The sequence below is a fragment of the Weissella cibaria genome (genome assembly GCF_004521965.1).
GTDB classification, from domain to species: domain Bacteria; phylum Bacillota; class Bacilli; order Lactobacillales; family Lactobacillaceae; genus Weissella; species Weissella cibaria_A.
This window is the reverse complement of record NZ_SDGK01000065.1, coordinates 1-56347: the sequence shown is the minus strand read 5'-3', so window position 1 is coordinate 56347 and position 56347 is coordinate 1. Positions and strand designations below refer to the sequence as shown.

The 56347-nt window shown below is 45.6% G+C and carries 70 protein-coding genes, 1 tRNA gene and 1 other RNA gene (1 of these 72 cut by a window edge); 4 read left to right on the top strand and 68 right to left on the bottom strand.

Annotated elements, in window-relative coordinates; translation table 11 throughout:
• From EST42_RS08135 to rpsJ, 27 genes are all read right to left on the bottom strand, one after another.
• Nucleotides 1-711 carry the 5' portion of a DNA-directed RNA polymerase subunit alpha gene (locus EST42_RS08135; protein WP_134644974.1) on the bottom strand. It extends 234 nt beyond the left edge of the window, so 711 of the gene's 945 nt are visible here — the first part of the coding sequence; it begins with the start codon at nucleotides 709-711; the stop codon falls past the left edge of the window.
• A 51-nt stretch (nucleotides 712-762) separates the two neighbouring features.
• On the bottom strand, nucleotides 763-1149 hold the full coding sequence (rpsK, locus tag EST42_RS08130) for a 30S ribosomal protein S11 (protein WP_004560243.1): 387 nt from the start codon (nucleotides 1147-1149) through the stop codon (nucleotides 763-765).
• A gap of 31 nt (nucleotides 1150-1180) precedes the next feature.
• Nucleotides 1181-1546 (bottom strand): 30S ribosomal protein S13, encoded by a 366-nt coding sequence (gene rpsM / locus EST42_RS08125; protein ID WP_010369336.1) that lies wholly within the window; start codon nucleotides 1544-1546, stop codon nucleotides 1181-1183.
• Nucleotides 1547-1598: 52 nt separating this feature from the next.
• Complete coding sequence (rpmJ, locus tag EST42_RS08120; protein WP_004560245.1) at nucleotides 1599-1718, bottom strand: 50S ribosomal protein L36; 120 nt, start codon at nucleotides 1716-1718, stop codon at nucleotides 1599-1601.
• A 34-nt stretch (nucleotides 1719-1752) separates the two neighbouring features.
• Nucleotides 1753-1968: a translation initiation factor IF-1 gene (gene infA / locus EST42_RS08115; RefSeq protein WP_004560246.1), complete on the bottom strand. Its 216-nt coding sequence runs from the start codon at nucleotides 1966-1968 to the stop codon at nucleotides 1753-1755.
• Nucleotides 1969-2060: 92 nt separating this feature from the next.
• Nucleotides 2061-2630 carry an adenylate kinase gene (locus tag EST42_RS08110; protein WP_134644973.1) on the bottom strand — a complete coding sequence of 190 codons (570 nt, stop codon included), beginning with the start codon at nucleotides 2628-2630 and terminating at the stop codon, nucleotides 2061-2063.
• The gene (gene secY, locus EST42_RS08105; protein ID WP_134644972.1) at nucleotides 2627-3934 is read right to left on the bottom strand and encodes a preprotein translocase subunit SecY; all 1308 of its coding nucleotides are present in this window, start codon (nucleotides 3932-3934) and stop codon (nucleotides 2627-2629) included. Before secY ends, EST42_RS08110 begins: the two co-directional genes overlap by 4 nt.
• A complete protein-coding gene (gene rplO / locus EST42_RS08100; RefSeq protein ID WP_010369350.1) occupies nucleotides 3934-4368 on the bottom strand; it encodes a 50S ribosomal protein L15 in 435 nt (144 codons plus the stop codon). The genes secY and rplO overlap by 1 nt, the downstream gene beginning before the upstream one ends.
• A gap of 37 nt (nucleotides 4369-4405) precedes the next feature.
• Complete coding sequence (rpmD, locus tag EST42_RS08095; RefSeq protein ID WP_004560255.1) at nucleotides 4406-4591, bottom strand: 50S ribosomal protein L30; 186 nt, start codon at nucleotides 4589-4591, stop codon at nucleotides 4406-4408.
• A gap of 11 nt (nucleotides 4592-4602) precedes the next feature.
• Nucleotides 4603-5106: a 30S ribosomal protein S5 gene (rpsE, locus tag EST42_RS08090; protein WP_134644971.1), complete on the bottom strand. Its 504-nt coding sequence runs from the start codon at nucleotides 5104-5106 to the stop codon at nucleotides 4603-4605.
• 19 nt (nucleotides 5107-5125) lie between these two features.
• Complete coding sequence (rplR, locus tag EST42_RS08085; protein WP_134644970.1) at nucleotides 5126-5482, bottom strand: 50S ribosomal protein L18; 357 nt, start codon at nucleotides 5480-5482, stop codon at nucleotides 5126-5128.
• Nucleotides 5483-5572: 90 nt separating this feature from the next.
• On the bottom strand, nucleotides 5573-6109 hold the full coding sequence (gene rplF, locus EST42_RS08080; protein WP_010369360.1) for a 50S ribosomal protein L6: 537 nt from the start codon (nucleotides 6107-6109) through the stop codon (nucleotides 5573-5575).
• Nucleotides 6110-6140: 31 nt separating this feature from the next.
• Nucleotides 6141-6539 carry a 30S ribosomal protein S8 gene (gene rpsH, locus EST42_RS08075; RefSeq protein WP_010369363.1) on the bottom strand — a complete coding sequence of 133 codons (399 nt, stop codon included), beginning with the start codon at nucleotides 6537-6539 and terminating at the stop codon, nucleotides 6141-6143.
• Nucleotides 6540-6583: 44 nt separating this feature from the next.
• Nucleotides 6584-7126, bottom strand: a complete 543-nt coding sequence (gene rplE, locus EST42_RS08070; RefSeq protein WP_010369366.1) for a 50S ribosomal protein L5 — start codon at nucleotides 7124-7126, stop codon at nucleotides 6584-6586.
• Nucleotides 7127-7155: 29 nt separating this feature from the next.
• Entirely contained in the window at nucleotides 7156-7464 is a 309-nt protein-coding gene (gene rplX, locus EST42_RS08065; RefSeq protein ID WP_010369369.1) for a 50S ribosomal protein L24, read from the bottom strand.
• A gap of 32 nt (nucleotides 7465-7496) precedes the next feature.
• Nucleotides 7497-7865 (bottom strand): 50S ribosomal protein L14, encoded by a 369-nt coding sequence (gene rplN, locus EST42_RS08060; RefSeq protein WP_004560264.1) that lies wholly within the window; start codon nucleotides 7863-7865, stop codon nucleotides 7497-7499.
• A 45-nt stretch (nucleotides 7866-7910) separates the two neighbouring features.
• Nucleotides 7911-8177: a 30S ribosomal protein S17 gene (gene rpsQ / locus EST42_RS08055; protein WP_004560265.1), complete on the bottom strand. Its 267-nt coding sequence runs from the start codon at nucleotides 8175-8177 to the stop codon at nucleotides 7911-7913.
• A 19-nt stretch (nucleotides 8178-8196) separates the two neighbouring features.
• Nucleotides 8197-8403, bottom strand: coding sequence for a 50S ribosomal protein L29 (rpmC, locus tag EST42_RS08050; protein WP_004560266.1), 207 nt, complete (start codon nucleotides 8401-8403; stop codon nucleotides 8197-8199).
• Nucleotides 8403-8822 (bottom strand): 50S ribosomal protein L16, encoded by a 420-nt coding sequence (rplP, locus tag EST42_RS08045; RefSeq protein ID WP_010369375.1) that lies wholly within the window; start codon nucleotides 8820-8822, stop codon nucleotides 8403-8405. The genes rpmC and rplP overlap by 1 nt, the downstream gene beginning before the upstream one ends.
• A 1-nt stretch (nucleotide 8823) precedes the next feature.
• Entirely contained in the window at nucleotides 8824-9492 is a 669-nt protein-coding gene (gene rpsC, locus EST42_RS08040; protein ID WP_134644969.1) for a 30S ribosomal protein S3, read from the bottom strand.
• A gap of 13 nt (nucleotides 9493-9505) precedes the next feature.
• Nucleotides 9506-9853 carry a 50S ribosomal protein L22 gene (rplV, locus tag EST42_RS08035; RefSeq protein WP_002827984.1) on the bottom strand — a complete coding sequence of 116 codons (348 nt, stop codon included), beginning with the start codon at nucleotides 9851-9853 and terminating at the stop codon, nucleotides 9506-9508.
• 17 nt (nucleotides 9854-9870) lie between these two features.
• Entirely contained in the window at nucleotides 9871-10152 is a 282-nt protein-coding gene (rpsS, locus tag EST42_RS08030) for a 30S ribosomal protein S19 (protein ID WP_004560269.1), read from the bottom strand.
• 54 nt (nucleotides 10153-10206) lie between these two features.
• Nucleotides 10207-11040 (bottom strand): 50S ribosomal protein L2, encoded by an 834-nt coding sequence (gene rplB, locus EST42_RS08025; protein WP_010369391.1) that lies wholly within the window; start codon nucleotides 11038-11040, stop codon nucleotides 10207-10209.
• Nucleotides 11041-11056: 16 nt separating this feature from the next.
• Nucleotides 11057-11344, bottom strand: coding sequence for a 50S ribosomal protein L23 (gene rplW, locus EST42_RS08020; protein ID WP_004560271.1), 288 nt, complete (start codon nucleotides 11342-11344; stop codon nucleotides 11057-11059).
• A complete protein-coding gene (gene rplD, locus EST42_RS08015; RefSeq protein ID WP_004560272.1) occupies nucleotides 11344-11967 on the bottom strand; it encodes a 50S ribosomal protein L4 in 624 nt (207 codons plus the stop codon). The genes rplW and rplD overlap by 1 nt, the downstream gene beginning before the upstream one ends.
• Nucleotides 11968-11991: 24 nt before the next feature.
• Complete coding sequence (gene rplC, locus EST42_RS08010) at nucleotides 11992-12618, bottom strand: 50S ribosomal protein L3 (RefSeq protein WP_134644968.1); 627 nt, start codon at nucleotides 12616-12618, stop codon at nucleotides 11992-11994.
• An 88-nt stretch (nucleotides 12619-12706) separates the two neighbouring features.
• Complete coding sequence (gene rpsJ / locus EST42_RS08005; protein ID WP_004560274.1) at nucleotides 12707-13015, bottom strand: 30S ribosomal protein S10; 309 nt, start codon at nucleotides 13013-13015, stop codon at nucleotides 12707-12709.
• 511 nt (nucleotides 13016-13526) lie between these two features.
• Between rpsJ and EST42_RS08000 the strand changes: the two genes are divergently transcribed.
• Nucleotides 13527-14516 carry a polyprenyl synthetase family protein gene (locus EST42_RS08000; protein ID WP_134644967.1) on the top strand — a complete coding sequence of 330 codons (990 nt, stop codon included), beginning with the start codon at nucleotides 13527-13529 and terminating at the stop codon, nucleotides 14514-14516.
• A gap of 64 nt (nucleotides 14517-14580) precedes the next feature.
• Here EST42_RS08000 and tsaD read toward each other — a convergent pair whose 3' ends face one another.
• The 18 genes from tsaD to EST42_RS07910 all read right to left on the bottom strand — a co-directional run bounded on the left by tsaD (nucleotide 14581) and on the right by EST42_RS07910 (nucleotide 26886).
• A complete protein-coding gene (gene tsaD, locus EST42_RS07995) occupies nucleotides 14581-15603 on the bottom strand; it encodes a tRNA (adenosine(37)-N6)-threonylcarbamoyltransferase complex transferase subunit TsaD (protein ID WP_134644966.1) in 1023 nt (340 codons plus the stop codon).
• Between the two features lie 9 nt (nucleotides 15604-15612).
• Entirely contained in the window at nucleotides 15613-16059 is a 447-nt protein-coding gene (gene rimI / locus EST42_RS07990) for a ribosomal protein S18-alanine N-acetyltransferase (RefSeq protein ID WP_134644965.1), read from the bottom strand.
• Complete coding sequence (rimI, locus tag EST42_RS07985) at nucleotides 16037-16624, bottom strand: ribosomal protein S18-alanine N-acetyltransferase (protein WP_134644964.1); 588 nt, start codon at nucleotides 16622-16624, stop codon at nucleotides 16037-16039. The genes rimI (EST42_RS07990) and rimI (EST42_RS07985) overlap by 23 nt, the downstream gene beginning before the upstream one ends.
• A complete protein-coding gene (gene tsaB / locus EST42_RS07980) occupies nucleotides 16608-17330 on the bottom strand; it encodes a tRNA (adenosine(37)-N6)-threonylcarbamoyltransferase complex dimerization subunit type 1 TsaB (protein ID WP_134644963.1) in 723 nt (240 codons plus the stop codon). Before tsaB ends, rimI (EST42_RS07985) begins: the two co-directional genes overlap by 17 nt.
• 118 nt (nucleotides 17331-17448) lie before the next feature.
• Nucleotides 17449-18441: a UDP-glucose 4-epimerase GalE gene (gene galE, locus EST42_RS07975; RefSeq protein WP_134644962.1), complete on the bottom strand. Its 993-nt coding sequence runs from the start codon at nucleotides 18439-18441 to the stop codon at nucleotides 17449-17451.
• 40 nt (nucleotides 18442-18481) lie between these two features.
• Nucleotides 18482-19225, bottom strand: a complete 744-nt coding sequence (locus EST42_RS07970; RefSeq protein WP_134644961.1) for an acyl-[acyl-carrier-protein] thioesterase — start codon at nucleotides 19223-19225, stop codon at nucleotides 18482-18484.
• A gap of 4 nt (nucleotides 19226-19229) precedes the next feature.
• The gene (rsmI, locus tag EST42_RS07965) at nucleotides 19230-20105 is read right to left on the bottom strand and encodes a 16S rRNA (cytidine(1402)-2'-O)-methyltransferase (RefSeq protein ID WP_134644960.1); all 876 of its coding nucleotides are present in this window, start codon (nucleotides 20103-20105) and stop codon (nucleotides 19230-19232) included.
• Nucleotides 20102-21112 (bottom strand): DNA polymerase III subunit delta', encoded by a 1011-nt coding sequence (gene holB, locus EST42_RS07960; RefSeq protein ID WP_134644959.1) that lies wholly within the window; start codon nucleotides 21110-21112, stop codon nucleotides 20102-20104. The genes rsmI and holB overlap by 4 nt, the downstream gene beginning before the upstream one ends.
• A 9-nt stretch (nucleotides 21113-21121) precedes the next feature.
• Complete coding sequence (locus EST42_RS07955) at nucleotides 21122-21451, bottom strand: cyclic-di-AMP receptor (RefSeq protein ID WP_134644958.1); 330 nt, start codon at nucleotides 21449-21451, stop codon at nucleotides 21122-21124.
• A gap of 12 nt (nucleotides 21452-21463) precedes the next feature.
• Nucleotides 21464-22108, bottom strand: coding sequence for a dTMP kinase (tmk, locus tag EST42_RS07950; RefSeq protein WP_134644980.1), 645 nt, complete (start codon nucleotides 22106-22108; stop codon nucleotides 21464-21466).
• A 93-nt stretch (nucleotides 22109-22201) separates the two neighbouring features.
• Nucleotides 22202-22417 (bottom strand): hypothetical protein, encoded by a 216-nt coding sequence (locus tag EST42_RS07945; RefSeq protein ID WP_010369432.1) that lies wholly within the window; start codon nucleotides 22415-22417, stop codon nucleotides 22202-22204.
• Nucleotides 22418-22443: 26 nt separating this feature from the next.
• Nucleotides 22444-22704: a YaaL family protein gene (locus EST42_RS07940; RefSeq protein WP_134644957.1), complete on the bottom strand. Its 261-nt coding sequence runs from the start codon at nucleotides 22702-22704 to the stop codon at nucleotides 22444-22446.
• Entirely contained in the window at nucleotides 22704-23303 is a 600-nt protein-coding gene (recR, locus tag EST42_RS07935) for a recombination mediator RecR (protein ID WP_134644956.1), read from the bottom strand. Before recR ends, EST42_RS07940 begins: the two co-directional genes overlap by 1 nt.
• Nucleotides 23304-23339: 36 nt before the next feature.
• Nucleotides 23340-23648, bottom strand: a complete 309-nt coding sequence (locus EST42_RS07930) for a YbaB/EbfC family nucleoid-associated protein (RefSeq protein WP_134644955.1) — start codon at nucleotides 23646-23648, stop codon at nucleotides 23340-23342.
• A gap of 25 nt (nucleotides 23649-23673) precedes the next feature.
• Nucleotides 23674-25512: a DNA polymerase III subunit gamma/tau gene (gene dnaX, locus EST42_RS07925; protein ID WP_134644954.1), complete on the bottom strand. Its 1839-nt coding sequence runs from the start codon at nucleotides 25510-25512 to the stop codon at nucleotides 23674-23676.
• 125 nt (nucleotides 25513-25637) lie between these two features.
• An RNA gene (gene ffs / locus EST42_RS07920) (signal recognition particle sRNA small type) lies at nucleotides 25638-25723 on the bottom strand.
• 19 nt (nucleotides 25724-25742) lie between these two features.
• Nucleotides 25743-26288, bottom strand: coding sequence for a tRNA adenosine(34) deaminase TadA (tadA, locus tag EST42_RS07915; RefSeq protein ID WP_134644953.1), 546 nt, complete (start codon nucleotides 26286-26288; stop codon nucleotides 25743-25745).
• Complete coding sequence (locus tag EST42_RS07910) at nucleotides 26269-26886, bottom strand: class I SAM-dependent methyltransferase (RefSeq protein ID WP_134644952.1); 618 nt, start codon at nucleotides 26884-26886, stop codon at nucleotides 26269-26271. The genes tadA and EST42_RS07910 overlap by 20 nt, the downstream gene beginning before the upstream one ends.
• A 119-nt stretch (nucleotides 26887-27005) precedes the next feature.
• On the opposite strand from EST42_RS07910, the gene EST42_RS07905 reads away from it, so the two are divergent.
• Nucleotides 27006-27560: an LOG family protein gene (locus EST42_RS07905; protein WP_010369454.1), complete on the top strand. Its 555-nt coding sequence runs from the start codon at nucleotides 27006-27008 to the stop codon at nucleotides 27558-27560.
• 43 nt (nucleotides 27561-27603) lie between these two features.
• Here EST42_RS07905 and EST42_RS07900 read toward each other — a convergent pair whose 3' ends face one another.
• The 4 genes from EST42_RS07900 to EST42_RS07890 form a co-directional block, all read right to left on the bottom strand.
• Nucleotides 27604-28527, bottom strand: a complete 924-nt coding sequence (locus tag EST42_RS07900) for an MFS transporter (protein WP_425335782.1) — start codon at nucleotides 28525-28527, stop codon at nucleotides 27604-27606.
• Between the two features lie 33 nt (nucleotides 28528-28560).
• On the bottom strand, nucleotides 28561-28773 hold the full coding sequence (locus tag EST42_RS11595; RefSeq protein WP_425335781.1) for a hypothetical protein: 213 nt from the start codon (nucleotides 28771-28773) through the stop codon (nucleotides 28561-28563).
• Nucleotides 28774-28883: 110 nt separating this feature from the next.
• Nucleotides 28884-29849 (bottom strand): alpha/beta hydrolase, encoded by a 966-nt coding sequence (locus tag EST42_RS07895; protein ID WP_134644951.1) that lies wholly within the window; start codon nucleotides 29847-29849, stop codon nucleotides 28884-28886.
• Nucleotides 29850-29985: 136 nt separating this feature from the next.
• Nucleotides 29986-30333, bottom strand: a complete 348-nt coding sequence (locus EST42_RS07890) for a helix-turn-helix domain-containing protein (RefSeq protein WP_245150439.1) — start codon at nucleotides 30331-30333, stop codon at nucleotides 29986-29988.
• A gap of 336 nt (nucleotides 30334-30669) precedes the next feature.
• Between EST42_RS07890 and EST42_RS07885 the strand changes: the two genes are divergently transcribed.
• A complete protein-coding gene (locus tag EST42_RS07885; protein ID WP_134644950.1) occupies nucleotides 30670-31173 on the top strand; it encodes a 2'-5' RNA ligase family protein in 504 nt (167 codons plus the stop codon).
• Nucleotides 31174-31420: 247 nt separating this feature from the next.
• On the opposite strand, the gene EST42_RS07880 is transcribed toward EST42_RS07885, so the two are convergent.
• The 4 genes from EST42_RS07880 to EST42_RS07865 form a co-directional block, all read right to left on the bottom strand.
• Nucleotides 31421-32605, bottom strand: coding sequence for an RNA-guided endonuclease InsQ/TnpB family protein (locus EST42_RS07880; protein WP_134644949.1), 1185 nt, complete (start codon nucleotides 32603-32605; stop codon nucleotides 31421-31423).
• Nucleotides 32606-32643: 38 nt separating this feature from the next.
• A complete protein-coding gene (gene tnpA, locus EST42_RS07875) occupies nucleotides 32644-33036 on the bottom strand; it encodes an IS200/IS605 family transposase (RefSeq protein WP_134644948.1) in 393 nt (130 codons plus the stop codon).
• A gap of 91 nt (nucleotides 33037-33127) precedes the next feature.
• Entirely contained in the window at nucleotides 33128-33319 is a 192-nt protein-coding gene (locus EST42_RS07870; protein ID WP_134644947.1) for a hypothetical protein, read from the bottom strand.
• Nucleotides 33320-33455: 136 nt separating this feature from the next.
• The gene (locus tag EST42_RS07865) at nucleotides 33456-33998 is read right to left on the bottom strand and encodes an NUDIX hydrolase (protein WP_245150438.1); all 543 of its coding nucleotides are present in this window, start codon (nucleotides 33996-33998) and stop codon (nucleotides 33456-33458) included.
• A 49-nt stretch (nucleotides 33999-34047) separates the two neighbouring features.
• Between EST42_RS07865 and EST42_RS07860 the strand changes: the two genes are divergently transcribed.
• A complete protein-coding gene (locus EST42_RS07860; RefSeq protein ID WP_134644946.1) occupies nucleotides 34048-35853 on the top strand; it encodes a M3 family oligoendopeptidase in 1806 nt (601 codons plus the stop codon).
• 45 nt (nucleotides 35854-35898) lie between these two features.
• On the opposite strand, the gene EST42_RS07855 is transcribed toward EST42_RS07860, so the two are convergent.
• The 15 genes from EST42_RS07855 to EST42_RS07785 form a co-directional block, all read right to left on the bottom strand.
• Nucleotides 35899-36399, bottom strand: a complete 501-nt coding sequence (locus EST42_RS07855; protein WP_134644945.1) for a hypothetical protein — start codon at nucleotides 36397-36399, stop codon at nucleotides 35899-35901.
• A 201-nt stretch (nucleotides 36400-36600) separates the two neighbouring features.
• Nucleotides 36601-37863, bottom strand: coding sequence for a chloride channel protein (locus tag EST42_RS07850; protein ID WP_134644944.1), 1263 nt, complete (start codon nucleotides 37861-37863; stop codon nucleotides 36601-36603).
• A 153-nt stretch (nucleotides 37864-38016) separates the two neighbouring features.
• The gene (locus EST42_RS07845; RefSeq protein ID WP_134644943.1) at nucleotides 38017-38859 is read right to left on the bottom strand and encodes an SAM-dependent methyltransferase; all 843 of its coding nucleotides are present in this window, start codon (nucleotides 38857-38859) and stop codon (nucleotides 38017-38019) included.
• 18 nt (nucleotides 38860-38877) lie between these two features.
• Nucleotides 38878-39279, bottom strand: a complete 402-nt coding sequence (locus EST42_RS07840) for a helix-turn-helix domain-containing protein (RefSeq protein ID WP_010369488.1) — start codon at nucleotides 39277-39279, stop codon at nucleotides 38878-38880.
• 137 nt (nucleotides 39280-39416) lie between these two features.
• Entirely contained in the window at nucleotides 39417-40265 is an 849-nt protein-coding gene (locus EST42_RS07835) for a methyltransferase domain-containing protein (protein ID WP_134644942.1), read from the bottom strand.
• Between the two features lie 4 nt (nucleotides 40266-40269).
• Nucleotides 40270-40794, bottom strand: a complete 525-nt coding sequence (locus EST42_RS07830) for a GNAT family N-acetyltransferase (protein ID WP_134644941.1) — start codon at nucleotides 40792-40794, stop codon at nucleotides 40270-40272.
• 688 nt (nucleotides 40795-41482) lie between these two features.
• Nucleotides 41483-42682 (bottom strand): iron-containing alcohol dehydrogenase, encoded by a 1200-nt coding sequence (locus EST42_RS07825; protein WP_134644940.1) that lies wholly within the window; start codon nucleotides 42680-42682, stop codon nucleotides 41483-41485.
• A 531-nt stretch (nucleotides 42683-43213) separates the two neighbouring features.
• On the bottom strand, nucleotides 43214-43495 hold the full coding sequence (locus tag EST42_RS07820) for a hypothetical protein (RefSeq protein ID WP_134644939.1): 282 nt from the start codon (nucleotides 43493-43495) through the stop codon (nucleotides 43214-43216).
• 213 nt (nucleotides 43496-43708) lie between these two features.
• Nucleotides 43709-47365 carry a DNA-directed RNA polymerase subunit beta' gene (gene rpoC / locus EST42_RS07815; RefSeq protein WP_134644938.1) on the bottom strand — a complete coding sequence of 1219 codons (3657 nt, stop codon included), beginning with the start codon at nucleotides 47363-47365 and terminating at the stop codon, nucleotides 43709-43711.
• 158 nt (nucleotides 47366-47523) lie between these two features.
• Nucleotides 47524-51138: a DNA-directed RNA polymerase subunit beta gene (rpoB, locus tag EST42_RS07810; protein WP_167711188.1), complete on the bottom strand. Its 3615-nt coding sequence runs from the start codon at nucleotides 51136-51138 to the stop codon at nucleotides 47524-47526.
• A 267-nt stretch (nucleotides 51139-51405) separates the two neighbouring features.
• A complete protein-coding gene (locus tag EST42_RS07805; protein ID WP_134644936.1) occupies nucleotides 51406-53904 on the bottom strand; it encodes an ATP-dependent Clp protease ATP-binding subunit in 2499 nt (832 codons plus the stop codon).
• A gap of 2 nt (nucleotides 53905-53906) precedes the next feature.
• Entirely contained in the window at nucleotides 53907-54383 is a 477-nt protein-coding gene (locus EST42_RS07800) for a CtsR family transcriptional regulator (RefSeq protein WP_134644935.1), read from the bottom strand.
• Between the two features lie 246 nt (nucleotides 54384-54629).
• A tRNA-Arg gene (locus EST42_RS07795) sits at nucleotides 54630-54702 on the bottom strand.
• Between the two features lie 91 nt (nucleotides 54703-54793).
• Nucleotides 54794-55555: a CPBP family intramembrane glutamic endopeptidase gene (locus EST42_RS07790; RefSeq protein WP_134644934.1), complete on the bottom strand. Its 762-nt coding sequence runs from the start codon at nucleotides 55553-55555 to the stop codon at nucleotides 54794-54796.
• 8 nt (nucleotides 55556-55563) lie between these two features.
• Nucleotides 55564-56295, bottom strand: coding sequence for a DUF975 family protein (locus tag EST42_RS07785; protein ID WP_134644933.1), 732 nt, complete (start codon nucleotides 56293-56295; stop codon nucleotides 55564-55566).
• Nucleotides 56296-56347 lie beyond the last annotated feature (52 nt).

The following is a 56347-nucleotide window of genomic DNA, read 5'->3' as shown; positions in this document are numbered from 1 at the left end:
CATCACTTGTGTGTTAACCGCACGTTCTGACAACTCAACGAATGAGTTCAAGTGGTCTGACATGATGCGAGCTGCCAATGAAATAGCTTCAGTAGCAGTCAATGATCCATCAGTCCAGATGTCCAAAGTCAACTTGTCAAAGTCATCACGGTTACCCACACGCGTGTTCTCAACTTGATAGTTTACGCGTTCGATTGGGGTAAAGATTGAATCAATTGCTAGAACGCCAATTGGCATTTCATCATGCAATTCCTTATTCTGGTCCGCAGACACATAACCACGTCCGCGTTCAGCAGACAAAGTCATATGCAACGTAGCCCCAGCCGCAACAGTGGCAATGTGAAGGTCCTTGTTCAAAATCTCCACATCACTGTCACCAGTGATGTCTCCGGCCGTCACAGTAGCGGGACCGGTTACGTTAACTTCGAGCGTCTTCTCTTCATCACTGTCGATGCGCATTGAAACCTTCTTGAGGTTCAGAATGATTTGCGTGACGTCTTCAACAACACCTTCGACCGTTGAAAACTCGTGCAAAACGCCATCAATTTGTACTGAATTGATTGCCGCACCAGGCAATGAAGACAACAATACACGGCGTAGGGAGTTACCCAAAGTAGTTCCGTAACCACGTTCAAGCGGCTCAACCACAAACTTACCGTAATTGCTATCCTCTTCAACCAGCGTAATCTTTGGGTTTTCGAATTCAAGCATACTGTTTGTTACCCCTTTCAAAGCATTGTGTGAACTAGTTGCAACTGGCAATTAGACACGACGACGCTTTGGTGGACGTGAACCGTTGTGTGGTACTGGAGTAACGTCCTTAATAGACGTAACTTCCAAACCAGCAGCGGCCAACGCACGGATAGCGGCTTCGCGACCTGAACCTGGTCCCTTAACAGTGACCTCAACAGTCTTCATGCCGTTTTCCATAGCACCCTTGGCAGCAGCCTCAGCAGCCATTTGCGCAGCAAATGGCGTTGACTTACGGCTACCTTTAAATCCAAGAGAACCAGCTGACGACCAAGCAACGGCGTTACCTTGAACGTCGGTGATCATCACGATCGTGTTGTTGAACGTTGCGTGGATGTGTGCAACACCTGACTCAATATTCTTCTTTACACGACGCTTACGATTAGTACGACCTGCCATAATCAAGTAATCTCCTTTCCTTAAAAATTAATTACTTCTTCTTACCTGCAATTGCAACAGCTGGGCCCTTACGCGTACGGGCATTGTTCTTCGTGTTTTGACCACGAACAGGCAAGCCCTTACGGTGACGGATACCACGGTATGATGCAATTTCTTGCAACGCCTTAATGTTCAATGAGACTTCACGACGCAAGTCACCTTCCACCTTAATACCGTCTACGACGGCACGGATGGCGTCCTCTTGGTCGGGAGTCAAATCACGAACACGAACGTCTTCAGAAACCTTAGCTTCTTCCAACACCTTCTTGGCAGTTGCGTTACCGATTCCATATACATATGTCAATGCGATCACGACACGCTTGTCGCGAGGCAAATCAACACCAGCAATACGAGCCATTACGATTACCTCCTATACAAAGATTTAATAAGTTTTACAACCAAAATGCAAATTATGCACCTTGACGTTGCTTGTGCTTAGGGTTTGCAGAGCAAATCACCATCACACGACCGTTACGCTTGATAACCTTGCAGTTATCGCACATAGGCTTAACAGATGGACGAACCTTCATGGTATTTACCTCCCTTGGATATTTTTATGGTTGACTACTTAAAGCGGTACGTAATACGTCCCTTAGTCAAATCATATGGCGACATTTCAACCGTCACACGATCACCAGGCAAAATGCGAATAAAGTTCTTACGAATCTTCCCTGACACGTGAGCTAGAATGGCGGCGCCGTTTTCCAATTCAACGGTAAACATGGCATTTGGCAAAGTTTCCTTTACCACACCAGAAATTTCAATAACATCGTTGGCCACGTTGCTGCCTCCTTAGTTGTGACAATGGAGAACGTAACAAGTTATTATAACATGCTTACTTGTAATTAAACAATAAAAGCTTCGTTAAATAATTAAGCGTTCTTCAAATTATCAAGTAACGTCTTTACATCAGCGAACACTACATCAAGCTCGCGAGCACCGTCGATCTTGTTCAAGATACCTTTTTGGGCATAGAACTTAGCGATAGGCTCAGTAAGCTTTCCGTTAACGTCCAAGCGATTCTTAATCACTTCAGGCGTATCGTCTGCACGGCCACGGGCCATCATACGATCAACCAAAACATCAGTATCAGCAGTGAAGTAAAGAACACCGTCCAATGAACGACCGTCCTTTGCCAACATCTCATCCAATGCCTTTGCTTGGTCCAAGTTACGAGGGAATCCATCAAGGATGAATCCAACCTTCGTATCCTCTTCTGCCAAACGTTCAGCAACGATACCATTCGTAACTTCGTCAGGGACCAAGTTACCGGCATCCATGAATGACTTTGCCTTCAACCCAAGTTCAGTTTCGTTAGCCATAGCCGCACGGAACATGTCACCCGTACTGATGTGCGGCAAGTTGTACTCTTCCACAATCTTGGCAGCTTGGGTACCCTTACCAACACCTGGCAAGCCCAATAGCATGATATTTAAACTCATTTTGCTTCGACTCCTTCTTGAATAAATCCAACATATTGCCGCTTCATCATCAATCCTTCAAGTTGGCGAATCAGATCAATTGCCACACCAATGACAATCAATACTGATGTTCCTGACATTCCAAGGTTACTATCCAACCCGAAGATGTGTGTTGCTAGGATAGGTACCAAAGCAACAAATCCTAGAAACAAAGCGCCGACTACTGACAAGCGCATCAGCAGACCTGACAACCACTTCTCAGTGGCGCGTCCAGGCCAGACGCCCACGATGTAACTACCTTGCTTTTGTAGATTCTCGGCAACCTTTTCAGGATTAACCTGAACAAAGGCATAGAAGAATGTAAACAAGATAATCAACAACGTGTATACAATACCACCCTGCATTGTCTGCAGTGATAGGTATTGCATCAAAATGTTGTACCAACCTGCATCCGCAAACTTAGTTGCAAAAGCCTGCAAAATCGTTTGTGGCGTTACCAGCAAAGATGAAGCGAAGATAACAGGGATAACACCCGCAACATTAATCTTCAACGGCAAGTAAGATGAGTTACCTGAACCCGTTGAACGACGTGTATATTGCATTGGAATCTTGCGAATTGCTTGGTTAAACCACGTAACAAACGCGATAACCAAGATAAAGATCAACAAAATACCAGCCAAGAATGCCCACCCACGCGCTGGGTCGTCACCTTGGAGAATATGTTCCTTGAACAGTTGGTATACACCTGCTGGCACACGCGCAATGATACCAGCAAAAATCAACATTGAGACACCTTGACCAAGTCCGCGCTCAGTAATCATCTCACCCAACCAAACGGCAAACATTGTTCCCGCAGTTAAGATGAAACCGATCAACAAGTACGTTTCCAAATTTGGCGTCTCTACCAATTTAACTTGACTCAATTGATTGAATCCAGCGGTAATTCCAATAGATTGGACAAACGCTAGAACAATGGTCAAATAGCGGGTCACTTGATTCAACTTACGTCGACCAACTTCACCTTGTTTCGACCATTCAACAAATCGTGGCACAATATCCATTTGTAGGAGCTGTACCACGATTTGTGCAGTAACGTATGGTGAAACTCCCATTGCGAACAATGAGTAGTTTGTAAGACCACCACCGCTAAACATATTCAAAATGCTGCCGAGCCCAGAATTTGCTACTTCAGTAAGTGCGGCCGTGTTAATACCCGGCACAGTAATGTAAGCACCCAATCGGTAAACAATCAGAATCCACAAAGTAAAGATCAACTTCCTGCGAATGTCCTTTTCCTTCAGTGAATTGAGCACGGTTTTCAGCATTAGATCACCTCAGTCTTACCACCGGCAGCTTCAATAGCCGTAACAGCAGCGGCTGAGAACTTGTTAGCCTTAACAGTCAATGACTTTTCCAATTGACCGTTTGCCAAGATCTTAATGCCACTCAATTCGTTTTTAACGATACCAGCTTCGACCAACAATGCTGGTGAAACTTCAGTTCCGTTATCGAATTGGTTCAATACGTCAAGGTTTACAACAGCGTATTCCTTGCGGTTGATGTTCGTGAAACCACGCTTTGGCTTACGACGGAACAAAGGCATTTGTCCACCTTCAAAGCCCAAACGTACCTTACCACGAGCCTTTTGACCCTTTTGACCACGTCCAGCAGTCTTACCGTTACCTGATGACTCACCACGCCCAACACGGTTGCGGACGTTGCGTGAACCTTCAGCAACTTGGAGTTCATTAAGCTTCATTAGGTTGTACCTCCTTCAAAGCAATCTATTTATATGCTTACTTAACTACTTCAACAGTAACCAAGTGAGCAATCTTAAACACTGCACCACGCGTTGCTGCGTTGTCAGGCAACACGACTGATGATGAGACCTTGTTCAAACCAAGGGCCTTAACAATCGCACGTTGCTTTGGCAAACGGTGGGCAGCACTCTTAACAAGAGTAATCTTAACTTGTTCAGCCATTTTCTGCCTCCTTAATCTGCCAAGTGCTCAAGTGAGACCTGACGCAATTCAGCAACTTCTTCAGCGTTCTTCAATGAGTTGATTGCATCGAAAGTTGCGCGCACAACGTTAATTGGAGTTGCTGATCCCAATGACTTTGCAGTCACGTCGGCAACACCAGCCAATTCCAAAACGGCACGAGCAGCACCACCAGCTGCCACTCCAGATCCTTCAACGGCAGGCTTAAGCAAGATGCGACCACCGCCAAAGACACCATTTGCAGAGTGAGGAAGGGTCGTACCGACAGTTGGAACTGCAACGATGTTGCGCTTTGCAGCTTCAACGGCCTTGCGAATAGCTTCAGGCACTTCTTGTGCCTTACCAGTACCAAAACCAACGTGTCCGTTACGGTCACCAACAACTACCAAAGCAGCGAAACGCAAGCGGCGTCCACCCTTAACAACCTTGGTAACACGGTTGATGGCAACAACGTTTTCTTCAAGCTCGCCGAGCTTGTTTGCATCGATAAAAGCCATGTTAAATTTCCTCCTTCCCTTAGAACTTCAAACCAGCTTCACGAGCAGCTTCAGCCAAAGATTGCACACGACCGTGGTACAAGTAACCACCACGGTCAAATACAACAACTTCGATGTTAGCAGCCTTGGCGCGTTCTGCGATCAAAGCTCCAACCTTTGCTGCTTGTTCAGTCTTTGGAGCAGTCTCAACTGACTTGTCCAAAGTTGAGGCACTAGCAAGCGTCACACCCGCTACGTCATCAATTAATTGCGCGTAGATGTTCTTGTTAGAACGGTAAACGTTCAAGCGTGGGCGCTCAGCAGTACCAGAAATCTTTCCACGAACGCGCGTGTGTCGGCGTTGACGCACCTTGTTCTTGTCTGACTTCGTAATCATGTTCGTAACCTCTTTTACATATATTCGAAAGATATACTAACAAGTAAATCCCGAGACGTTGCGCCCGGGCCTTAAGCTATAAGCTTAAGATTACTTACCAGTCTTACCTTCCTTACGTGCAACGTATTCGTTCTCGTAACGGATACCCTTACCCTTATATGGCTCAGGTGCGCGTACGGCACGGATTTCAGCGGCCAAGTCACCAACAAATTGCTTGTTGATTCCTTCAACCGTGATCGTAGTTGAATCAGGAACTTCAACGGTCAAACCTTCACGGGCCTCAAACTCAACAGGGTGTGAGTAACCAACGTTCAAGACAAGCTTGTCGCCTTGCTTAGCAGCACGGTATCCGACACCGACCAACTTCAAAGTCTTCTTGAAGCCATCAGTTACACCTTCAACCATGTTTGCAACGTTAGCGCGAGTAGTTCCGTGAAGTGCCTTGATACGTCCTTCATCTGAAGGACGAGTGAATGTTACTTCTGTACCGTCCACAGTGAACTCGATTTGTGAAGCGACTTCGCGTGAAAGTTCACCCTTAGGTCCCTTAACAGTAACGACGTTACCTTCGCGTGACAATTCAACGCCAGCAGGCAAAGTCAAAACCTTGTTACCAATACGACTCATCGGTAGACACCTCCTTATTAGATTTTATTTATTACCAGACGTAAGCCAATACCTCGCCACCAATCTTCTTGGCGCGAGCTTCCTTATCGGTGATGACACCTTCAGAAGTTGAGATGATAGCGATACCCAAGCCGTTCAAAACCTTAGGTACAGCATCTGCCTTGACGTATGAACGCAATCCTGGCTTTGAAATACGCTTCAAACCAGTGATAACGCGAGTCTTGTCAGTACCGTACTTAAGGAAGACACGGATGACACCTTGCTTGTCATCTTCAATGTATTCAACGTCGCGAACAAAGCCTTCGTTCTTCAAGATCTCGGCGATGTCCTTCTTGATCTTTGATGCAGGAACTTCAACTGAATCGTGGCGAACCATGTTCGCGTTACGAATGCGAGTCAAAAAATCTGCAATTGGGTCAGTCATTGACATTGATGTTTGCCTCCTATTATTAATTACTGTAAATCAGTGAATGATTACTTTGCGAAAGGCATACCCAATTGAGTAAGCAATTCACGACCTTCTTCGTCAGTGTTGGCAGTCGTAACAACGACAATATCCAAACCACGGACACGGTTAACTTGATCGTAATCAATTTCTGGGAAAATAAGTTGTTCACGAATTCCCAACGTGTAGTTTCCACGACCATCAAAGGCCTTTGGTGAAACTCCACGGAAGTCACGAACACGTGGCAATGAAACGTTGATCAACTTATCCAAGAAGTCGTACATACGCTCACCACGCAAAGTAACCTTAGTACCGATTGCCATCCCCTCACGCAAACGGAAGCCAGCGATTGACTTCTTAGCGCGAGTGATAACTGGCTTTTGACCAGCAATCAATTCCAATTCAGCAACAGCTTCATCCAAGTTCTTTGAGTTTGATACAGCGTCACCAACACCCATGTTAAGCACGATCTTTTCGATCTTAGGTGCTTGCATGATTGATGAGTACTCAAACTTTTCGATCAATGAAGGCGTTACTTCATTGACGTACTTTTCCTTCAAGCGATTTGCCATGATAATGATTTCCTCCTTTCACCTAGAAATTATGCCAAAGTCGTTCCAGACTTCTTAGCAAAACGTACCTTCTTACCATCTTCAACCTTGTAACCAACCTTAGTTGGTTCGTTAGTAGAAGGGTCAAGCAATTGTACGTTTGAAACGTGGATTGGAGCTTCAAGCTCAACAATTCCACCTTGTGGGTATTGGTTGTTTGGCTTTTGGTGCTTCTTTACAATGTTCACACCTTCGACAACAACTCGGTCCTTGGCGGCCAAAGTCTTTACGACTACACCTTCCTTGCCCTTGTCCTTGCCGGCGATAACCTTAACCTTGTCACCAGTCTTCACAAACATGCGAGGCTTCCTCCTTGATTTAATGATGGTAATTACAATACTTCAGGTGCCAATGACACAATACGCATGTAATCATTGTCACGCAATTCACGCGCAACAGGTCCGAAGATACGTGTACCTACAGGGCTCTTGTCATCCTTTACGATGACTGCAGCGTTCTCATCGAACTTGATGTATGAACCATCAGCACGGTGAACTCCTGAAACAGTACGAACGATAACAGCCTTAACGACGTCACCCTTCTTTACAGTACCACCAGGAATAGCTTGCTTAACAGTTGCGACGATCATGTCACCGATACCGGCGAACTTACGACCTGATCCACCCAAAACCTTGATAGTCAAGATCTCACGTGCACCAGAATTGTCAGCAACCTTCAAACGACTCTCTTGTTGAATCACGATTTTGTCCTCCTTCCGTTATTGGTAAGATTCGAGATTAAACGATTAGATAATAACGGCCTTCTCGACGATTTCTACCAAACGGAAGCGCTTTGTAGCTGACGTTGGACGCGTCTCCATGATGCGTACAATGTCACCTTGCTTAGCTTCGTTGTTTTCATCGTGAGCCTTAAACTTCTTCGTGTACTTAACACGCTTACCATAAACTGGGTGGTTCTTGTAAGTTTCGATGGCAACAGTGATTGTCTTGTCCATCTTATCAGAAACCACGCGGCCTTGGTAAACCTTACGTGCGTTACGAGCTTCAGTCATATCGGTCTCCTCTCTTAGTCTACTTGTTCAATTCTTGTTGACGAATGACCGTCTTGATACGTGCGATTTGCTTACGTACTTCTGACAATCGAGCCGTGTTCTCAAGTTGACCAGTAGCTAATTGGAAACGCAAGTTGAACAATTCTTCCTTGTAGCTCTTTTCCTTGGCAACCAACTCAGCTTGGCTGAGACCCTTGATTTCGTTTTGTAGATCCTTGATCTTCATTATTCACCCTCCACTTGGCGAGTCAAGATCTTAGTCTTGACTGGCAACTTGTTAGATGCAAGACGCAAGGCTTCGCGGGCAACCTCTTCAGGAACACCGGCAACTTCAAACATTACCTTGCCGCGCTTAACAGGTGCAACCCATCCGTCTGGAGTACCCTTACCGTTACCCATACGAACACCAACACCCTTAGAAGTGTATGACAAGTGTGGGAAAATCTTGATCCAAACTTGACCACCACGCTTCATGTGACGCGTCATAGCAATACGAGCAGCCTCGATTTGACGGTTTGAGATCCAGTGTGATTCAGTGGCTTGCAATCCAAACTCACCAAATGTAACTGTCTTACCACCCTTGGCCTCACCGCGCATCTTTCCACGGTGTGGACGGCGGTACTTTACACGCTTTGGTACTAGCATGTTACTCGCCTCCTTGCTTCTTTACAGACTTTTTCTCTGGCAAAATATCACCACGGTAAATCCAAGTCTTAACACCCAATTGACCGTAAGTAGTTGTTGCCTCATCCCATGAGTAGTCGATGTCAGCACGCAATGTGTGCAAAGGCACCGTACCCTCAGTGTATTGCTCTACTCGAGCAATGTCAGCTCCATTGATACGTCCAGAAACTTGCGTCTTGATACCCTTGGCACCAGCACGCATTGCACGTTGGATAGCACCACGCATTGCACGACGGAATGCTACACGGCGCTCCAAGTCAGATGCAACTTGTGAACCTACCAAGTGGGCGTCCAAATCAGGCTTCTTAATCTCAATGATGTTGATGTGGACACGCTCGCCCTTAGCAACCAACTTTGAAAGTTCGTTACGCAATGCATCAACTTCAGAACCACCCTTACCAATAACCATACCTGGCTTAGCAGTGTGGATTGAGATGTTCACGCGGTTAGCAGTACGCTCAATTTCGATACGTGAAACTGATGCGTCAGCCAACTTAGTCTCGATGTACTTACGCAACTTCAAATCTTCGTGCAAAGCCGTTGCGTAGTCCTTCTTGTTCGCGTACCACTTAGCATCCCAGTCGCGGATGATGCCGACACGCATACCAGTTGGGTTAATCTTTTGACCCATGACTCAATCCTCCTTACTTTTCTTTTACCACAATCGTGATGTGGCTTGTACGCTTGTTGATTGGTGAAGCTGAACCCTTGGCACGTGGACGGAAACGCTTTAGCGTTGGTCCTTCGTTAGCAAAGGCTTCTGCAACTACCAAATCTTCGCGATCTAGTGAGAAGTTGTTCTCAGCGTTAGCAACTGCTGAGTTCAACACCTTGTATACATCTTCTGAGCTGTGGTTTGGCAAGAATTGCAGAATTGCAAATGCCTCAGCCACAGACTTACCACGAACTTGGTCAAGCACTAGGCGGACCTTACGTGGAGCGACACGAACGATCTTCGCTGTGGCGCGTGCTGACGTGATTTGTTCAGCCATTGTATTGTCCTCCTATATTACTTGCGCTTAGTCTTCTTATCGTCTGCTGCGTGTCCGCGGAACGTACGCGTAGGGACGAACTCACCAAGCTTGTGACCGACCATGTCTTCTTGTACCAAAACTGGCACGTGCTTACGTCCATCGTAAACAGCAAAAGTCAATCCAATAAAGCTAGGGAAAATCGTTGAACGACGTGACCATGTCTTGATGACAGCTTGCTTTTCTGAAGCGTTGGCTTCTTCAACCTTCTTCAACAAGTGAGCGTCAGCAAATGGTCCCTTCTTCAGGCTACGACCCATTTTAAGGTCCTCCTCTCGTTTGCTAAAAACTAATTAATTACGGAGTGTAAGTGATTACTTGCCCTTACGACCGCGAACAATGAACTTCGTTGAACGAGCCTTCTTGTTACGCGTCTTCTTACCGGCAGTCTTCTTACCCCATGGTGACATTGGTGATGGGCGTCCAACAGGAGCCTTTCCTTCACCACCACCGTGTGGGTGATCGTTAGGATTCATAACTGATCCACGAACGTGTGGACGTTGACCCTTCCAACGACGACGACCAGCCTTACCCCAGTTGATCAATGAGTGTTGTTCGTTACCAACAACTCCAACTGTGGCACGGTTAACGGCCAAAATCATACGTACTTCACCTGATTGCAAGCGAACAAGTACGTACTTTCCTTCCTTACCCAACAATTGTGCTGATGCACCGGCAGAACGGGCTAATTGACCACCCTTACCAGGCTTCAACTCGATGTTGTGGATTTGTGTTCCGTCAGGGATGTTTGCCAATGGCAAAGCGTTTCCGACCTTGATGTCGGCTTCAGGCCCTGATTGAACAGTCATTCCAACTTCCAAGCCCTTAGGCGCCAAGATATATGCCTTAGTACCATCAGTGTATTGCAACAAAGCGATGTTAGCAGTACGGTTTGGATCGTATTCGATCGCAACAACCTTAGCTGGAACATCATCCTTTGTACGCTTGAAGTCGATAATACGGTATTGGCGCTTGTGTCCACCACCACGGTGGCGCACAGTCATGTGACCGTATGAGTTACGAGCACCAGTGTTTGACTTTGATTCCAACAAGCTCTTTTCAGGCGTCGTCTTAGTGATTTCAGCAAAATCTGAAGACGTCATGTTACGACGACCGTTAGAGGTTGGCTTGTACTTCTTGATAGCCACGCTAATTTCCTCCTAATTAGTTTTCGTTGAACAATTGAATGTCCTTAGAAGCGGCAGTCAACTTAACAGTTGCCTTCTTACGCTTCTTAGTGTAACCAGCGAAACGTCCTTGACGCTTCAACTTACCACGTACGTTCGCCGTGTTGATCTTTTCGATCTTAACATCGAAAATCTCTTCAATAGCGCGCTTAATTTGTGGCTTAGTGGCGCGAACATCAACTTCAAACGTGTAACGCTTTTCATCCAAAACGCTCATCGTTTGTTCAGTGATGACCGGGCGCAAAATGATATCGCGTGCGTCCATTATGCCAAAACCTCCTCAACTTGTGCCAAAGCTGATTGAACTACAACCAACTTATCGTTGTTGATTACGTCAAGCACGTTAACACCCTTTGCAGTCATAACAGTAACGTTTTCCAAGTTACGTGCTGCCAATGCTGCGTTAGCGTTATCATCGTCCAAGACAACCAACGTCTTTTCGTTTACGTTCAAGTTGTTCAAAACTGCCTTGAATTCCTTAGTCTTAGGAGCGTCGAATGACAATGCATCGACAACAACCAAAGCTGAGTCCAAAACCTTTTGTGACAACACTGACTTCAATGCCAAACGGTAAACCTTCTTTGGCAACTTGTAGGCGTATGAACGTGGCGTAGGTCCGAAGACAATACCACCACCACGCCATTGTGGAGAACGGATTGAACCTTGACGGGCACGTCCAGTTCCCTTTTGACGCCAAGGCTTCTTACCACCACCTGAAACCGCTGAACGATTCTTAACGGCGTGAGTACCTTGACGCATTGATGCGCGTTGCATCAAAACAGCGTCGGTAACAACGTTGTTGTTTGGCTCGATTCCGAAGATTGAGTCGTTCAACTCGATCTCACCGGCGTTTGAGCCGTCTTGCTTAAACAAAGCAACCTTAGTCATGTTAGTTTCCTCCCTTCGTCCTTATTACTTAGCCTTAACAGAGTACTTAACAGTAACAAGTGACTTGTTGGCACCAGGAACATTACCCTTAACCAAGATCACGTTGTTTTCTACGTCAACGCGAACTACTTGCAAGTTTTGTACAGTGCGCTTGTGGTTACCCATGCGTCCAGGCAACTTCTTACCCTTGAAGACGCGGTTGATGATGGCACCCAATGAACCAGGTCGACGGTGGTAACGAGAACCGTGCGCCATAGGACCACGTGATTGGCCATCCTTCTTGATGTTACCTTGGTAACCATGACCCTTTGTGATTCCAGTTACGTCAACAGCTTCGCCAGCAGCGAAAATATCAACCTTAACTTCATCCCCAACATTGAATTCTCCCTCAGCGTCGCGGATTTCACGAATGTAGCGCTTAGGGGCCGTGTTTGCCTTGGCAACGTGACCTTGCTCAGGCTTGTTGCTCAAAACGGCACGCTTGTCTTGGTAACCCAATTGAACTGCGTTGTAACCGTCGTTTTCCAAAGTCTTAACTTGGAGAACTACGTTTGGCATAGCTTCAATTACCGTTACGGGGATAAGCTCACCGTTCTCAGTGAATACCTGAGTCATGCCGACTTTGCGGCCTAAGATACCCTTAGTAGTCATGACTATCTCCTTTGAATAGTAAATCTAAATTTTTGATCAGTTAAATGCTTAATCAGGCAAGTTGTTGTTTGTTGTTGTGTTGTAAAAATTACAACTTGATTTCGATGTCAACACCGCTTGGCAATTCAAGCTTTGACAAAGCATCAACCGTCTTAGCAGTTGGGTTCACGATGTCGATCAAACGCTTGTGAGTGCGCATTTCGAATTGCTCACGTGAATCCTTGTGCTTGTGTGGTGAACGCAAAACCGTGTACAACGTACGCTCAGTAGGCAATGGAATAGGACCTGAAATTTCAGCACCTGTACGCTTTGCCGTTTCAACAATCTTTTCTGCTGAAGCATCCAAGATCTTGTGCTCGTACGCCTTCAAACGGATACGAATCTTCTTACTTGCCATGATATAAATTCTCCCTTCGTCCATATTGGAATATGAAACTAACTCCGTGGAAACTACCGACGCACCCCAAAGAGCTCCATGGCAATGGGCCCCGTGGCAATGCTGCCGGGTGTGTCGCAACCTCCCACATCATCGCTTGTCGATGGCACACTAATATACCGTGGGAAATACCCACCCGTATTTAACGTACTAGAATATAATACAGCATACTAAAAGTATTAGCAAGCTTTTTCGCCAACTTTGTTGTGACAAACATATCACCTTTTTTCACGCCGGTTTCATAACTAATTCCGGAAACCATAATAACTAATTTTTTAAATAATTACCACTCTTTATGTTTACGAATTTCTTTTCAATTCTTGTGCGTCGAAATTATCGTGTTTATTCATGATGATTCCTATATAATAGTACTTAGTTTACACATACAGTTATGTTGACTATGGGTATTCGACATTTTGGCTAACCTATTTCAACTATACATATAGTAGTAATTAAGGAGTTTCCCGATCTTATGACGCATTCACAAACAACATTACATCCAATATGGGATGAGTTCCCTGCTATTCGCAAGGAGCTGCAAGGGGTATTAGATCGTATCGAAGCTAACCTAGACGCCAATGACGCTGACGTCGAAGCCGCCCTTATAGATATGTTCTCGCATGGTGGCAAATTGCTACGCCCTGCATTTACAATTCTGATTGGTCGTTTCTTCCCAGCGGAGCGTGAACCATTATTGAACCTGGCTGCAACGGTAGAAATGTTGCATACAGCCTCACTTGTCCATGACGACATCATCGACGACTCACCCAAGCGACGTCACGCCGAATCTGTTCAGTCACGATTTGGTAAGGATGTTGCTGCGTATACGGGAGATTACCTCTTCGCCGTAACATTCCGTTCGTTGGCTGATAACACAGACGACATTAACGTTGTTCGGATGGCCACACGTTACCTAGAACGTATCCTATCTGGTGAGCTAACCCAACGGACAAATCACTACAAGCGTGATATGACCATCGCAAATTATGAAGATCAAATTGCTGGTAAGACAGCTGCCCTCTTTGTATTAGCAGCCAACTTAGGGATCGCTGCCAGTCGTGCCCCAAAAGATTTTGCGGGCCTCGCAACTGACTTTGCCTACAACGTTGGTATGGCCTTCCAAATCCTTGATGACTTACTCGATTACAGTGCTGATAGCACAACCTTAGGTAAGCCAATCTTGAACGACGTCCGCGAAGGGGTCTACTCAGCGCCTTTGATTATTGCCATGCAAAACAACGAGGAGATTCAATCGCTACTCGCCAAAGGTGCTACGATTACCGACAATGAAGCCGTTCACCTAGGCGAGTTGGTCCGAGGCTCTGGTGCACTATCCGTTGCCGAAGACATGGCGGTTGCTTATACTAACACAGCCCTAGAACGACTGACTGATATGCCTGAACACGAATCAAAGCGTGTCTTAATCAATATCAGTCAAACGTTGCTCACCCGTAACGATTAATTCTGCATTACTATGATAGAAGAAAAGCACGTAACAGCTGAAAAAAGTTGTTACGCGCTTTTTATTAGTATTCTTCTAAATAATCGAATTCAAGGGCTGGATTAGCATTTAATGACCAATCACCACGCTTACCATGCCGATATGCGATATCCCCAGCTGCACCAATCATCGCTGCGTTGTCGCCAGCCAACTTGATTGGCACGGGAATAAACGCCGCCTCGGGAAATTCAGCCATCATTGCCGTTAGCCCATCACGCAGACCACGGTTGGCAGCAACTCCGCCAGCTACAATAAATGATTTCACAGGATAGTTTTGCAGTGCCCGTCGTGTCTTAGCGACTAAGACCTCAACCACAGCTGCTTGGAAGGAAGCCGCTAAGTTAATATGGTCAACCGTTTCGCCACGTTGATCCGCATTATGCATTAAGTTAATCACCGCGCTCTTCAAGCCCGAAAATGAAAAATCATAGCGATCATCGTTCATGAGTGCGCGTGGCAAATCATATGTGGGTCCACCTTGGTGCGCCATCTCATCTATTGTCTTACCTGATGGATATTGGAGCCCCATCGTTCGACCAACCTTATCGTAACTTTCACCAGCAGCATCATCACGCGTATCACCGATTACAAGGTAATCGTATTCCTCACGCATCAAAACCAATTCCGTGTGCCCACCTGAAACCATCAATGCTAAGGCCGGGTATTGGATGGGCGCCACGAAGTTCGCCGCACTGATATGACCTGCTAAGTGAATAACCGGCACTAACGGTAATTGATGCGCCCAGGCAATCGTCTTAGCTGCCGTCACCCCAATCAACAGGGCCCCAACCAAGCCAGGCCCTTGAGTAACTGCGATTGCCGTCAAATCTTGATATGTTAATCCGGCATCCTGTAAAGCGGCATCAGCTAATACCGTTACCTGTTCAATGTGGTGACGACTAGCAACTTCCGGCACAATGCCACCAAAACGTTGATGACTTTTAATCTGAGTAGCTGTCTCCAAGCTCACGATTTCAACACCATCTTTAACAATGGCAACACTGGTTTCGTCGGCACTCGATTCAAATGCCATTATGTATCGCGCCATCTTGTCCTCCTATTCCGTTGCTAATGGTAACGTGACATCCATTAGATATGCATCTTCTTTCGGATCGCGATAATAATCCTCGCGAATGTTATAAATAATAAAACCTAGTCGCTCATATAATTTGATTGCTCGTTTATTACCTTGGCGCACTTCAAGTAAAATACGTGTACCTGCATCGAAGCTAATTAACCATTGACGCAACAGGCGCTCACCTAAATGTTGCCCCTGAACGCCCGGCATGATGGCAACGTTAGTAATTTCAAGGTCTTCACCTAAATGTGTCCCACCAACAAACCCAATCGGTTCGCCATCAACTTCAATAACCATGTAACGGGCAAATTTGTTTTTTAAATCATTTGCAAAGGCTTGTTTTGACCAAGGCGATCCTTTGTACGCCGCCTTGGCAATTGCATAAAGTTCCTCAGTTGTCGTTTCATTTCTGAACGTAAAATCCATCTGTTTTTCTCCCGAGAATCTGCGCCATGTCCAGCGCATCTTCCCCGTTGTCTTCATAATAATGTGCTTTGCGTCGCACTACTTGGAACCCTAAACGTTCATAGAGCCGTTGGGCACCTGTATTAGACACTCGTACTTCCAGTGACATCCGATTAAAGCGAATTTGCTTAGCAACCGTCATCATATACATCAATAAGAAGGTACCAATACCTCGTCCCTGCCAGTGCGGTGCAACGGTCACATTGGTAATATGCACCTCGTGGATGCCTGGGCGGAAAGCCGCACCGATATAGGCTACCATCGCGCCAGTTTCAGGTTCGCGAACGATGACATATAACCGTTCGCGTGAACGATGTAACTCGCTATGGAAAATATCAGCAGACCACGGTTCTTCCCCGTGGTAAGCTTCCCGTTCCAATTCCACCATTTTATCAACATCTTGATACTGTGCCGGCACCAATTCAAAATCGAACCCTTTGACGCTGACCGTCTGCTTAAATTCTCGTAGGCTCTTTGGTAGCGGATGCATTTGCCAGTGTAACCAGTTTTTAAACCTTTTCCACATAAACGCCATCACCTGCATCAGGGTGTGCCTTTGCCCAATCTGCCTCAGCTTGTGAAAGTCGGTAATAATTTGGCACAAATTGATGAATATCAGTTATCTCCATTAGTACCGGTGTGCCCGTTGTTAGCATCATCATATTAGCTGCATGTGGCAAATTATCTTCAGCAAATATCACTTCTGGCAGTGTCGCTTGAAAATCATCTACAAAGCGCGCCCATTCACCAACTAACACAACTGGCCGTTGCTCTTCACGAAGCATTGCAATCAACTTTGGCACATTGGTATGCCGGTCTGGCGCAACCTGGACCAGGCGATCATTGTCGCGGACATACCCTCCCGCATACAAATTGTCATTCCGGGCATCCATAATCGGTACAATCACCGCATCAGACCGCACCACATTCGTTGCTAAGACTGCCAAACTTGAGACCCCTTGCAACGCAATCTGCAATGTAAAGGCCAATGTTTTTGCTGTCGTCACCGCAATCCGCAAGCCCGTATACGATCCTGGCCCTTGGCTCACAATTACTCGGTCTAGGTCTGATGGTTGCCAACCAGCTTCACGAATTAGTTCGTCAATAAAAGGCAACAATTGTACTGAGTGATTTTTGGCAACATTCGTCTCCCGTTGCCCAATTAGTTTGTCATCTTCAAACAACGCCACACTGAGTGGCTGATTGCTTGTATCAAAGGCAATAATCTTCATGATTACCTTTCTCCCATCATTTTTTACGCGTAAATGTCTAACTGCTATTTTACCGCATTTTTTCTGGATTAACACAAAAACCCCAGAGTGGTAAACTCTAGGGTTTATTAATTGATTTTTAACGATCTTCGTAACCGTGTGGGTGTTGTTGGTGCCAAGTCCATGCCGTCTTGATAATTTCCTTAACGTCATCATACTTCGGCGCCCATCCCAGCACTTCGCGGGCCTTAGCTGAAGAAGCCACCAATGAGTCTGGGTCTCCGGCACGACGTGGACCAACTTCGGCAGGGATTTCCTTACCCGTTGCTTCGCGTGCTGCTTCAACCATTTGCTTTACTGAGAAGCCGTTGGCTGAACCCAAGTTAAATTGATTTGACTCGTTACCCTTTGCTAAGTAGTCTAAAGCCAAAACGTGCGCGTTGGCCAAATCCATAACGTGTACATAGTCACGCACATTGAAGCCGTCTGGGGTGTTGTAGTCATCCCCAAACATCATAATCTTCTCACGTTGACCCAAAGCCGTTTGCAAGATAATTGGCACCAAGTGCGTCTCGACTGGGTGATCTTCACCAATTGAACCATCAGCCTTAGCACCCGCAACGTTGAAGTAACGCAAGGCAACCCACTTCAAACCGTAAGCTTCATCAGCCCACTTCATGATGTGTTCCATTTGAAGCTTTGACTCACCATATGGGTTGATTGGGTTTTGTGGCGTCGTTTCCTTAATTGGGTTTTCTTCAGGAATACCGTAAGTTGCAGCCGTTGATGAGAAGACAATTTGCTTCACGTCAAACTTCAGCATCACTTCCAACAAAGCAATCATTCCAGCCGTGTTGTTATCGAAGTACTTTAGCGGATCAGCCATTGATTCTGGGACAATCGAAGAAGCAGCAAAGTGCACCACTTGTTCAATATTTTCCTTTTCAAAAACCTCACGCAAAGCTGCCTTATCACGAATATCTACTTCGTAAAAAGGCACTCCTGCCGGAACCGCAGCACGGTGACCTGTCAACAAGTTGTCGACAACCACCACGTCACGTCCATCTGACAACAACGTATCAACCATGTGTGAACCGATGTATCCGGCTCCACCAAGTACCAAAATGGCCATGTTTGTATCTCCTAAATAATTTATTACTTCTTAGTTTAGCTTAATTTTCAGCGTCCGTCCATTCGATTGCCGCCTCAGCTGACAAAGTATCACCTGACCAAATGCGGTGAATTGTGGCATCTTCCAATGTTTGGGCTTCTGACTTAATTGTGTCGCCCAACAAAACTTCGTGCTCGTACTTAATGTTCAAGCGCTTTGGTTCATGGGTCTTCACAAAATCATGATCCAACACGTCTTGAATCCAGTCAAAGTACTTTGAATTATTCACGTGTTGGTTTGAATCGATATCCAAATAGCGCACCACATATTCTTGCGTCACATCCACCGGAATATCTGCAATCATATGTTGTGGCTCTGGTTGACGTGGAATCTTCTTAACCCGTTCTGGTTCATACGCATCCACCATCTCTTGTGGAATGCGCGCTATGCGACGACGTTCCATATCAATCATGGCGTACAACGCATCGATTTCAACAAGCACATTACCGGCTTCATCAAGAATCCGGTACATGCGCTTGGAAAAGAAGGGATTAAACTCCTTAGCCAGCGTTTGCAACGTTAAATTCTCGCCGATTCTTGGTCGGCGATTAATTTCAACCATGTGCTGTAAAATAATCCAACCAATCCCTTGTGTGTGGACAAAATCTGGTCCCACCTCAAGATCAACACTTTGTTGGGTCGAGCTTAGGACAGCTAGATTAAAAATCATTGGTAAGCTCAACTTACCTGTTACGTCTGCTTCGTAGTACAGCACTTGGTGTTGCATACTGTATATTTCTGCCATTGTTCTAATTTTCTCCTTGGTATTCCAAGTACAAGGCTTGTCGGTCCAAGTCACGGGCCTTAGCAATTTGCTTCACAGCAGCCGTGGCTTTCATGCCTGATTCAACCAGAGCACGGACCGCTTGCACTGGTGTCATATCGGCGAGTGGGTCATCATCTGCTTCAGTAACTGGGTTATCATTTCCTGCCACCATCATCACAAATTCCCCTCGCACTTCATTTTCATTCGCCCAATCTGCCAACTCTTGCGCTGTCCCACGCAAGAACTCCTCGTAGCGCTTCGTTAGCTCACGTGCTAAGACTACCTGACGTTCGGGGCCAAATGCCTTCACAATTATTTGCAGCGTTTTGGCCAAACGGTGTGGTGCCTCATAAAAAATCATCGTTTCCGTGTGGCTATTTAGATTCTGTAATTCCGATAGTTGTTCTTTTGGCTTGCGAGCCAGGAAACCATAAAACATGAACGGTTGCGGTGTAAGACCTGAGGCAATCAACGCCGTAATACCTGCACTCGCCCCTGGTAACGGTACAACCGGAATATTTTGGGCCACCACCGCCTTAACCAATTCGTGCCCCGGGTCAGAAATAGATGGCATCCCGGCATCAGAAACTTGCGCAACATCCTCACCAGCAGCTAAGCGCGCCACCAATTCTGGAATGCGTGTCTCCTTATTATGTTCATGGAACGACACTTGTTTAGTTTGAATATCGAATTGATTCAACAATTGTTGCGTATGACGGGTATCTTCGGCCGCAATCACCGCGACCGCTTTCAACGTGTCAATTGAACGCGCGGTCATGTCACCCAGGTTCCCAATGGGCGTTGGTACTAGATACAGCGTACCCGTGGTGTGTGTGGCAAAACTCTTTTGTTGATTCATGATAAACCTGCTAACTTAAATTGACTTTCCAAAACCGTCGATTCGACTGTCGTTTGGAAATTGATGTTCTTTTGTAATCGTTGTGGCGCCGCTAAGACGATATCCAGGACAGCTAACAACGTCGCCGTCGTATAACGTTGTCCATCACGTTGCCAGGTACTACCAGCTGAAAAGCGCACTGGTACGTCGCCCGTTCGGCTTAGTAAAATGTCACGCCAAGCTTGTGCCATCATCGCAAGTAAGACACGCGCCCGATCTAGTTCACCAGCTAATGGCACCAAATTCGTTTGCACCATTGTAAAGGCGGTATCGTCTTTCTTGAGTGTTGCTGTCACCAGGTTGCCAACGGCCTGCTCAGCTTGTTGAAACCAATCATCAACCAACCACCCAGCCGCCACCTCACTGCTGTCAGTGAGCGTCCGAACTAAATCAGCTTGGGTTGCATTGAAACCGACCGCCATTAATGATGACTGCATCTGTTCGGGCCCTAATGCTGGAAAATCAACCACCTGGGTGCGTGACACCACTGTTGGCAAAATTTGTGCCCGGTTTTCAGCAATCAAAATCGCCGTTTGTTGCCCCACAGGTTCCTCGATAAACTTCAGTAGACCGTTTGCTGCACTACTCGTCATCGTATCAGCACCAGCAACGATAAAGACTTTTTGGTTACCTTCAACCGCTGTCTTGGTAAACTCATCCCGCAAGAAGCGAACTTGATCGACTTTGATACTATTGCCATCAGGTGCTAATTGAATCACGTCTGGGTGTTCATTAGACGAAATACGTTGGCACTGATCACACATCCCATCCGGTTGGCCCTCCGCCGTTACGTTACGACACATCAGGCGCATTGCTAGCCAATTCGCTACTAGCCCTTGGCCACGGCCACGTGGTCCAGTAAACAAAAAGGCGTGGGCAAGCTGGTCACTTGCCACCGCCTGTTTGAATTGCGCAATTAATTGCGGTTGTTGCGCATTTGCCTGTGCAATTAATTCTTTGGCGTCCATCTGCACTCCTTAGAAGCGGTGGAATTGTTCAATATCTTGAACAAACACCGTAGCCCCACCAACTTGAACTTCCATCGGCGTTGTAGCTGTTGACTCCATTGAAACGTCCAAGCTAACCGCTGGCGTCATAAATTGCTTACGCATGTGTGACGTCTCTTTGATAATCCCTAACACTTCAGCCACACGGTCATCTTCAATTCCGACCATAAACGTTGTGTTTCCTGAACGGAGGAAGCCACCTGAAGTTGCCAAACGCGTGGCACGCACATTGGCCTTAACAAATTCTAAACCTAACTTGTTCGCATCTTTATCTTGCACAATCGCGATAACCATCTTCATAAGCCGAACCTCCTAGTCCTTTAAACCGAGTACCGGTGCCAATGCTGCCCATGTGTCAGCAATCACCGCATCTAAATTTTGTTCTGCATCAATTATCAAAAAGCGCTCTGGATCCGCCGCCGCTAGCGCATGGTAAGCATCAGAAACCCGTTGGTGGAATGATAAGGCCTCTACGTCCAAACGATTCACTTCATCTTGACGAGTCGTTTGAATGCGATTGAGACCGACTTCCGGTCGGATATCTAAGTATACCGTTGCCGTCGGCATCATCCCTTCGATTGCAAAGTCGTTAATCGCCGTGACTGCATCGGTACCAATTTCGCGACCGCCACCCTGATAGGCAATTGAACTGTCGACATAGCGATCTGTAATCACAACTTTATTAGCCGCAAGCGCTGGTAAAATTGTCTGAACCAAATGTTGCCGACGTGACGCTGCGTATAACAACGCCTCCGTCTTCTTATCCATCTCGGTATTCGCAGAATCTAGCACTAAATCACGGATAGCCTCTGCAATTTTGTTCCCCGTCCCACCAGGTTCACGCGTTAACAACAGCCGCTCTCCCAATACCGGTTGTAGCCGAGCGACGATTGCACGCAGTACAGACGTCTTTCCAGCTCCATCAGGTCCCTCAAACGAAATAAATGTTCCAGCCATCATTGTCACCACTCTCACTTTTTGTTTTGTACTACATTATAGCAAAAAAAAAAGCAGTTTAGGTATTCAACCTAAACCGCTCAACCAATTCTACTAGATCGACCAATCAATATTCTCTGGCTTTACGAACGCCAATTCAAATAAATAATTCGCAATACGCTTCTCAGACCACTTGCTACCGTGGTCTGGCAATAGCCGTGAATTATCAATTAAACGTTCCTTCACCCACTTTGCATTGGCGTCTGACCATTGCGTATTCTTCGCAATAATCGCACCAAATTCAGCGTTTGAATAAGTCTTATCGCTCATAACTCTTCTCCTCTTCCGAATCCTAACTACAATTCAGGGTGGACAAAGGCTGTTGACCAATGTCCCTTCATATCACGATGCCGTGCTGCCCGTAGGAGGAAGAAATACTTTTGTCGCGCTTTATCTGTTTCAGCTTTAATCAATCGTGGATCAACATCGCTTTCAAACATGGCAACTTCTGACATTTTCGCCTTTTCATAATCAAACTTAGCACGATCGATAGCTTGCGATAGCTGTTCATCATATGCTTTCGTGTCCACCTGAGGGCGCTTAAACAAGTTAAACATTAAAGCTTCGTCCTTCCTTCCACGGCCTTGATCAAGGTAATCTCATCCGCATAGTCAATGTCACTACCAACTGATAGTCCGGTTGCCAACCGTGACACCGTCAATCCAGCCGGCTTCAACAAACGCGACAAGTACATTGCTGTAGCTTCACCTTCAGCGTTGGCATTCGTTGCCACAATAACTTCTTGAATGTCTTCGTCTTTTTGTAGGCGCGTAACCAATGACTCAATATTAATGTCATCAGGTCCCTTGCCAGACAAGGGCGACAAGACACCGTGCAGTACGTGGTACAAACCGCGATACTCACCCGTATTTTCAATGGCCATTAAGTCACGAACTTCTTCAACCACCAACACTTGGTTTTGATCACGCGTTGGATCAGAGCAAATGGCACATGGTTGCGTTTCCGTTAAATTCCCACAGATTGAGCAAAAGCTTAAATCACGCTTTGCTGAAATCAACGATTGGGCAAAGCCTGTCACGTCTTCTTCCTGCATATCAATCGTGTGGAAAGCCAAGCGAGTTGCGGTCTTGATACCAATTCCGGGCAACTTAGTGTAACTATCAATTAGTTTAGCAATTGGTTCTGGATATTGCACGTTACCCGCCTTCTTCCTCTATAAGTGCGTTGTCTCTTAGAACATTCCCTTTGGGGCGTATTGCCCCAAACGCTTTTGTTGGTCAGCCTCGATTTGTTGCAAGGCATCGTTAACAGCTACCAAAATCAAGTCTGACATACCATCGACATCGTCAGCATCGACAATTTCTGGCTTGATTTGCAAGTCCTTCAATTCGCGGTTACCGTTGAACGTTGCCAACACAACATCTGAAGGTGCGTGACCCGTATAGTCCGTTGCTGCAATTGCTTCTTGCTCATTTTGCATTTGCTCTTGCATCTTCTTCACTTGCTTCATCATTGATTGCATATTTTGTCCACCAAACATATCTGGTCCCTCTTTTCTAACTTAATTAATCATCTATTTCTTCAACAATATCACTGCCAAACAGACGTTCAGCTTCCGCAACCACTGGTGCCGGTCCGGCTTCAGCTTCCGAGGCGACGTCCATCGCCGTTAAGCTAGCTAAATCATCCGCCACAGTGTTGGCTGTTTGTGTCTCAACCTGCTGTTGGGTAGCTGTCGTTTGGGCAGTGCCCTTACGTTGTGCCACAAAGACTGCCCGCATCTTAGGCCACTCTTCGGCATTAACAAAGACCAATTGGCGTTCGTGTTGCGCTTGGGTCAAATTTTGAATTTGTGTCACCATCGTGTTCAGTAGCTCCGCATTGCGCATCGCGTTTGACTTGATGACATCAAAATCAAAACCGACAACCAATCCTTCTGGTGACGCCGCAATTGGGCGCGCCACATTCAGCATCGCTTGTTGCGGTACTGGTAACATATTCACCATGTCTGCCCAGACGCCAACAACCCGGTCTAAGTCACCACGCGTCGCGGCACTCAAAACGCTAAACACTGCTGCTTGATCATCGCTCACACGTGGTGCCACCCGACTTGGTACCGGCGTCGGCTGAACTGCCGGCGTCTCATTAACTTCTGATGCCGTGCTTGCTGGTTCAAGTGTCGGCTCTGAAACTGGCGCCTCACTAACCGGTGCTGTCGGTATTGACTGAGCTGGCGCTGACGCCACGGCTTGTGGTCGTTGTGGCTGTGGCTGCGGATCAGCCACAACTTTGGTTGCTGATACACGTTCAACGGTCACTGGTGCCGTCGTTGGCAACGGTTGACTCAACTTAACTGTCAACACTTCCAAGTAGATACTTGGCCGATTTGTATAGCGTAGTTGTTGCTGTGTATCATTCAGCGTATCAATCATACGGTACCAAACCGTTGCGGGTGTATCACTCGCTAACGCTTTAAAAATATTATCTGGTACAATACTGATTAATTCGGGCGCTTCAGTGTGCAACAACAAATCACGTGCATAGCTGATCAAATCTTCAACGAAACGACTGGCATCTTTACCAGCTGACAACACTTCAGATAACTTCGCTAAGGCCGCCTTGGTGTCTTGCTGCACAACAGCTTGTACGTACTCACCCAATAATGTTTGGGTAACTGAACCTGTCACTAACAACGCATTTTCTAGCGTAACATGGCCATCCCCAAACGAGAGCGCCTGGTCTAGAATACTCAACGCGTCACGCATCCCACCATCAGCAGCGTTAGCAATCACACGAATGGCCGCTTCATCGTATGTATCACCTCGTTGATCCAAGATGTACGTCATACGATCGTACGCTGCCTTCGCATCAATTCGCTTAAAATCAAAGCGTTGCGTACGTGAAATGATTGTGGCTGGAATTTTTTGTGGTTCCGTCGTAGCTAAAATGAAAATGACGTTAGCTGGTGGTTCTTCCAAAGTCTTCAGCAACGCATTAAACGCCCCTGTCGACAACATGTGGACCTCATCAATGATGTAGACCTTGTACTTCGCTTGCGTTGGGGCGTAATTCACATCTTCACGAATCTCACGAATTTCGTCAACACCGTTATTTGATGCGGCGTCCAATTCAATAACATCCCCCAACGTACCATTATCCGCCGCTTGGCACATGGCACAAACACCATCGGGTTCACCATTAATTGGATTCAAACAATTAATGGCTTTGGCAAAAATCTTGGCCGCAGATGTCTTTCCCGTTCCACGTGGGCCGTTAAACAAGTACGCGTGCGTTGTTTGGCCCGTCATGATAGCGTTTTTCAACGTCTTGGTCACGACTTCTTGACCGATCATATCGCTAAATTTTTGCGGACGCCATGTCCGGTACAACGCCTGATACGCCATTGTGTGTGACCCCTTTCAACACTGTCAATTTAGACAGTCAACTAAGAATATTTCCTACTCTTATATTACCAGAAAAAAGTAAAAAAAACGCCAACCGATTAACATCGGTTAGCGATTAAAGTTCATAAGAAGTGAAGCACAATGCACGGTCTCCTTAGTGCTGCTGCCTTCCGACCCTGACACGGTTCGAAGTGCACACTTGCCCCACAAACAATATTATAGCAGGTGCATTACTTTTCTGCAAATGCATTAGGGGTTTCTTGCGCAGCTAACTCGGCCGCGCGGCGCGCTTTCTTTTCCGCCTTCTTTTGCTTACGAATCTCGCGAAAGAAATTACGCAACATATCCCCAGATTCCTGTTCACAAATCCCTTGATGCACATGCACTTGGTGATTCAAACGTTCATCTTCTAAGATGTGATACATCGAGTGAACAGCGCCAGCCTTCGGATCTTCGGCACCATAGTAGACATCACTAATCCGCGACTGTTGAATAATGCCGGCGCACATAATGCATGGTTCTAGTGTGACAAACAATTGGGCATCAAGCAGACGCCATGACTTCACCAGCCGGTTTGCTTCCGTGATGGCTTGTAACTCGGCGTGTTGACTAGCATCTTCTAACCGTTCACGCAAATTAAAGCCACGGCCAATAATCTCACCGTGTTGTACAACCACCGCGCCAATCGGCACTTCACCTAATGCACCGGCCTTCTTGGCTTCCTTGATGGCCTCACCCATGAAATAATCAACTTGTTCAGGCGCCAGCTCGCTCATGGTATACGCTCTCCAAAATATAGTAACCCTTGTTCTTCGCGATAGTTGCGGCATTACCAAACGTTTCTGTCATCAATGCCTTCGCTGATGGCGCGCCTTGTTTCTTCTGCAAGACCACGGTCAACGTACCACCATCAACCAGATAGTCCTTTGCCCCAGCAATCATATCTGACACAATTTCCTTACCTGCTCGAACCGGTGGATTCGTCAAAATCGCAGCAAACTTACCATCAACCCCAGAATAACGGTCTGATAACACCACGTCGATGCGATCTGACACGCCATTCTTTTGGGCATTGCGCTTTACCAATTCAGCGGCACGCTCATTAATTTCAGCCGCAACAAATTCACGATCAGGCATCACCGTTGCCAAAGCAATCGATACTGGGCCGTAACCAGCACCCAAATCCAAAATTTTGCCAGCTGGAATTTCTTGATCAAACGCTTCTAGCATTGTTCGTGTTCCGAAATCTACGGTAGACTTAGAAAAGACACCTGCGTCAGTCGTAAACGTTAAGGAATGTTCAAAAAGCGGGAATGTCCAAGTGTGCTCGTCGTGCGCAACACTTGGGTTCGCCGTGTAATAATGTTCAGCCATGTGAACCTCTTTCTATCTTCAGGTGTCAGACATCCTGATAATCTTCAAAGTTTTAGTCTATAAACCATTGTAAGATAAAGGCACTAATTATAAAAGCAAAGTACTTGGGGGAGTATGACATGACAACACATACAATCGGCGTTTTTATGGGCGCTCAATACGGTCATCTAGAAGAATTCCATGAAGCGGCCGCAGCCATGGGGCACGGTATCGCCGAACATGGCTGGTCATTAGTCTATGGCGGTTCTAAAAGCGGTTTAATGGGCGAAGTCGCTGTTAATGCGATTAACGCTGGGGCCGACGTGACCGGTATTCGGCCTAGTAGTTTTCTACCAGAAGAAGCCGGTCATGAGTTACAAATGACCCACATTGACGTTCCTGACATGGATACTCGCAAACGGATGATGTTTGATCAAGCGGATGCATTCGTCTTTTTGCCTGGCGGCATGGGGACCTTAGAAGAATTGGGCCAAGTGATGTCCTGGACCAAGCTAGGATATTACGAAAAGCCAATCATCTTAGTTAACATTGCTGGCTTTTGGGACGATATGGTGGCCTGGTTTGAAACGGCCATCGATGCAGAATTTGTGACACGTGAAGGATTATCGCATTTGGCTTTGATGCCAAGTGTCGCTGAAACGTTCACGTATCTTGAAGGTGAATTCGAAGAATAATAAAAGAGCTGCGCATGATTATCGTCATACGCAGCTCTTTTGTTTAAGCAATAATATCTGTTTTTTCAACCATCCAGGCAGCCAATGCCATCAAAATAATTAACACCATTAACACAATCAGTTGAATCGTCCAACTATGCCATAGTCCAAAACCGTAACCGAATAACGTTGGTCCAAAGGCGGCCAATAGGTATCCCCCTGATTGGGCCATTCCTGACAATTCCGCTGTTCGGGTTGGGGTTGTTGTCTTAACTGAGAACATCGTTAACAAGTACGGGAACAGCGCCCCACCAGAGAAGCCCATCAATAGGTTAACAACCAACCAAAACAGGAACCCATGACCATTAAAGAGCATCATACCCACACCAATAAACGCTAATGCTGAAAAGCCGACCATCACCCAACGTCGGGTTTGGTTGCCCCAACGAGTAAACGCGGTTGGCAACACAAACGTCAGTGGCAATGTAATCAGCGTAAAGATTCCTGATAAGTAACCAGCTGCTTCGGCCGACAAACCCGTTTGTTGCGCCATTGTTGGTAACCAAGCCATGGCCGTGTAGTAATACAGCGATTGTAAACCACCATAGGCCAACAAATACCAAGCACGCTTATTGCGCCAAATTGAAGTATGCGCCCCGTCTTTTGGTCGTGCCTCCAAGACGTGGTTGTGCTTAACGTTGGGTAACCAAACCACAAACGCAATCGCAATAATCACTGACAAAATCATAATCAGTGTCTGCCAATTCGTGGCCTTAACAATTGGCACCGCTAGTGATGACGCCAAGATAGTGGCAATTGTCATCGCTAACGAATACGTTGACGTATAGCGCCCAATTTTTGTTGGAAAGTTGGCAACAACTGCACTAGGCAACAACACGTTCAACGTCGCAATGCCGACCCCGATTAACACCGTCCCCAAGAACAGCAATGGCATTGACGCAATTCGCATCAATGAACCAATTGCCATCAACAAAACAAAAATAGCAAACGACTTCTCGATTCACCATTTTTGACCAAACTTTGGCGCAAACGGTGAAACAATCGCAAAGCTTAATAAGGGAATTGTTGTTAAAATACCAAGCGAACTGACTGATACGCCAAGTCCCTTCGCAACATCGCTAATAACTGGCGGAATTGACGTAAAGGGAATTCGTAAAATCATCCCCATCATCACAATTCCAGGCACCAATAGTGGTGACTTTTTGCTTTTCATCCATAAATAATATCTCCTCACACAATACACCGCTCTCTAAAACGGCATTTTCCAGTGTAGCGTAACAAAAAGCGCTACACAACAACGTGTAGCGCTTCACTTACGTGGTTTTACTTATCATACTCGGCCAGGAAATCAGCAACCTTTTGCTCATACTTCGCTGGATTAGTCGCATATGATTGGACGTGCTTAGCACCTGGTACCAAGTACTTCTCCTTTGGCCCATTTGATGCTTTGTACACTTGGTTCAAATACTTCGGTGGCACAAACGTATCATTACCACCATGAATAAACAACATTGGTCGCGTATTCTTAGCAAGTAACTTAACTGAGCTAGCTTCAAAGTAATCATAACCGGCCATCACCTTTGAGTAGGTTGATACAATTGGCACTAGCCCCTTGGCCAACCAGTTTGGCATACCGTACATATCACCAGCTTGGTAATAAATTTCATCCGCAACAGACGTGTAACCTGCATCTTCAATGTAAGCTGATACCTGCTTAGGTGGGTTCATACCAGATAGCATCATGGTCGTAGCTGCCCCCATTGAAGCACCCATGACCGTGATATCGCTATCTTGACCGTTCTTACTAATCACTTGGTTAATCCATTGCTTGTAGTCCTTGGCATCAAGGTAACCAAAACCAATGTACTTTCCACCAGACTTTCCGGCTGCACGATTATCTGGCATCAGTACGTTGTACCCCATGCGGTGGAACATTTCACTGTATGGCGCCATTGCCTTGTGATCAACACCAAACCCGTGAATCACAATCGCGGTCTTATTCGTCTTCTTCGCAGCAGGCACATAGTTAGCAACTAACTTCGTGCCATCCTTAACAGTCAAATGCCACGTCTGAGCATCCAAATCAAACCAGGCTTCTTGTTGTTTGTATAATGGATCCTTCTTTGTTAAGACACCACTACCGACAAAGTCCTTCTTCGCACGGACTTCAGCAACGTGGAAGAAGTAGCCACCAGCTGCTACAACGAGCACAATCAAAACCACAATGATGCTAACTAGCCATGTGATTACTTTGCGCGATGTTGACCAGCGCTTCTTTTGCTTTGCCATTTCGCAAATCTCCCTATATTTATTAAACAAATAATTGCAACCTGTCCATTATAGGGAAGATACATGAAAAATAAAAGGTATACCCCGTTAATCATAATAAAAAGGCATAACCATTCGATCATGCCTCGACAAGAATTTACTTCAAATATTGCAATGTGAACCAACCTATCATGCCAATCAGTGCAAACAGCAACCAATAATACCGCGCTAAAAATTCCCACCCATTTGTGATTGGACTATATTGCCACTGACGCCACCGGTGATTTTGATGCCAATCTTTATCGGCCTCATCTTGCTGCATATATTCACTCACTTTATCGCGAAATGACGTTTTACCCGGTTCGACCTGAGTACCAAATAATAACACTTGCACCGATACATCCAAAATGTCTGCAATTTCCTGCATACGATTCAAATCAGGTGAAGACTCTCCAGTCTCCCACTTCGAAACCGCCTGTCGTGTCATGTAGAGTTTATCGGCCAACTGTTGCTGCGATAACCCCTCTGTTTGCGCAGGTTCGTCAACTGTTGTGCAAATACAATATCCATCATCTTGCCCCCTTAACTTTTGGTAACTAAATTATGACAAATCATCATTGATGCACCTAGCAATTCAATGTTATTTTTGCGCAAATTTAAGTTGCATCCTTGTTATGGCGGCGTTTCTCAGGCTTTAATTTTTTACCCCATATCTATCAAGCGGTAGACATCCTTCAAGGGTCCTGTATATAATCGACCCAAAATTTATCGTCATATCTATTAAGACCGTTAGTCTAATCCCTCTAAGTTCCAAGCCAGCACTAGTTAAGGAGCGTTTCAGATGCAAGTTTCTATTATGTTAACAACCCACTCAACCGAATTGGACACTATTCGATCACATTACGACTCTCTAGCTGATTTTGTTCCAGCTCATCTATCACTAGTATTCCCCCAACCATTGCCTCAGTTGCAAACAAGTATGCTGACGGATATTCAAGAAATAATTCAAACATTGCCTGAAACCACTTTTTTCACAACACATTTATTACCTGATCATGACTATCACAACCTATTGCTCGTCTTGGATGATCCAAAAAACAGCCTAAAGAAATTGCATCAAGCCTTATATTCATTGTCGTATTTTGAGCCATTTCAAAGACGCGATATTCCTTTCACGCCTCATATTACGATTGCACGCAATCAAACGAAGTCACAGTTAGACCAGCTGGCCCATGAGCTCATGTCTAAAACAATTGGCTTGTCAGTGACATTTGACACACTGGTATTTGAACAGATTGCCGACGATGATCAATCAATTCCTTTGCTCAAATGCCATTTAACTTGAGCGTGAACTACCCCCTAACGTCTAACGATGCTTACGCTTGAAGTGGGAGCTTCCTAGAAACAAGATGAATCTACGCATATCTGCGTTACCGCGAAGCTCTCACAAGTTGCTGTGTAACTTCTGCTTACCTGACCTTATACAGGACGGCAGAGGCATTATCTTTATCAGACACCCACAGGCGTCGCAACTAGACTTAACTATTTAGAGTGGTTCCCGTAGTCCCTGCGGTAGCCACTTTTTTTGTTTGCTACTGCAATGTAGCTAGTGCCTTATCCCTAATGTTTAGGGAAGCGTTTAGGTCGCGGTCAATCGCGTGTCCTAGCGAATTGACATACTTACGCACGTCTAGTGGCTTTTTGACGACTTCGCCGGTTTCATAATCTGTTTGCGTTGTGTAAGCAGGGGCAACACCAATAGTTTGTTTGCCGTACCAATTAGCTTTGTACTGTAATTTCAGCACAAAAGAATACCAGCCAACATCAGCGATAGCCTTCGCAAGTTTGTGGTTTTGTTGCATGTTACGAGACGATAGGTTCTCGTACCCAATCACGTCGTGGTTTTTGACAAGTTGGGTTGATACCTTGTTTAGAAAATCTGTTCGTTGGTTTTTAATTTTCTCGTACAGTCTCGCAACGACAATACGTTGTTTCTGATAATTCTTTGACTGTGCCAGTGACTTACTGAGTTTCTTAGCCACTTCACGTTGCCGAGACAGTTTATGTTGTGCCTTTGTGAGCTTGCGCTCACCGTTCCTGATAAAACGTACTCGCTCAATGATTTCTCCGTCAGAGGCCGTCAGAAAACGAGACAAACCTAAATCAATACCAATGATAGAACCAGTCTTATCCCATGCTGCAACATCACCGATTTCCACAAGCAAAGTAATGTACCACTTGCCAGACTTTTCTTCTGTAATCGTGGCTGTACTGATATGCCAGTTGTCGATTAGTTGTCGGTGAGCTTTCACCCGTACACTTCCAATCTTAGGTAGCACAACATGCTTATTGTTTTCATCAAGGCGCACTGAACCGTGGTGAATATCCGCGTTGGTAGGTTGATTATTAGTGCTGTACGACCATTTGGCAGACCATTTCTTGTGGAACTTTGGCATACCTACACGTGGCCCATTATGCTTTTTCAACCAGTCAAAGAAGCGCTTGCGCGCCGTTCGATATTGTTGAGGAACGTTTGCAAGGGCTAGACTATCAACCCCAGCCAACCATTCGTTGCCTTGCAACTTCTTGATTTGTGTATACGTCAGTCGTGGGTGGCGCTTACCGTCAGGCAAGGGCGTCTCTTGGTCTGCTTTGTATTGCACCATTTCATCTGCAACTAGCGCGTTCCACATGAAGCGGGCGCCACCAATGTTTTGACGCAACTTATTCATTTGTTCTTGATTTGGATACAGCCGGAAGCGAAACGCTTGTTGCATGGTGATTACTCCTTTCGCATATTACGAGGTTTTGTACCTTACTTTTCGATATATTCTTTCAGTACCGATAATGATGCTCCACCTGATGTCATTAGTGCGTATGATTTAGACCAAAACATTTCTTTCCAGAGTTTCTGTGTAATTTGCGGATATTCTTTCTTTATCAAGCGTGAGCTTGCCGATTTATACGCATTGAGAAACTTGCTGATTTCTGTTTGAGGTTGTGCCTTGAACAGAACGTGTACATGGTCTATGTCATGGTTCCACTCAATCGGCGTCACCCCGTATTTTTCACCAATATACGTGAATATTTCTAACAAGCGCTTTGAGATGTCGCCGTCGATTACTTGGCGTCGGTACTTTACCACCATAACAAGATGATAATTTAGTAAGTACACCGAGTGTTTATTTTTATCAAAATTCCTTATCATATATACATTTCACTACAAATACCCTGAATAGAAAAACGAGCATAAAAATAGCCCTAGCGGGTCTTAATTAGTCAGGTTAAATCACTGTGCGCTACTTCTGACTAAACCAAGCATCCCCCATGCGATCGCTATAAGCTTGCTCACGCTCCCAAATCGATTGGGTTTGCCAGTTCTCCATCGAGTGCGTTGGTCGCTGTACGTTTTGCATTGCAATCGATACAGTCGCCCCTAACACCCATACTGCTACCAATAAAATACCAAACACACGCATACTCTTTCGCATCACATCGTCCCCCACTGGTATCTACAAGCTACTTATCCACTTGTTTTTAGTAACTTCAGTTTACGCGCAAATTGTCATTATTCTGTCTGTGTTTCACTTAGGTTTTGTAAAGGTTTGACAGCGCAACAACTCCCACTTAAAGTACTTGCCATTGTTGCAAAATTGTATCGGCAAAATCGAATTCATTATTTTGGATGAATTTCTTAGCCCTCAGTACCAAGGGCGACGAATTTTCTGGTGTTATATCTGCGAGTTTTACAAACAGTGCCCCCTTTGAATCTTGGCCCGGAAATTCTCGAACTTTTTCAGCAACGTTACCATACACCTGCTGAACCAGATTGAATACGGCAATATGATTATTCATCGTAAACGTTTCAAAGGTCCACGGATATCGAAAACTAGTAATACCTAGTTGCTGATAGTTTATCAGGTGCATACCGGTTTCTTCTACGAATTCACGGCGAAGCGTATCATCAAGTCCCTCGCCCTCTGCCATGCTGCCGCCAGGTAAATCTAACCGATTTGCATACGGCCCGTTTGTTTTCGAAATAACTAATAACCCTTGTTCCTGTCGATAGTAGATACCATACACACCGAACGCACGATGATAAATCTCATTCCTCATTATTTCATCCCCCACTTTGATAGCTTTTTCAACAATATTATCATCAACACTCAAGATTGTGTGCTAAAATATTAGAAAACAATGAGAAACACAAGGAGTGCCTATGGCCTATTCATTAAACTGGGATCTTGACCCTATTTACCCTGGTGGTATTACATCACCTGAGTTTGCTGCCAAGCTCACGTTGCTTGACGAACAAATCAAACAATTTGCAGCTGACGTTACCGCCTACAATCGATTCACAGATACTGATTTCGGTCAGTTTATTGCGTTAGTTGATGCTGCTCAGACAATCCGTTCTGGTTTGGGAACGGTTGCCCTATTCGTGAACGCATTATACTCAGCTGATTACACAAATCCTGTGTATCGCCCATATCAAACCAAGGTGTCGCAACTTGACGTGGCTTATCAGGCACCTTTAAACGCCTTCGCTAAGTTGTTGACATCATTTGACGACGACACTTTTGCGAAGGTCCTGACATTGCCAGGCGTTAATGATGTGGCGTTCCATTTGAATGAGTTACGCGATGACGCGTCACGTTTGCTCGACGACCGCGCAGAGGAATTGCTAAATAACTTGCGGTTAGATGGTTTACAAGCCTGGTCTGAACACTACGACACGATTTCAGCCGGTCTAAGCATGACGTACACTGACGAAAACGGAGCTGAACAAGCTTTGTCAGCCGGTCAAGCATTGAACCAACTGGATGGTTATCCCGATAACACAGTTCGGGCGAACATTATGGCTAATTATGAAAAGATGTGGGGGACGGCCGAAAACTTGGCCGCTGATACTATTAATCACTTGGCCGGTTCACGTCTAACAGAGCAACATGCCCATGGGTATGTTGATCATTTGGAACAACCGCTTGAGTTGAACCGCATGTCACGTGCCACATTGGATGCCATGTGGCAAATGGTTGATGATAACAAGCACATGTTCAAAGCCTACTTTGACCGTAAGAAAGTTTTACTCGGTTTGGATGAAATCGGTTGGCAAGATCAAGTCGCACCAATTACCAACTTAGGTGATTATCAGCCAACTACCCTGACGTATGACGAAGCAGCAGCCTTTGTGATTAAAAACTTTGGTAAATATTCACCAAAAATGGCTGCCTTCGCGCAACATGCCTTTGAAAATCAATGGATTGAAGCCGAAGACCGCCCTGGTAAGACGCCTGGCGCTTGGATGGAAAGTGTGCCTGATATTCACGAGTCACGGATTATCACGACGTTCACGGGATCGGTTAACGACGCGGCGACCATCGCGCACGAAATTGGGCACGGTTTCCACTCTTCTGTCTTGACCGAATTACCTGTTTGGCGTGACGGTTATGCAATGAACGTTGCTGAGACAGCCTCGACGTTTGCCGAAATGCTGATTGCGGATGCTAATGTTCAAGCAGCCAAGACTGATGCCGAGAAGGTCGTGTTGCTTGACGCCAAGATGACTAACCCAATCGCCATGTTCTTGAACATTCACGCTCGGTTCATCTTCGAGAATAACTTCTATAAAGAACGCGCTAACGGCTTCGTATCAGCTGCCCGTTTGAATGAACTGATGGATAACGCCCAACAAGTTGCCTTTGATGGTATTTTGGATAAGCGTCACCCACACTTTTGGGCGTCAAAGTTGCACTTCTTCATTGACGATGTGCCATTCTATAACTTCCCATACACATTCGGTTACTTGTTCAGCCAAAGCATTTACGCTTGGGCTCAAACGCAAGCTAATTTTGAAGAAGCGTACATTGCTCTGCTACGGGATACAGCTAACATGTCAACCGAAGAATTAGCCCAAAAGCACCTAGGTGTCGATTTGACAAAGTCAGACTTTTGGCAAGCCGGTGCCGATTTGGTTAAGAAAGACATCGACGAATTCTTGGCGTTGTCTGAACAATTTATCTAGATATTTCCAAAAAGACTCAGCGCGATTGTGCTGAGTCTTTTTCATTTACGTACAACTTAGAACATTTGGCGCAAAGGCAATAACAGCCATGAGAATCGCAATAATCGTTAACTGACACCAAGTTCGCAAAATTTTCAATTGCCACGTCAGCCACCCGAACAACCCGATTGCCAGTAGTGACAATACGATTTCGACACTCGTTACCCTCTCTTGTTGGCGCATCAACAGTAGTACGACGCTTTCAACACCAAATGGCAGCCACACAAGTTGATTACATAACAGGACGCCACTGAACATCAATTCCCATTGAGGTCGCACAAGCATGACGACACCCCACAAAATGAGGCCTAGCAATAAGGTCCTTGACATATACATCACCATTGCCAATCCGATTAACATGCGTTGATGTTCACGCAAGACGCCATCATCTCCCATTGTCGCCCGCATTTGACTGGTATTTATCCAAAATTGGCCGACTAATAGGGCCAGCGGTCTAAGACCACCCCACTTGTTGAGTCCGACTTTATTTTCCTGGTATGCAAACATTGAACATCCTCCCCACGATTTGATTTGAGTATAGCCAAATCGGTGACCCACGGTAATATCGCATTGATAGCAAATTGCCGACAAATATCACAGTCGAATATCATTGTTAAGGGTGTACAAATTATCTCCAATACTTAGCATTATGTTTTATGTAACAAAAAACGGAATTACATCATCCCTTGACGCAATTCCGTTTACTTGTTATTTTTTCAAAATCAACTTAGACGTTGTAATCGCCAAGACAACCGATAGTCCCATTGGCAAAAGCGCTGAGTAATCCATATGTGTCACTTCGAACATCATAAACAATGCCATCAGTGGCGCTTGTTGCGACGCTGACAACAAAGCCGTTGCCCCAATAACTGCCGCTTGATCAATCGATACGCCTGGCATCATCATCACGTAGGCAAAACCCAAGATGGCACCAAATGATCCACCAATTCCAATTGATGGCGCCAGCGTACCACCATAGGCACCCGCCTTCAGCGTGAAGACCGTAATGACCGCTTTCAAAATCATCCCAACCGCAAGCATCCCAATTAGCTTTGTACTTTCATTATTAATCGCCAATTCGGCTAGGCCACGCCCATTTCCCATAATCTGTGGGAAGAAATAGGCGACGGCACCTGTTGCAAGGGCAGCTAATGGTAGTTGCCACAAGACTTGCACTTGCTTAGCTTTCGCCTTGCCGCCTGCCCACTGAAACGCCTTGCGGAAGTAGGCTCCCGCAATTCCCATAATTGGGCCAACCACAATAACGAATGGCAACATCTTCAAATCAAAATGCCGATCAGCTACAAAATAATAGGGGTGGAAGCCCTTGATTGACGCACCAACTAGCATTGCAATCAATGACATGCCTAAACTAACTGATACGGAACGTTTCGACACATTCTTGTGCAGGATTTCCACCGCAAACAGCATTCCCGTAATCGGCGCAATATAGATTCCCGCGAAACCAGCACCGGCTGCTGCGGCAATCAACAAGCGACGTTCGTCCGCTGTTAACGTATCAAGGTGCCACTTGGCCAATAGTATTTCCCAGCGCTGCGCAAGCAAAGCACCCATTTCACGTGGTGCTAGTTCACGTCCAACCGAGCCACCAGTTGCCACGTAAAACACTTGGGTAACAGCGTGAAGGATTGACGCACCAAATGGCATTGTCTCACCTTCAAGCGCTTTATTAATTCCTACCGTTGGCTTCATCTTCGTTTGGACGATGAACCACAAACCAGCCGCAACAATTCCACCAATTGTGACTGACAACAAGCGTTGCGTCCCAGCTGCATGAATGGCAACAGGCACCAACGTATTCTCCTCAAATCCCAAGAAGAAATGCTCAATCACATCTAAAAATAGACTTAGTACGATAGAACTCAGTCCCACAATTACCCCAAGTACCACAGTAGATAACGCCAAGACCCCCATCTTTTGACGTTCAGTATAAGTCTCCGATTGTTCCATCGTTAATACCTCATCTCAACAATAATTACAAAAAGTCATTATAACACGTTAGTTAACCCTGCTCCGGAATTCCGGCAGTCAATTTAACTCATACCAATTAAAAAAACAGTTATCCAACGCCTAATTGGCGTTAGATAACTGTCAATCTCATCACTATTCAACAACGTAGACACGTTCATCAATTAAATCAAATGACGTGTGGTCGTCATTTAATTCTGCCACTTCATGTAACGTCGCTTCTTGCCAAAAGACATCCGAATCCGTCGCACCATCTTTTTCGCCGATGACCAATAAATTAAAATCAAAGCGATAGCGATTATCACGGATATACTGTAAGACTTGCCAGTCAGCGTCCGTGGTATCAGGCGCCCAACTCATAATCACAGTTGCCACGTTTTCGCCGTAAGTGTCCAATGCCGCAATCGCATCTAAGTTTTCAACGTCAGTAACTGGCTTGGCAGTTATTGGATCTGGTTGTGTGCGCCAGTCCTCATTATCAGTCGCAATAATCGTTTGCGCTGGGGCAACTGCGCGAAGGCCAGCTGAAATATAACCATGTCCTGCCATTATTTCTAAGACTGGTAGGCCATTCGTGTACGCTGACAAATCTTGAATAAACCTGTTCGACACATACGCATACATACTAAAGTACTCGATTAATGCATCCCGCAAATGACGGAGCATAAAATCGACGTCTTCTAACGGTTCCGTCAAAGTTTGCCAGAGAGCATTACCCTTCGTGGCGTCGTTCGGATATGCTTTTAAAACATATTGTTCCAATTCTGCCACCACCGACTCTGGGATTTCCATCGTCGGTAACGTGCTTGGTAGGATGCCATTATTTAAATCATTAATCGTCGCCACGGCTTGTTCAATCAAGTGCTTAATAGTGGGGATATTTTGATAACGGTCCAAATATGGCAACAGCTCACTAAGATAATCTATCTCAGTGAGCTGTCGGCCAGATCCAAACCGAATTATTTGGTTCGTTGTCATATCGTTTCCTCTAATTGGTTAGAAAAGACTCTCTTGATGGTTACTTCGCACATCGTCATCTGACGTAAACGAAACTGGGTTCAAGTATGAATTAACATACTGGAAAATATCAAACCGTTGCTGGTCAGTCAAAGGCTTACCGTTAAAATCGATTTCCTTACCTGACAGGAACAGCAAAGACAAATCCGTCTTCTCTGACATGGCGCGGCCAACCAGAAAATCCATAGATACATTAAAGAAGTCCGCTAACTTGCGTACTTCAATGTACGATGGTGATCGATCACCACGCTCCCAGTTTCCGATTTGCGCGGCTGTATTTGGTTTTTGCCCCGGCTCGAGATGCTTATTCATCTCTTCTGCCAAGGTTTCCAATGTGATATTGCGTCCTTTACGCAACTCACGCAGACGATCTGGAAACATGTGCGTTGTACTCCGTTCTCACTAAAATAATCGTAAGCCGCGTTAAACGCCGTTTACTTCTCTATTTTAACGAACATTCAACTATTTTTCCACACCCAAATTGTGGATAAAGGCTTATTTTATCCACACGCTGTGAATTACTGTTTCACTGTCAAGACAACCACGTTAATTGTCACAGCTGGCAAGGGGATTGCTTCCGCTGCGGCTTGGGCTTCTGGCCGAGCTCCCCAGTGAAGTGGCGTCATGTGTAACAGGTCAACATACAGATCCGCTGGAATTGGCCATTGATAAGAAATTTCTTTTTGTGTAGCTGTAGGATAGTTCTCCATAAAGCGATCAACCACTTTTTGGTTACTGTAAGTATGATTTGGTGAATCAACTGGATAAAGCATTTCACGCAATTCATGCAAGTAACCTGACGCTGGTACGACTTTGACCAACGTTCCCTCAGGCGCCAGAACACGCTTGAATTCTTCATATGCACTTGGTGAAAAGAATTCAACAATACTATCAAAACTATCGTCATTAAATGGTAAGTTCGCTAAATCTGCAACCGCAAAGAACGCATCCGTCTCAAGCTGCGTCGCTAGGTTAACCCCTGCCTTTGAAATATCAAACCCAATCCCAGTGTCGATGTTGCCACGCTTCGCAAGTAACCGGGCAAATGGCGTTCCCTCACCCGTGCCGACATCCATAATGCGTTGGGCAGTCCTTGGCAATGCTTCATTGACAGCATCGACAATACCATCGAATAGTCCAGCCGTTAGCACTCGACGACGCGCTGCCAACATGGCATCATCGTACTCTGTGTTCACCGCGTGATTCAGAAAGTAAAGTGTACCCTTCTTATTGATATCAAGCCGATGGTTATGCGCACAAACCAAACTGTTGCCTTCTACGTGATCATAGGGTTCACCGTCAACGGTACAACGGAACATGTCGAGATGTTCCGTCACAAACTGCGCCCCTTTTTCAATTTTCTTCATGTTTTTAGTTCTCGCTCTCATTTAAATCAATATCATATGCGACCCGATCACCAGCTAATTTACCACGATATGTAAAGCCACGTCGCACGCTGATTGCCTGCATCTTTTTGTTCTTGGTATGGGTATCAATACGCAGATACGTTATGCCTTTCGCCCGAGCTGTCTCAAATAGGTGCATAAACAGCACTGTAGACAGGTGGTAACCTTGGTGTTGGAAAGATACCGCCATTCGATGAATAATGGCATATGGGCGTCTTTTAGTGGGATATTGCCACCGTCCATCCTGAAGACGTTGGTAGTTCACATCCCTTTCTTGCCACAAGGTTGCGGTTGCGACGACTTCATCGCCAAGCAATAATACATACGCATAACCTTTTGCGATATCTGCTTTGATGATTTCTGGGGATGGGTAACCATTATCCCATTGTGGATTCTGATCAATCGACATCACGGCCTTTGCATCCGCAATAATTTTCCAGATGTCATCGGCGTCAGCCATGGTCGCCTGTCGGTAAGTTATTGTTGCCATTGGTAGTCCTCACTTCCGTCACATAATACCATTATACGCCGGATGAATCCCATAATTCCCAACAGTTTCGTCACCACTAACGCGCATAATAACATCAGTCATAATAATAATTCGCGGTGAATCCCATCACCGCGCCTTCTTTCACAACCAGGTACTCCTTGCATGATTTTTTTACATGCTAAATGCCGTAGAAATCAGCACCCAAAGGACGATTAGTACCCCAATTCCTAAAAGAAAAAGTCCTAAATAAAACCAAGCTGTAATAAAAAACACCAGTAATGCCCACGGTAATAGTAATATCTTTTTAATTATTTCCCACATAACGAAACTTATCTCCCAATTATAGAAGTCCAGACCACTAATCTATTCATATTTTTAAGTCTACTTCATATCGTAATCAGCTAGTACTTTCATTAAATCGTGATGGCTATGTACAAATTCTTTAATCGTCGTATCGTTTAGTTCATCACCCTTTAGTTGATCCAGATATTCTTGCTTCTGCGTTTCAATAAATCGTCATTTTCATCCATTAATCGAATGCATCCTCATTATAAAAAAATAAATATAATATGGTATAAATTAAAATAAATTATATATATTAAACATGTTCAAAACATATGATAAGTGCAAAATAAAAATGCTGCACGGCTCGTCATTTCAACTGCCATGTAGCATTTTTTAATAACAATTAATCTTCGAAACCATCTGTCGTCATTGATGCTTGGTACAAAGCCACAACATCATCGACCGTCAAGTTCACGTAACCACCTTCTTGGTCCAAACGACCAATCTTAACAGCTGATTCAGCCATTGCACGGAAGTTCGTGTCATCATTGATTTCAACACCTTGCAACGTCATTGGAATGTCCAAAGACTTAATCCAGTCATACGTTGCTTGGATTGCCTTTTCAGCAACTACTTGATCATCATCATCTTGAATTGACCAAACGTTGCGACCGAAACGGGCAAACTTAGCAACCGTTTCAGCTGACAAAGAACGCTTCATCCAACGTGGCGTCAAAATTCCCAACCCAACACCGTGAGTGATGTCGTAGTAAGCTGATAATTCGTGCTCGATAGGGTGCACTGTCCAGCCGTTTATGTTACCTGAACGAACTAAGCCGTTCAAGGCCATTGTTGAAGCCCACATCAAGTTAGCACGTGCTTCGTAGTGGTCAGGCGTTGCCAAAGCAACTGGTGCCCACTTGATAACTGCACGCATCATTCCTTCAATCATACCATCTGAAATATCCGTATCGTTTGCACGATCAAAGTATTGCTCAGCCAAGTGTGAGAAAATATCGAATGATCCAGCGGCTGTTTGCCACTTAGAAACTGAGTACGTCAATTGTGGATCTAAGAATGACACAGCGGGTGTGTTTGGTCCGTATGTACCAACCTTGACTTTTAGCTCTGGGTTTGAGATAACAGAGCCAGGGTTCATCTCAGTTCCCGTTGCAGCCAATGTCAAAATGTCGACAACTGGCAATTGATCGATGTTTTGACGTGATTTAACACCGCGGTCGGCAACCAAATCCCAAGCATCGCCATCATAGAACTTAGCTGATGCGATAACCTTAGATGCGTCAATAACCGATCCACCACCAACGGCCAAAATAACATCGATATCATGTTCCTTAGCCAAGCGTTGTCCTTCGCGAACTGAATCAATCTTTGGGTTTGGGGCGATACCTGTCAATTCGACAACATTCAACCCTTCCAAAGCCTTCATCACACGCTCATACAAACCTGAACGCTTAATTGACCCACCACCGTAAGCCAACAACACATTTTGACCATATTGCGCAACAGCGTCGTGCAATTCTTCGTCAATGTGGTTCTTTCCAAAGCGAATATCCGTCTTATTTACAAAGCGAAAATCTTCCATTTTAACATACCTCCGTTATTCGGTACCTCAACCAATATTGTAAGGTTATACTATACACCTTAAACCACGGTTCAAGTCAAGTCATCACTTTTACACGGGCGCCACACATTATTCAAATTTCGACTATATGCTAACACTATTGGAGGTGCCTCATGAGTCGCAAAGCACGTTTGTTACTAAACACACTCTGGGTAGCCGGACTACTCGCCGGTTTCAGCAGTCAGTGGCCAGCTCTACCGCATTGCTCATCCTAAACAGATAACTGATGCTTCACAGCTCGTTCTAACGGCTGGCCAAGTTAATACTACTATTAAGAGAACACAAAAAAAGACCACTGGTGATCCTGATACACAACAGTACATCAAGAAGGTCTATACTCATTTACACATCACTGATTCAGTTGGCATGACCGCCATTGCCTCACCCTCATCAGACGGGTCCCTACGGCGATCACAGCGTCATTATACAACGATGCCAATACGCACCTGCGCGTTATTACGTCTATCCTGATGGCGACGTTCGGGCTGATGTTTAATAATTCAACGCAACCTCGGCTAGATTAAGTGCCAAAGACGCAAAGAATACAAGCCCCAGCACTGACCCCGTTGCAATACTTAGCGCAGCCGTCCGGCGATGGAGCAGGGTTAAGGTATTACCGTTAGCGGTATCAACGTTCAACGCCATCGTCGCACATTTAGTAACCACAAGCGCCGCAACAAAAGCAATAATCAAAGCTGCGAATGGTAATTGGTGGACGGCCCAAATCGCATCATTTATAAATTGTTGAAATCCAAAAGTTACGACATCACGCATCTTAAAATCCCCCTCTTTAACAAATCTCTCTTCTAAGAATAGGTTACTAAAAAGGGGGTAGATAACAAATAGGTGAACCAATTTAAAATTTATTGTTTCATAAAATAATATACAGTGACAGATTTGATGGCCAACACAAAAAAGCACTTTAACGAGATTCGCATCACGTTAAAGTGCTTTTTGTTTGGAACTACAATCAGCGATTAACCAAAATTAGTCGTTGTGCAAGTTCATTGAATTCTCAATATCAGCGATTGAAGGAATCTTCGTGCCCTCTTCAGTTGATACCACAACAGGATCTGCAACAACCTTGTCTTCGATAGCTTGGTATTGCTTCATACCAGTACCGGCTGGGATCAACTTACCGATGATAACGTTCTCCTTCAAACCAACCAATGGATCGTTCTTTCCACGGATAGCAGCGTCAGTCAAGACACGAGTCGTCTCTTGGAATGATGCAGCTGACAAGAATGAGTTCGTCTCCAATGATGCCTTGGTAATACCAAGCAAAACTGGACGTGCTGTGGCTGGTAATCCACCCTTCAACAACGTCTCTTCGTTAGCATCACGGAATTGCGCTATATCCATCAACGTACCTGGCAACAAGTCCGTCTCACCCGGATCCATGACACGAACCTTACGAAGCATTTGGCGAGCCATAACCTCGATGTGCTTGTCAGAGATCTCAACACCTTGCATACGGTAAACCTTTTGCACTTCACGCACAATGTAGTTTTCAGTAGCCAACGTGTCTCGAACTTGGATGATTTCCTTAGGATCAGCTGAACCTTCGTTCAACGTCTCACCACGGTGGATTTGATCGCCTTCAGCCACACGCATGCGTGCAGTCATAGGCAACGTGTAAGTACGCGTATCCGTCTCACCTTGAACAGTAACTTCCTTAGTACGTTCTGCTGGGTTTTCTTCAATCGAAGTAATCTCACCAGTAACTTCCGTAATCATCGCACGACCCTTAGGGTTACGTGCTTCAAAGATTTCTTGCACACGAGGAAGTCCTTGCGTGATATCGTTTCCGGCAACACCACCAGTGTGGAACGTACGCATAGTCAATTGCGTACCAGGTTCACCGATTGATTGTGCGGCAACAGTACCAACAGCTTCACCAACTTCAACAACGTCACCAGTAGCCATGTTGCGACCGTAGTCGTATACGCAGACACCGTGTTCCGTGTTGCAAGTAAAGGCTGAGCGAATGTTAACAGTCGTAACGCCGGCTTCAACAATGGCCTTAGCCTTGTCTTCGTCGATCATTTCGTTGTGGGCAACGATTACTGCACCAGTCGTTGGGTTAATAACGGCCTTTTGTGCGTAACGTCCCAAAATACGCTCGTACAATGACTCGATGACTTCGTTACCGTTCATGATGGCTGAAACATCCAAACCACGATCAGTACCACAGTCGAGCTCACGAATGATAACGTCTTGTGCAACGTCAACCAAACGACGAGTCATGTAACCTGAATCGGCCGTCTTCAAGGCCGTATCAGTCATACCCTTACGAGCACCGTGAGTTGAGAAGAACATTTCCAAAACTGACAATCCTTCACGGAAGTTGGCGATGATAGGCAACTCCATGATACGTCCGTTAGGCGCAGCCATCAAACCACGCATACCGGCCAATTGCGTAAAGTTAGAAATGTTACCACGAGCTCCTGAATCCGACATCATAAAGATGTTGTTATCAGGTTCGAAGTGCTCAATCAGCTTTGCCGTGATGTCATCCTTAGCTTGGTTCCAGATGGCAATAACACGCTCATAACGCTCATCATCAGTAATCAATCCACGACGGAATTGCTTAGAAACAGTAGCGACTTGCTTGTGAGCTTCTTCGATGATTCCTGGCTTTTCCTTCAAGTCAGTAACGTCGGCCACACCAACCGTCAAACCAGACTTAGTTGACTCATCGTAACCCAAGTCCTTCATGCGGTCCAATAGCAATGACGTTTCCGTAACTTTGTAAATCTTGTAGACTTCGGCAACGATGTCTGACAAGTAACCCTTCTTGAATGGTGGCAAGATTGGCGTCTCGGCAAAGTGTGCCTTGATGTCAGTTCCTGGCTCCATGAAGAAGCGATCGTCAATGGCGTGCAAGCTAGCCTCAGTTGGCTCGTTCAAGTATGGGAAGTCGACTGGCAAGATGTCGTTAAAGAACAACTTACCAACAGTCGTCGTCATGATACGTGAACGTTGCTCGTCAGTGAATGGCTTCTCTGCAGGGAATGAAGACGTTTGGATTCCAATACGTGTGTGCAAGTGCACATACTTGTTTTGGAAGGCCGTACGCGCTTCGTTAATATCCTTGAAGATCATACCTTCACCTTCACGACCAGCTTCTTCAGTCGTCAAGTAGTAGTTACCGATAACCATGTCCTGTGATGGGGCCACGATAGGCTTACCATCCTTAGGTGCCAAAATGTGTCCAGCGGCAAGCATCAACAAACGAGCTTCGGCTTGGGCTTCATCTGACAAAGGAACGTGGATGGCCATTTGGTCACCGTCAAAGTCGGCGTTATAAGCTTCAGTAACCAATGGGTGCAAACGCATCGCCTTACCTGAAACCAAGACAGGCTCAAACGCTTGAATTCCCAACCGGTGAAGCGTTGGTGCACGGTTCAAAAGAACTGGGTGCTCCTTGATAACGTCTTCCAAGACGTCCATAACAACTTCGTCACGACGGTCGATCATACGCTTAGCGGCACGAATGTTACCAGCCAAGTCTCGAGCAACCAATTCCTTCATGATGAATGGTCGGAACAATTCCATAGCCATTGGACGTGGCAATCCCATTTGGTTCATCTTCAAGAAAGGACCAACGTCGATAACTGAACGTCCTGAGTAGTCGACACGCTTACCAAGCAAGTTTTGCCGGAAACGTCCTTGCTTCCCCTTAAGCATGTGTGACAATGACTTCAATGGACGGTTACCAGGACCCGTTACAGGACGTCCGCGACGACCGTTGTCAACCAACGCGTCGACGGCTTCTTGCAACATACGCTTTTCGTTTTGAACGATAATGCCAGGCGCGTTCAACTCCAACAAACGCTTCAAACGGTTGTTACGGTTGATAACACGACGGTACAAGTCGTTCAAGTCAGACGTTGCAAAACGTCCACCTTCCAATTGCACCATTGGACGCAAGTCAGGTGGGATAACTGGAACAACATCCATAACCATCCACTCTGGCTTGTTACCAGACTTGACGAAAGCTTCGATGATGTCCAAACGACGAACGGCGCGAACACGCTTTTGACCAGTGGCCTCACGCAATTCTGCCTTCAACGTTTCAACTTCAGCTTCAAGATCAGCATTTGCCAACAACGTTTGTACAGCTTCAGCACCCATACCCGCTTCAAAAGCGTTACCGTATTCGGCCTTCAACTCACGGTACTCACGCTCTGACAACAATTGCTTCTCAGTCAAAGGTGTATCACCGGCCTTAGTAACCACGTATGATGCGAAGTAGATAATCTCTTCCAATGAACGTGGTGACATATCCAAGACCAATCCCATACGTGATGGAATTCCCTTGAAATACCAGATGTGTGATACAGGAGCGGCCAACTCGATGTGACCCATACGCTCACGACGGACCTTTGATGACGTTACTTCAACGCCGCAACGGTCACAAACGATTCCCTTGTAACGAATACGCTTGTACTTTCCGCAAGCACATTCATAATCCTTGGTAGGTCCAAAGATACGCTCGTCGAAAAGTCCATCCTTTTCAGGCTTGAGCGTACGATAGTTGATTGTCTCAGGCTTCTTAACTTCACCATAAGACCAGCTGCGAATCTTGTCTGGACTAGCCAATCCGATTTGCATGCTTTCAAACTTATTGACATCAATCAATGGTTTGACCCCTTTCGTAGGTTCCTATATACAATCCAATCCAGCACTTCTCTATGTCCGTGCTTACTATGTTCGAGCACTGTCCAACCCAGTAAGCACGAACCTAGCGGGGTGCTAGGTTGGCTAACAATCTATCATAAGGCGACCAAGCTTAACGCTTAGTCAGCATCACTCAAGTTTACGACTTCATCAATCTTTGGTGCAGCAGCTGTTTCGGCACCGTCAGCAGCAAATTCTTGTGCCAAACGTTGTGCTTCTGCGTTCGCTGCTTCGATATTAACAATTGAATCGTCTTCATCCATGTCGCGCAATTCTATCTCACGATCATCTGCGTCCAAGACCTTCATGTCCAAACCAAGCGCTTGCAGTTCCTTAACCAAGACACGGAATGACTCCGGAACACCTGGCTTAGGAATTTGCTCGCCCTTAACGATGGCCTCGTAAGTCTTAACACGACCAACAACGTCATCTGACTTGTACGTCAAGATTTCTTGCAACGTGTGGGCAGCACCGTAGGCCTCAAGGGCCCAAACTTCCATTTCACCAAAACGCTGTCCACCAAATTGCGCCTTACCACCAAGTGGTTGTTGCGTAACAAGTGAGTAAGGTCCGATTGAACGGGCGTGCATCTTGTCGTCGACCATGTGGGCCAACTTCATATAGTGCATGATACCAACTGAGACACGCTTGTCGAAGGCTTCACCAGTACGTCCATCGTACAAGATCGTCTTACCGTCGGCTGGCAAACCAGCTTCCTTAATTGCGTCCCAGATATCTGAGTCACGGGCACCGTCGAAGACAGGAGAAGCGATGTGGATACCCAATTCACGGGCAGCCATACCCAAGTGCAATTCAAGCACTTGTCCGATGTTCATACGTGAAGGCACACCCATTGGTGACAACATAATGTCGATAGGTGTTCCATCAGGCATGAATGGCATGTCTTCTGAAGGAACGATAACAGAAACCGTACCCTTGTTACCGTGACGTCCGGCCATCTTGTCACCAACTTGAATCTTACGACGTTGGGCAATGTAGACACGAACCATCATGTTAACACCAGGTGCCAACTCGTCACCGTTTTCACGAGTAAAGATACGAACGTCTTGAACGACTCCGCCTCCACCGTGAGGAACACGCAATGACGTGTCACGGACTTCACGAGCCTTCTCACCGAAGATGGCGTGCAACAAACGCTCTTCGGCTGATAGTTCAGTAACACCCTTAGGCGTAACCTTACCAACCAAAAGATCACCGTCTTCAACTTCAGCACCGATACGGATAATACCGCGCTCGTCCAAGTTCTTCAATTGCTCTTCACCTGTGTTAGGGATTTCGCGAGTGAACTCTTCAGGGCCAAGCTTCGTATCACGCGCCTCTGATTCGTATTCTTCAATGTGAATTGACGTGTAAACATCATCGCGGATCAAACGTTCGTTGATGATAATGGCATCTTCGAAGTTATATCCTTGCCAAGTCATGAAGGCGATCAATGGGTTTTGTCCCAAAGCCAACTCACCTTGCTCCATTGATGGGCCATCGGCCAAAACTTCGTCGGCATCAACTGAATCCCCAACCTTAACGATTGGACGTTGGTTGTAGTTCTTACCAGCGTTTGAACGACGGAACTTCATCAATTCGTACTTATCAAGTGAACCATCTTCACGACGGATGCGGATTTCGCGACCGTCAACATACTCAACCGTACCAGGGTACTTTGCGATAATCGCAACACCCGCGTCGTGAGCAGCCTTATATTCGATACCCGTACCAATCAATGGTGCGTGTGGATCAATCAAAGGAACCGCTTGACGTTGCATGTTGGCACCCATCAAGGCACGGTTTGAGTCATCGTTTTCCAAGAAAGGAATCGCGGCCGTGGCAACGGCAACAATTTGCTTAGGTGAAACGTCCATGTAGTCAACTTGGTCGATAGAAACTTCAACGTTTTCATCACCCTTACGAGCCAAAACAACGTCAGAAGCAAATGATCCATCTTCGTTCAAAACTGAGTTACCTTGGGCAACGATGAAGTTATCTTCTTCGTCGGCCGTCAAGTAGTCAATCTTGTCCGTAACCTTGTGCGTATCCCAGTCAACACGACGGTATGGTGTCTCAATGAATCCGTAACGGTTAACACGACCGTACGTAGCTAATGAGTTGATCAAACCGATGTTAGGACCTTCAGGCGTTTCGATGGGGTCCATACGTCCGTAGTGCGTGTAGTGCACGTCTCGGACTTCATAACCGGCACGGTCACGAGTCAAACCACCAGGTCCCAAGGCTGAAAGACGACGCTTGTTCGTCAATTCTCCAAGAGGGTTAGTTTGGTCCATGAATTGTGACAATTGTGATGAACCGAAGAACTCCTTAACCGCTGCCACAACTGGGCGGATGTTAATCAATTGTTGTGGTGTAACCGTATCTGGGTCTTGGATAGACATACGTTCACGAACCACACGCTCCATGCGACTTAAACCGATACGGAATGTGTTTTGCAACAATTCACCCACACGACGGATACGACGGTTACCCAAGTGGTCAATGTCGTCCGTTGCGCCGATGCCCAATGGCAAGTTCAAGAAGTAGTTCATACCAGCGATGATGTCTGCTGGTTGGATCGTACGAATTGACTCGTCAAATTGACCGTTACCGATCACTGGTAAAGTCTTTTCTGGATCCTCTGGGTTTTCAACCAAGATTGTTTGCAACGTCATAGGCGTCGTCACAACACCTTCATCTGAAGGCGTAAATGTCGTCGTCTTGAAATCGTCACGATCTAGATAAGGGACCAAGTCGGCCATAACCTTCTTGTCGATTAGCGTACCCTTTTCGGTGATAACTTCACCAGTTTCAGGGTCAGCCAACGTTTCACCCAACGTCAAGCCCATCAAACGTGTCTTCAATGACAACTTCTTGTTGATCTTGTAACGACCAACTGGTGCTAAATCGTAACGCTTTGGGTCAAAGAAGCGAGCTGTCAACAACGCACGTGATGAATCAGCCGTCTTTGGCTCACCTGGACGCAGACGCTCGTAGATGTCCTTCAATCCTTCTTCGACACGAGAGTCGTTGATATCCTTGTGAACATCCTTATCCAACGTCAATGAGATTGAATCATATTGGTCACCCAAAATTTGCAAAATCTCTGAGTCAGATCCGTAACCCAGGGCACGAACCAATTCAGTGATTGGCAACTTACGCGTACGATCAATACGTACGTAGCTCAATCCCTTGGCATCTGTTTCATATTCCAACCAAGCACCACGGCTTGGGATGAAAGTCGTTCCGTAGTTAGGACGACCATTCTTATCCAATTCCTCGTTGTAATACACACCAGGAGAGCGGACAAGTTGTGAGACGATAACACGCTCAGCTCCGTTAATGATGAACGTACCTGATGGCGTCATCAATGGGAAATCACCAAAGAACACATCTTGTGACTTGATTTCACCAGTTTCTTGGTTCGTCAAGCGCAACGTTACGTGCAATGGTGCTGAGTAATTAGCATCGTGGTTACGTGCTTCTTCTACTGTGTACTTAGGCTCCATGAGCTTATAGTCCACAAATTCCAATGACAACTTACCTTGGAAGTCCTCGATTGGCAAAATGTCCGTAAACATTTCGCGCAATCCTTCATCCAAGAACCAGTTGTATGAGTCCGTTTGGATCTCAATCAAGTTAGGCAAATCAAGGACTTCCTTGATTCGTGCGTAACTACGACGAACACGGTGCTTACCGTACTTTACAAGCGTTCCTACCAAGTTTTCCACCTCGCTTTGATTTGGCCAACTGCGCACACCAGTTTCTTTACAGTTTGATTACAATATCTGCTTTTTACCGGTTTTTGAGTGCAAAAAAGACAACGGCATTTCCATTAGTGAAAACACCACTGCCCTTGCTATAAAGGCATTCAGGGACAATATTTCCTGTCTGCCGTTGTCTATGCACAATTAAACTACCTTATAGTGTACCAGAAAAAGTAAGTAATATCAAGATTTTAAACCTTTGTCAATACTTGCTTTTTCAATTTGTTGTGTTTATTCCGTGACCGCTTCTTGACTGTCCGTCTTTGGCTTCACATTAATCGTGATTTCGCCACTCTTAGCACCAATCGTGACAACATCATTCGTCGTCACCTTACCGGCCAACAACTCTTCAGATAAACGATCTTCAACCTTCGTTTGCAACGCACGACGGATTGGGCGTGCGCCATACTCTGGATCGAAGCCTGCCTCGGCAACCACATCAATGGCCGCTGGTGTAATCTTCACGTCGAAGCCTTGATCAGCGATGCGCTTCAAGACTGACTTGGCCATCAACTTCACGATTTGGTGAAGTTCTGGCTTCGTCAATGAGCGAAATACCACAATTTCATCAATACGGTTAATGAATTCCGGACGGAACGTCTCACGCAATGTCTTGCGAACCGTCTCATTCATAGCATCGTAATCCTTTGACTTATCAACGGCACCAAAGCCGACTGACTTTTCATCACGAACACGGGTTGCCCCCAAGTTAGACGTCATGATGATAATCGTGTTACGGAAATCAACCTTACGTCCCTTGGCATCCGTCAAGTAACCATCGTCAAAGACTTGCAACATCAAGTTGTAGATATCAGGGTGTGCCTTTTCAGCTTCATCCAATAGTACAACTGAGTATGGGTTACGACGGACCTTTTCAGTCAATTGGCCACCTTCTTCGTAACCAACGTAACCAGGTGCTGAACCGACCAAACGGCTAGCTGAGTATGCTTCACGGTATTCAGACATATCAACACGAATCATGTTGTCTTCTGAACCAAACATCGCTTCAGCCAAAGCCTTGGCTAACTCAGTCTTACCAGTACCCGTAGGTCCCAAGAACATAAATGTTCCAATTGGTCGTTGTGGATCCTTCAAACCTGAACGCGCACGACGAATTGAACGGGCGATTGCTGATACCGCTTCGTCTTGCCCAACAACACGGTTGTGCAAAACCTTCTCCAAGTTCAACAAACGCTCTTGTTCTGACTTTTCCATTTGCGTTAGTGGAACACCAGTTTGCTCTGAAACAACCTCCGCAATATCGTGTGTCGTGACTTCAAGGTCATAACTGGCCGACCCTTCAGGTTGTTCAGCATCACGGTCCGCGATGTACTTATCAACCTTCTTCTTTTGGGTCATCTCCTTCTTACGCAATTGGGCTGCTAATTCGAAATCAAGTGCTTCGATAGCGGCATCCTTTTCAACGCGGGTAGTTTGCAACTTTCCCTCAAGCTTAGCCAACGGCGTCTTGTGACCAGAACGGTCAATACGCACCTTGGCGGCTGCTTCGTCCATGATGTCGATGGCCTTGTCAGGCAAGAAGCGATCCGTCACGTAACGGACTGACAACTTAACAGCATCAACTACTGCGTCATCGGAGATTGCCACTTGGTGGTGTTGCTCGTAACGACTTTTCAAGCCCTTCAGGATTTCGATTGCGTCAGCTTCAGATGGTTCGTCCACTTGTACTTGGGCAAAACGACGTTCCAAAGCAGCATCGGCTTCAATGTACTTTTGGTACTCATCCAAAGTTGTCGCACCAATCGTTTGCAATTCACCACGTGCCAAGGCTGGCTTCAAGATGTTTGACGCATCAATCGCCCCTTCAGCACCACCAGCACCAATCAATGTGTGCAACTCATCAATGAACAAAATAACATTGCCATCGCGTTGGATTTCGTCGATAACCTTCTTCAAGCGATCCTCAAACTCACCACGATACTTTGTGCCAGCGACTAATGATCCCATATCCAGCATCATCAAACGCTTCTTCGCCATATCGGCTGGCACTTCACCAGCGACAATCTTTTGGGCCAATCCTTCAGCAATCGCCGTCTTACCAACACCAGGTTCACCAATCAACACTGGGTTGTTCTTTGTGCGACGTGACAAGATTTGAATAACACGCTTCACTTCAGCAGAACGTCCAATAACCGGGTCCATATGGTGATCACGGGCTTGTTGTGTCAAATCACGGGCCAATGAATCCAACGTTGGCGTACCTTCTTGTTGACCTTGTTGGTTACCACGACGGCTACCCCGGGCATCCTTCTTACGTGCTGTATCATTAATACCCAACTTGCGCAAAATGACACGACGCATTTCACCCGGGTTAACATCCAATGCAATCAAGATACGTGATGACAAGATTGAGTCATCGGCCAACAATGCCAACAACATGTGCTCCGTGCCAACACGACCTTGTTGTGTGTTACGCGCTTCTTCACCGGCTAATTGCAACACTTCACCAGCCTTTGGTGAGTATGGCAAGTAAGCTTCCTTTTCAGCGCGTGATAGCGTACCGTAACCCGTAAAGCGCTCAATTTCCTCACGAATATCATCATCAGAAATATTAAATTGTTGCATTACCTTACTGGCAATACCCTCTTTTTCAATCGCTAGGGCCAAAAGTAGGTGCTCTGTCCCAACGGCTTGGTGCTTAAAATACTTCGCTTGTTCTTGTGCCAAAACCAAAACGTTCTTTGCACTAGGTGTGTATTGATTATCCATAATTATTTACGCTCACTTTCAAACCGCAATCGGTTTAATAATTGACGCAGCAATTGTCCGCGCAGCAGTCCGGCCATCCGGGCATCCCCTACCGCTAATGCTTCCTTCGATAACATCGTTAATACAATCTTACCTTCCCGTTCAGTTAATAGTTCATCCCGGTATAAGCTTTCGATGATGTCGGTTGCTTCGCGTACGCTCACTACCTCTGAGAGACTTTGAATCAATTCTTCTATAAAACGTGGGTCAGTCCGTAGCGGGATTTGGGCAATTCGAATAAATCCACCGCCACCACGTTTTGACTCCACTAAATAGCCGTTTTGAATCGTAAAACGTGTCTTAATGACATAATTGATCTGCGACGGCACGACATCGAAACGTTGCGCGAGTTCAGATCGACGAATTTCAATTTTCTCTGTTTGCCGCAAAATCTGTTTCAGATACGTCTCGATAGCATCTGACATGTTTCGATCAGCCATGCGCGTGCCCCCTTGACCAATGTTGACATTATTATAAAACGCACTGCTTTGCAATGCCAATAATTTGTCGTGGTTTCCGCACACTTTCTGTAAGTTTACCATTACTCACAGTTTCTAAACAAAATTTTTCACAGATTTCCGCATACCCATACTGTAACAAATAATTATATCGATTCGACACGTATTTATTGGTGAAAGCACGACAGAAAAACCACCAAGAAATATCTTGATGGTTTTTCCAATCGATGGGCCTAGCAGGACTCGAACCTGCAATACCCGGTTCGTAGCCGGGGTGTTTATCCAATTAGCATATAAGCCCAAAATATTTACTTTGTTGCCTCAACAACATAATTAATAATAGCAATTCACTTCCCGTTTGTAAAGGATTTTTATCGATTTTTTTAAAATCATTAACCTAATAGCTTACTATTACGTGCCACTTTGCTGTTTGGAAAAACACCAAATATCATGATGATCAGTACGATCATTAAAACAACCCCTTGCGCGGCCACTGCTTCAACTGGAACTGACATCACAGTCGTCCCCATCCGGGCCATGCTATTGAAGTCGATCACAAAGTGCAAGATAATCCCGTATAAAATTGAACATGTTCGTGCGTAAATTGCCGTAAAAATTAGACCAACCCACGTTGCAAACAATACCTGTGACAGCGTGGACGTTAAATCTTGGTCAGAGGCCATATTTGTTAAATGTAATAAACCAAAAAAGACAGATGAATAAATTGCTGCCTGAAGCGGTGCATTCCGTCGCTTTTGTAAGACACGTAGCAGAATATAGAAAATGCCGGCTCGTAAAATTGCTTCTTCAAGAATACCAGCTTCAAGTGCTCGCAATGTCAGCGAGGCTGCTTGTTCAAAGTGATAATGCACGATGTTAACTGCACCAAAAACTAACCTTAGTGCAACGATAATCACATAGCAAACCACTGGCACCCAAGTAGCAAACTTCGTAAATTTTAGACCGATATCATGTTGCAACAATTGGCGCATAATGCGCACGACAATGAGCAACGTCAAGATGGCATAAGCAATCGTCGCAATCGCGTCAATAAGATTGGGAACATGAAACAGCATCATACCATGCTCTAAAACAAAGTAACCGAGTAACAAACCGAGTACTGTAATCAGCGCTCTTTTTTCATTTTTAGTCATAACAAAGCCTACTTTACTGGCGCATCTTGTTCACGAATAAAGTCACGCGAAAAGACAGTCTGACGAACAAAAATCGTTGGCATCGCAATCAATGACGGTACGATCGTCATTAACGTTGACCCATACGTCGAGATGACGGTGTTGTTTGTAAAGAAAACACCAATTGATTGATGCGCCACAAAAACATACACCAGATAAATCCCAATGACTAAAGCAAACATGATCATGTACCATGGCAATGTTAGCATGAAAAGTTGTCCCTTATACCCCTTCATTTGATCATCAGACCAACCGACGTACGCCACCGCACCTTGTAACGGCCGCCCATTCTCAAAATCATCAACGGCTTTAGGAATTGCCTGCATATAGGCGTATGACTTCACGATACCAGGAATCACAAACAATATGCCCCATAAGAACATGAAAATTGTTTCCAACAGACTGATTTTAATCAATAGCCACGAAAAACGCGCATTTTTAAAATAATCAAAAACCTTTCTATCGGCCCGGTTAAAGACCACTATCTGATAAAGCATGCCCAGCATCACTAAACTAAACACACTGGCAATCAACGCAAAAAGTAAACCGATAACGCGCTCCTCACCAAATTTAAAATTTAGGACATTCCCAACCAAAGTAAAGAAAAGATCCCCAACAACCGCAATTATGGCAACCAGCAACACCCGCTTAATCGCTAAAAAGCCACGACTATCCCGAATAATATCCGAATTTCTACTCACTTGAATTTACAATTCAAGTGCAACACTAAGCTAAATAAAAACTGACTCATAA

Coding starts and splice junctions, on each gene's coding strand:
- rpsK (WP_004560243.1), bottom strand. CDS start 1,149: ATGGCAGGTCGTACTAATCGTAAGCGTCGTGTAAAGAAGAATATTGAG.
- rpsM (WP_010369336.1), bottom strand. CDS start 1,546: ATGGCTCGTATTGCTGGTGTTGATTTGCCTCGCGACAAGCGTGTCGTG.
- rpmJ (WP_004560245.1), bottom strand. CDS start 1,718: ATGAAGGTTCGTCCATCTGTTAAGCCTATGTGCGATAACTGCAAGGTT.
- EST42_RS08110 (WP_134644973.1), bottom strand. CDS start 2,630: ATGAGTTTAAATATCATGCTATTGGGCTTGCCAGGTGTTGGTAAGGGT.
- secY (WP_134644972.1), bottom strand. CDS start 3,934: ATGCTGAAAACCGTGCTCAATTCACTGAAGGAAAAGGACATTCGCAGG.
- rplO (WP_010369350.1), bottom strand. CDS start 4,368: ATGAAGCTTAATGAACTCCAAGTTGCTGAAGGTTCACGCAACGTCCGC.
- rpmD (WP_004560255.1), bottom strand. CDS start 4,591: ATGGCTGAACAAGTTAAGATTACTCTTGTTAAGAGTGCTGCCCACCGT.
- rpsE (WP_134644971.1), bottom strand. CDS start 5,106: ATGGCTTTTATCGATGCAAACAAGCTCGGCGAGCTTGAAGAAAACGTT.
- rplR (WP_134644970.1), bottom strand. CDS start 5,482: ATGATTACGAAGTCAGACAAGAACAAGGTGCGTCAACGCCGACACACG.
- rplF (WP_010369360.1), bottom strand. CDS start 6,109: ATGAGTCGTATTGGTAACAAGGTTTTGACTTTGCCTGCTGGCGTTGAA.
- rpsH (WP_010369363.1), bottom strand. CDS start 6,539: ATGTCAATGACTGACCCAATTGCAGATTTTTTGACTCGCATTCGTAAC.
- rplE (WP_010369366.1), bottom strand. CDS start 7,126: ATGGCAAATCGCTTGAAGGAAAAGTACGTCAATGAAGTAACGCCTTCA.
- rplX (WP_010369369.1), bottom strand. CDS start 7,464: ATGTTTGTGAAGACTGGTGACAAGGTTAAGGTTATCGCCGGCAAGGAC.
- rpsQ (WP_004560265.1), bottom strand. CDS start 8,177: ATGACTGAAGCTCGTAACGCACGTAAGGTTTACCAAGGCCGCGTGGTT.
- rpmC (WP_004560266.1), bottom strand. CDS start 8,403: ATGAAGATCAAGGATCTACAAAACGAAATCAAGGGTCTCAGCCAAGCT.
- rplP (WP_010369375.1), bottom strand. CDS start 8,822: ATGCTAGTACCAAAGCGTGTAAAGTACCGCCGTCCACACCGTGGAAAG.
- rpsC (WP_134644969.1), bottom strand. CDS start 9,492: ATGGGTCAAAAGATTAACCCAACTGGTATGCGTGTCGGCATCATCCGC.
- rplV (WP_002827984.1), bottom strand. CDS start 9,853: ATGGCTGAACAAATCACGTCAGCACGCGCCACAGCGAAGATCGTTCGT.
- rpsS (WP_004560269.1), bottom strand. CDS start 10,152: ATGGGTCGTAGCCTGAAGAAGGGACCATTTGCTGACGCTCACTTGTTG.
- rplW (WP_004560271.1), bottom strand. CDS start 11,344: ATGGACGCACGCGATATCATTTTGCGCCCGGTCATCACTGAACAAACG.
- rplD (WP_004560272.1), bottom strand. CDS start 11,967: ATGACTAAGGTTGCTTTGTTTAAGCAAGACGGCTCAAACGCCGGTGAG.
- rplC (WP_134644968.1), bottom strand. CDS start 12,618: ATGACTACTAAGGGTATCTTAGGCCGCAAAGTCGGCATGACTCAGGTA.
- rpsJ (WP_004560274.1), bottom strand. CDS start 13,015: ATGGCAAGTAAGAAGATTCGTATCCGTTTGAAGGCGTACGAGCACAAG.
- EST42_RS08000 (WP_134644967.1), top strand. CDS start 13,527: ATGACGCATTCACAAACAACATTACATCCAATATGGGATGAGTTCCCT.
- tsaD (WP_134644966.1), bottom strand. CDS start 15,603: ATGGCGCGATACATAATGGCATTTGAATCGAGTGCCGACGAAACCAGT.
- rimI (WP_134644965.1), bottom strand. CDS start 16,059: ATGGATTTTACGTTCAGAAATGAAACGACAACTGAGGAACTTTATGCA.
- rimI (WP_134644964.1), bottom strand. CDS start 16,624: ATGTGGAAAAGGTTTAAAAACTGGTTACACTGGCAAATGCATCCGCTA.
- tsaB (WP_134644963.1), bottom strand. CDS start 17,330: ATGAAGATTATTGCCTTTGATACAAGCAATCAGCCACTCAGTGTGGCG.
- galE (WP_134644962.1), bottom strand. CDS start 18,441: ATGGCCATTTTGGTACTTGGTGGAGCCGGATACATCGGTTCACACATG.
- EST42_RS07970 (WP_134644961.1), bottom strand. CDS start 19,225: ATGGCAGAAATATACAGTATGCAACACCAAGTGCTGTACTACGAAGCA.
- rsmI (WP_134644960.1), bottom strand. CDS start 20,105: ATGAATCAACAAAAGAGTTTTGCCACACACACCACGGGTACGCTGTAT.
- holB (WP_134644959.1), bottom strand. CDS start 21,112: ATGGACGCCAAAGAATTAATTGCACAGGCAAATGCGCAACAACCGCAA.
- EST42_RS07955 (WP_134644958.1), bottom strand. CDS start 21,451: ATGAAGATGGTTATCGCGATTGTGCAAGATAAAGATGCGAACAAGTTA.
- tmk (WP_134644980.1), bottom strand. CDS start 22,108: ATGGCTGGAACATTTATTTCGTTTGAGGGACCTGATGGAGCTGGAAAG.
- EST42_RS07945 (WP_010369432.1), bottom strand. CDS start 22,417: ATGAGCGATAAGACTTATTCAAACGCTGAATTTGGTGCGATTATTGCG.
- EST42_RS07940 (WP_134644957.1), bottom strand. CDS start 22,704: ATGTTTAACTTGTTTAAGCGCCCTCAGGTGGACACGAAAGCATATGAT.
- EST42_RS07930 (WP_134644955.1), bottom strand. CDS start 23,648: ATGTTTGGTGGACAAAATATGCAATCAATGATGAAGCAAGTGAAGAAG.
- dnaX (WP_134644954.1), bottom strand. CDS start 25,512: ATGGCGTATCAGGCGTTGTACCGGACATGGCGTCCGCAAAAATTTAGC.
- tadA (WP_134644953.1), bottom strand. CDS start 26,288: ATGAGCGAGCTGGCGCCTGAACAAGTTGATTATTTCATGGGTGAGGCC.
- EST42_RS07910 (WP_134644952.1), bottom strand. CDS start 26,886: ATGGCTGAACATTATTACACGGCGAACCCAAGTGTTGCGCACGACGAG.
- EST42_RS07905 (WP_010369454.1), top strand. CDS start 27,006: ATGACAACACATACAATCGGCGTTTTTATGGGCGCTCAATACGGTCAT.
- EST42_RS07900 (WP_425335782.1), bottom strand. CDS start 28,527: ATGGCAATTGGTTCATTGATGCGAATTGCGTCAATGCCATTGCTGTTC.
- EST42_RS11595 (WP_425335781.1), bottom strand. CDS start 28,773: ATGAAAAGCAAAAAGTCACCACTATTGGTGCCTGGAATTGTGATGATG.
- EST42_RS07895 (WP_134644951.1), bottom strand. CDS start 29,849: ATGGCAAAGCAAAAGAAGCGCTGGTCAACATCGCGCAAAGTAATCACA.
- EST42_RS07885 (WP_134644950.1), top strand. CDS start 30,670: ATGCAAGTTTCTATTATGTTAACAACCCACTCAACCGAATTGGACACT.
- EST42_RS07880 (WP_134644949.1), bottom strand. CDS start 32,605: ATGCAACAAGCGTTTCGCTTCCGGCTGTATCCAAATCAAGAACAAATG.
- tnpA (WP_134644948.1), bottom strand. CDS start 33,036: ATGATAAGGAATTTTGATAAAAATAAACACTCGGTGTACTTACTAAAT.
- EST42_RS07870 (WP_134644947.1), bottom strand. CDS start 33,319: ATGCGAAAGAGTATGCGTGTGTTTGGTATTTTATTGGTAGCAGTATGG.
- EST42_RS07860 (WP_134644946.1), top strand. CDS start 34,048: ATGGCCTATTCATTAAACTGGGATCTTGACCCTATTTACCCTGGTGGT.
- EST42_RS07855 (WP_134644945.1), bottom strand. CDS start 36,399: ATGTTTGCATACCAGGAAAATAAAGTCGGACTCAACAAGTGGGGTGGT.
- EST42_RS07850 (WP_134644944.1), bottom strand. CDS start 37,863: ATGGAACAATCGGAGACTTATACTGAACGTCAAAAGATGGGGGTCTTG.
- EST42_RS07845 (WP_134644943.1), bottom strand. CDS start 38,859: ATGACAACGAACCAAATAATTCGGTTTGGATCTGGCCGACAGCTCACT.
- EST42_RS07840 (WP_010369488.1), bottom strand. CDS start 39,279: ATGTTTCCAGATCGTCTGCGTGAGTTGCGTAAAGGACGCAATATCACA.
- EST42_RS07835 (WP_134644942.1), bottom strand. CDS start 40,265: ATGAAGAAAATTGAAAAAGGGGCGCAGTTTGTGACGGAACATCTCGAC.
- EST42_RS07830 (WP_134644941.1), bottom strand. CDS start 40,794: ATGGCAACAATAACTTACCGACAGGCGACCATGGCTGACGCCGATGAC.
- EST42_RS07825 (WP_134644940.1), bottom strand. CDS start 42,682: ATGGAAGATTTTCGCTTTGTAAATAAGACGGATATTCGCTTTGGAAAG.
- EST42_RS07820 (WP_134644939.1), bottom strand. CDS start 43,495: ATGCGTGATGTCGTAACTTTTGGATTTCAACAATTTATAAATGATGCG.
- EST42_RS07805 (WP_134644936.1), bottom strand. CDS start 53,904: ATGGATAATCAATACACACCTAGTGCAAAGAACGTTTTGGTTTTGGCA.
- EST42_RS07800 (WP_134644935.1), bottom strand. CDS start 54,383: ATGGCTGATCGAAACATGTCAGATGCTATCGAGACGTATCTGAAACAG.
- EST42_RS07790 (WP_134644934.1), bottom strand. CDS start 55,555: ATGACTAAAAATGAAAAAAGAGCGCTGATTACAGTACTCGGTTTGTTA.